55 protein-coding genes, 1 tRNA gene and 1 riboswitch (2 of these 57 running past the window's edge) are annotated in these 56,814 nt (G+C 56.0%); of the genes, 40 read left to right on the forward strand and 16 right to left on the reverse strand.

The annotated features are described in order from the left end of the window. Positions 1-1,099 carry the 3' portion of a DegQ family serine endoprotease gene (locus FHW17_RS08380; protein WP_182509594.1) on the forward strand. The gene continues 440 nt to the left of window position 1, outside the view, so the window shows 1,099 of its 1,539 coding nt (coding positions 441-1,539); its start codon lies off the left edge, out of view; the stop codon is at positions 1,097-1,099. Positions 1,100-1,153: 54 nt separating this feature from the next. On the opposite strand, the gene serB is transcribed toward FHW17_RS08380, so the two are convergent. Beyond that, positions 1,154-2,041, reverse strand: a complete 888-nt coding sequence (serB, locus tag FHW17_RS08385) for a phosphoserine phosphatase SerB (protein ID WP_182509595.1) — start codon at positions 2,039-2,041, stop codon at positions 1,154-1,156. 26 nt (positions 2,042-2,067) lie between these two features. On the opposite strand from serB, the gene miaA reads away from it, so the two are divergent. Beyond that, the gene (gene miaA, locus FHW17_RS08390; protein WP_227988045.1) at positions 2,068-2,958 is read left to right on the forward strand and encodes a tRNA (adenosine(37)-N6)-dimethylallyltransferase MiaA; all 891 of its coding nucleotides are present in this window, start codon (positions 2,068-2,070) and stop codon (positions 2,956-2,958) included. On the opposite strand, the gene FHW17_RS08395 is transcribed toward miaA, so the two are convergent. Further along, positions 2,955-4,802, reverse strand: coding sequence for an ATP-binding protein (locus FHW17_RS08395; RefSeq protein ID WP_246706758.1), 1,848 nt, complete (start codon positions 4,800-4,802; stop codon positions 2,955-2,957). The genes miaA and FHW17_RS08395 overlap by 4 nt on opposite strands. Before the next feature lie 403 nt (positions 4,803-5,205). Here FHW17_RS08395 and FHW17_RS08400 point away from each other — a divergent pair, with 403 nt between their 5' ends. The 3 genes from FHW17_RS08400 (at position 5,206) to FHW17_RS08410 (ending at position 8,311) form a co-directional block, all read left to right on the forward strand. Continuing rightward, positions 5,206-7,011 carry an acetolactate synthase 3 large subunit gene (locus FHW17_RS08400; protein ID WP_112527542.1) on the forward strand — a complete coding sequence of 602 codons (1,806 nt, stop codon included), beginning with the start codon at positions 5,206-5,208 and terminating at the stop codon, positions 7,009-7,011. A gap of 21 nt (positions 7,012-7,032) precedes the next feature. Further along, on the forward strand, positions 7,033-7,605 hold the full coding sequence (gene ilvN / locus FHW17_RS08405) for an acetolactate synthase small subunit (RefSeq protein ID WP_091877790.1): 573 nt from the start codon (positions 7,033-7,035) through the stop codon (positions 7,603-7,605). Between the two features lie 112 nt (positions 7,606-7,717). Continuing rightward, positions 7,718-8,311, forward strand: a complete 594-nt coding sequence (locus FHW17_RS08410; protein WP_112527540.1) for a LysE family translocator — start codon at positions 7,718-7,720, stop codon at positions 8,309-8,311. A gap of 4 nt (positions 8,312-8,315) precedes the next feature. Here the strand turns inward: FHW17_RS08410 and FHW17_RS08415 are convergent, their stop codons facing one another. Next, a complete protein-coding gene (locus tag FHW17_RS08415; protein WP_112527538.1) occupies positions 8,316-8,792 on the reverse strand; it encodes a DUF2269 domain-containing protein in 477 nt (158 codons plus the stop codon). Between the two features lie 3 nt (positions 8,793-8,795). Beyond that, positions 8,796-10,094, reverse strand: a complete 1,299-nt coding sequence (locus FHW17_RS08420) for an SDR family oxidoreductase (protein WP_182509597.1) — start codon at positions 10,092-10,094, stop codon at positions 8,796-8,798. A gap of 79 nt (positions 10,095-10,173) precedes the next feature. Here FHW17_RS08420 and nthA point away from each other — a divergent pair, with 79 nt between their 5' ends. The 7 genes from nthA (at position 10,174) to FHW17_RS25180 (ending at position 14,606) form a co-directional block, all read left to right on the forward strand. Further along, on the forward strand, positions 10,174-10,794 hold the full coding sequence (gene nthA / locus FHW17_RS08425) for a nitrile hydratase subunit alpha (protein WP_112527534.1): 621 nt from the start codon (positions 10,174-10,176) through the stop codon (positions 10,792-10,794). Then, positions 10,791-11,450: a nitrile hydratase subunit beta gene (gene nthB, locus FHW17_RS08430; protein ID WP_112527532.1), complete on the forward strand. Its 660-nt coding sequence runs from the start codon at positions 10,791-10,793 to the stop codon at positions 11,448-11,450. The genes nthA and nthB overlap by 4 nt, the downstream gene beginning before the upstream one ends. Beyond that, the gene (locus FHW17_RS08435) at positions 11,437-11,799 is read left to right on the forward strand and encodes a nitrile hydratase accessory protein (protein ID WP_227988047.1); all 363 of its coding nucleotides are present in this window, start codon (positions 11,437-11,439) and stop codon (positions 11,797-11,799) included. Before nthB ends, FHW17_RS08435 begins: the two co-directional genes overlap by 14 nt. Position 11,800: 1 nt before the next feature. Next, positions 11,801-12,247, forward strand: coding sequence for a hypothetical protein (locus FHW17_RS08440; RefSeq protein WP_112527528.1), 447 nt, complete (start codon positions 11,801-11,803; stop codon positions 12,245-12,247). 61 nt (positions 12,248-12,308) lie between these two features. After that, positions 12,309-13,436 (forward strand): ATP-dependent RecD-like DNA helicase, encoded by a 1,128-nt coding sequence (locus FHW17_RS08445; protein WP_112527526.1) that lies wholly within the window; start codon positions 12,309-12,311, stop codon positions 13,434-13,436. Positions 13,437-13,456: 20 nt separating this feature from the next. After that, on the forward strand, positions 13,457-13,858 hold the full coding sequence (locus tag FHW17_RS08450; protein ID WP_112527524.1) for a GNAT family N-acetyltransferase: 402 nt from the start codon (positions 13,457-13,459) through the stop codon (positions 13,856-13,858). Positions 13,859-13,937: 79 nt separating this feature from the next. Then, positions 13,938-14,606, forward strand: coding sequence for a DUF930 domain-containing protein (locus FHW17_RS25180; RefSeq protein ID WP_227988266.1), 669 nt, complete (start codon positions 13,938-13,940; stop codon positions 14,604-14,606). Here the strand turns inward: FHW17_RS25180 and tenA are convergent. Further along, positions 14,600-15,301: a thiaminase II gene (gene tenA, locus FHW17_RS08460; protein WP_112527522.1), complete on the reverse strand. Its 702-nt coding sequence runs from the start codon at positions 15,299-15,301 to the stop codon at positions 14,600-14,602. The genes FHW17_RS25180 and tenA overlap by 7 nt on opposite strands. A 131-nt stretch (positions 15,302-15,432) precedes the next feature. Here tenA and FHW17_RS08465 point away from each other — a divergent pair, with 131 nt between their 5' ends. The 5 genes from FHW17_RS08465 (at position 15,433) to ilvC (ending at position 21,349) form a co-directional block, all read left to right on the forward strand. Further along, the gene (locus tag FHW17_RS08465) at positions 15,433-16,173 is read left to right on the forward strand and encodes a pyridoxine 5'-phosphate synthase (protein WP_112527582.1); all 741 of its coding nucleotides are present in this window, start codon (positions 15,433-15,435) and stop codon (positions 16,171-16,173) included. Between the two features lie 142 nt (positions 16,174-16,315). After that, positions 16,316-18,241 (forward strand): potassium transporter Kup, encoded by a 1,926-nt coding sequence (locus tag FHW17_RS08470; RefSeq protein ID WP_112527520.1) that lies wholly within the window; start codon positions 16,316-16,318, stop codon positions 18,239-18,241. A gap of 48 nt (positions 18,242-18,289) precedes the next feature. Next, a complete protein-coding gene (locus FHW17_RS08475) occupies positions 18,290-19,573 on the forward strand; it encodes an NAD(P)/FAD-dependent oxidoreductase (protein ID WP_246706778.1) in 1,284 nt (427 codons plus the stop codon). A gap of 77 nt (positions 19,574-19,650) precedes the next feature. Beyond that, entirely contained in the window at positions 19,651-20,295 is a 645-nt protein-coding gene (locus FHW17_RS08480; protein ID WP_112527580.1) for a TetR/AcrR family transcriptional regulator C-terminal domain-containing protein, read from the forward strand. 34 nt (positions 20,296-20,329) lie between these two features. Next, positions 20,330-21,349, forward strand: coding sequence for a ketol-acid reductoisomerase (gene ilvC, locus FHW17_RS08485; RefSeq protein ID WP_112527516.1), 1,020 nt, complete (start codon positions 20,330-20,332; stop codon positions 21,347-21,349). 52 nt (positions 21,350-21,401) lie between these two features. Here ilvC and FHW17_RS08490 read toward each other — a convergent pair whose 3' ends face one another. Beyond that, positions 21,402-21,743, reverse strand: a complete 342-nt coding sequence (locus tag FHW17_RS08490) for a BA14K family protein (protein WP_246706760.1) — start codon at positions 21,741-21,743, stop codon at positions 21,402-21,404. Between the two features lie 173 nt (positions 21,744-21,916). Between FHW17_RS08490 and FHW17_RS08495 the strand changes: the two genes are divergently transcribed. The 11 genes from FHW17_RS08495 to FHW17_RS08545 all read left to right on the forward strand — a co-directional run bounded on the left by FHW17_RS08495 (position 21,917) and on the right by FHW17_RS08545 (position 30,748). Then, the gene (locus tag FHW17_RS08495; protein WP_112527512.1) at positions 21,917-23,032 is read left to right on the forward strand and encodes an endonuclease/exonuclease/phosphatase family protein; all 1,116 of its coding nucleotides are present in this window, start codon (positions 21,917-21,919) and stop codon (positions 23,030-23,032) included. Between the two features lie 3 nt (positions 23,033-23,035). Continuing rightward, on the forward strand, positions 23,036-23,746 hold the full coding sequence (locus tag FHW17_RS08500) for an NUDIX hydrolase (protein ID WP_112527510.1): 711 nt from the start codon (positions 23,036-23,038) through the stop codon (positions 23,744-23,746). A gap of 88 nt (positions 23,747-23,834) precedes the next feature. After that, positions 23,835-24,752 carry a PhzF family phenazine biosynthesis protein gene (locus FHW17_RS08505; protein ID WP_112527508.1) on the forward strand — a complete coding sequence of 306 codons (918 nt, stop codon included), beginning with the start codon at positions 23,835-23,837 and terminating at the stop codon, positions 24,750-24,752. A gap of 103 nt (positions 24,753-24,855) precedes the next feature. Further along, positions 24,856-24,931, forward strand: a tRNA-Lys gene (locus FHW17_RS08510). Between the two features lie 79 nt (positions 24,932-25,010). Further along, positions 25,011-25,355, forward strand: coding sequence for a RidA family protein (locus FHW17_RS08515; protein WP_091877774.1), 345 nt, complete (start codon positions 25,011-25,013; stop codon positions 25,353-25,355). A 249-nt stretch (positions 25,356-25,604) separates the two neighbouring features. Continuing rightward, on the forward strand, positions 25,605-25,880 hold the full coding sequence (rpsU, locus tag FHW17_RS08520) for a 30S ribosomal protein S21 (protein ID WP_091877773.1): 276 nt from the start codon (positions 25,605-25,607) through the stop codon (positions 25,878-25,880). A 228-nt stretch (positions 25,881-26,108) separates the two neighbouring features. Continuing rightward, positions 26,109-26,678: an NAD(P)H-dependent oxidoreductase gene (locus FHW17_RS08525; protein WP_112527506.1), complete on the forward strand. Its 570-nt coding sequence runs from the start codon at positions 26,109-26,111 to the stop codon at positions 26,676-26,678. Positions 26,679-26,768: 90 nt separating this feature from the next. Next, positions 26,769-26,885, forward strand: a riboswitch (TPP riboswitch). Between the two features lie 100 nt (positions 26,886-26,985). Then, entirely contained in the window at positions 26,986-28,818 is a 1,833-nt protein-coding gene (thiC, locus tag FHW17_RS08530; RefSeq protein WP_182509673.1) for a phosphomethylpyrimidine synthase ThiC, read from the forward strand. Next, positions 28,818-29,771 carry a glycine oxidase ThiO gene (gene thiO, locus FHW17_RS08535; protein WP_182509600.1) on the forward strand — a complete coding sequence of 318 codons (954 nt, stop codon included), beginning with the start codon at positions 28,818-28,820 and terminating at the stop codon, positions 29,769-29,771. Before thiC ends, thiO begins: the two co-directional genes overlap by 1 nt. Positions 29,772-29,773: 2 nt before the next feature. Continuing rightward, positions 29,774-29,971, forward strand: coding sequence for a sulfur carrier protein ThiS (gene thiS / locus FHW17_RS08540; protein ID WP_091877770.1), 198 nt, complete (start codon positions 29,774-29,776; stop codon positions 29,969-29,971). Between the two features lie 3 nt (positions 29,972-29,974). Beyond that, entirely contained in the window at positions 29,975-30,748 is a 774-nt protein-coding gene (locus FHW17_RS08545; protein ID WP_182509601.1) for a thiazole synthase, read from the forward strand. Here FHW17_RS08545 and FHW17_RS08550 read toward each other — a convergent pair. Both FHW17_RS08550 and FHW17_RS08555 read right to left on the reverse strand, forming a co-directional pair. Then, positions 30,741-31,334 carry a class I SAM-dependent methyltransferase gene (locus FHW17_RS08550; RefSeq protein WP_113097401.1) on the reverse strand — a complete coding sequence of 198 codons (594 nt, stop codon included), beginning with the start codon at positions 31,332-31,334 and terminating at the stop codon, positions 30,741-30,743. The two genes, FHW17_RS08545 and FHW17_RS08550, sit on opposite strands and share 8 nt — an antisense overlap. A 236-nt stretch (positions 31,335-31,570) precedes the next feature. Then, complete coding sequence (locus tag FHW17_RS08555; protein WP_113097400.1) at positions 31,571-32,017, reverse strand: Rrf2 family transcriptional regulator; 447 nt, start codon at positions 32,015-32,017, stop codon at positions 31,571-31,573. A 304-nt stretch (positions 32,018-32,321) separates the two neighbouring features. On the opposite strand from FHW17_RS08555, the gene FHW17_RS08560 reads away from it, so the two are divergent. The 4 genes from FHW17_RS08560 to cysW all read left to right on the forward strand — a co-directional run bounded on the left by FHW17_RS08560 (position 32,322) and on the right by cysW (position 35,583). Continuing rightward, positions 32,322-32,513, forward strand: a complete 192-nt coding sequence (locus FHW17_RS08560; protein ID WP_182509682.1) for a hypothetical protein — start codon at positions 32,322-32,324, stop codon at positions 32,511-32,513. 275 nt (positions 32,514-32,788) lie between these two features. Continuing rightward, on the forward strand, positions 32,789-33,793 hold the full coding sequence (locus FHW17_RS08565; protein ID WP_112527492.1) for a sulfate ABC transporter substrate-binding protein: 1,005 nt from the start codon (positions 32,789-32,791) through the stop codon (positions 33,791-33,793). A 100-nt stretch (positions 33,794-33,893) separates the two neighbouring features. Further along, positions 33,894-34,736 carry a sulfate ABC transporter permease subunit CysT gene (cysT, locus tag FHW17_RS08570; RefSeq protein WP_112527490.1) on the forward strand — a complete coding sequence of 281 codons (843 nt, stop codon included), beginning with the start codon at positions 33,894-33,896 and terminating at the stop codon, positions 34,734-34,736. Then, a complete protein-coding gene (gene cysW, locus FHW17_RS08575; RefSeq protein ID WP_182509602.1) occupies positions 34,720-35,583 on the forward strand; it encodes a sulfate ABC transporter permease subunit CysW in 864 nt (287 codons plus the stop codon). The genes cysT and cysW overlap by 17 nt, the downstream gene beginning before the upstream one ends. On the opposite strand, the gene FHW17_RS08580 is transcribed toward cysW, so the two are convergent. Beyond that, positions 35,580-36,143, reverse strand: coding sequence for an alpha/beta hydrolase (locus tag FHW17_RS08580; RefSeq protein ID WP_113097439.1), 564 nt, complete (start codon positions 36,141-36,143; stop codon positions 35,580-35,582). The two genes, cysW and FHW17_RS08580, sit on opposite strands and share 4 nt — an antisense overlap. 246 nt (positions 36,144-36,389) lie before the next feature. Between FHW17_RS08580 and FHW17_RS08585 the strand changes: the two genes are divergently transcribed. Further along, on the forward strand, positions 36,390-37,634 hold the full coding sequence (locus FHW17_RS08585) for an MFS transporter (protein WP_182509603.1): 1,245 nt from the start codon (positions 36,390-36,392) through the stop codon (positions 37,632-37,634). A 16-nt stretch (positions 37,635-37,650) separates the two neighbouring features. Here the strand turns inward: FHW17_RS08585 and FHW17_RS08590 are convergent, their stop codons facing one another. The 4 genes from FHW17_RS08590 to FHW17_RS08605 all read right to left on the reverse strand — a co-directional run bounded on the left by FHW17_RS08590 (position 37,651) and on the right by FHW17_RS08605 (position 43,797). Next, positions 37,651-38,601, reverse strand: a complete 951-nt coding sequence (locus FHW17_RS08590) for a lysylphosphatidylglycerol synthase domain-containing protein (RefSeq protein ID WP_112527486.1) — start codon at positions 38,599-38,601, stop codon at positions 37,651-37,653. Between the two features lie 96 nt (positions 38,602-38,697). After that, positions 38,698-40,452, reverse strand: a complete 1,755-nt coding sequence (gene ybaL, locus FHW17_RS08595) for a YbaL family putative K(+) efflux transporter (protein ID WP_182509604.1) — start codon at positions 40,450-40,452, stop codon at positions 38,698-38,700. Positions 40,453-40,735: 283 nt separating this feature from the next. Then, complete coding sequence (gene secD / locus FHW17_RS08600) at positions 40,736-43,270, reverse strand: protein translocase subunit SecD (protein WP_112527482.1); 2,535 nt, start codon at positions 43,268-43,270, stop codon at positions 40,736-40,738. Between the two features lie 110 nt (positions 43,271-43,380). Further along, positions 43,381-43,797, reverse strand: coding sequence for a hypothetical protein (locus FHW17_RS08605; protein ID WP_182509605.1), 417 nt, complete (start codon positions 43,795-43,797; stop codon positions 43,381-43,383). Between the two features lie 214 nt (positions 43,798-44,011). Between FHW17_RS08605 and FHW17_RS08610 the strand changes: the two genes are divergently transcribed. The 3 genes from FHW17_RS08610 (at position 44,012) to guaD (ending at position 47,602) form a co-directional block, all read left to right on the forward strand. Further along, complete coding sequence (locus FHW17_RS08610) at positions 44,012-44,710, forward strand: 2OG-Fe(II) oxygenase (RefSeq protein ID WP_246706762.1); 699 nt, start codon at positions 44,012-44,014, stop codon at positions 44,708-44,710. Between the two features lie 346 nt (positions 44,711-45,056). Next, positions 45,057-46,289, forward strand: coding sequence for a urate hydroxylase PuuD (locus FHW17_RS08615; RefSeq protein ID WP_182509607.1), 1,233 nt, complete (start codon positions 45,057-45,059; stop codon positions 46,287-46,289). Then, a complete protein-coding gene (gene guaD, locus FHW17_RS08620; protein ID WP_182509608.1) occupies positions 46,286-47,602 on the forward strand; it encodes a guanine deaminase in 1,317 nt (438 codons plus the stop codon). The genes FHW17_RS08615 and guaD overlap by 4 nt, the downstream gene beginning before the upstream one ends. 5 nt (positions 47,603-47,607) lie before the next feature. Here guaD and FHW17_RS08625 read toward each other — a convergent pair whose 3' ends face one another. The 3 genes from FHW17_RS08625 to FHW17_RS08635 are packed head-to-tail and all read right to left on the reverse strand — an operon-like array spanning position 47,608 to position 51,462. Continuing rightward, on the reverse strand, positions 47,608-48,195 hold the full coding sequence (locus tag FHW17_RS08625) for a sarcosine oxidase subunit gamma family protein (RefSeq protein WP_182509609.1): 588 nt from the start codon (positions 48,193-48,195) through the stop codon (positions 47,608-47,610). Beyond that, on the reverse strand, positions 48,188-51,178 hold the full coding sequence (locus FHW17_RS08630; RefSeq protein ID WP_182509610.1) for a sarcosine oxidase subunit alpha family protein: 2,991 nt from the start codon (positions 51,176-51,178) through the stop codon (positions 48,188-48,190). Before FHW17_RS08630 ends, FHW17_RS08625 begins: the two co-directional genes overlap by 8 nt. After that, complete coding sequence (locus FHW17_RS08635) at positions 51,175-51,462, reverse strand: sarcosine oxidase subunit delta (protein WP_182509611.1); 288 nt, start codon at positions 51,460-51,462, stop codon at positions 51,175-51,177. Before FHW17_RS08635 ends, FHW17_RS08630 begins: the two co-directional genes overlap by 4 nt. Positions 51,463-51,798: 336 nt before the next feature. Here FHW17_RS08635 and FHW17_RS08640 point away from each other — a divergent pair, with 336 nt between their 5' ends. The 4 genes from FHW17_RS08640 to FHW17_RS08655 all read left to right on the forward strand — a co-directional run. Next, positions 51,799-54,339, forward strand: a complete 2,541-nt coding sequence (locus FHW17_RS08640; RefSeq protein ID WP_348643715.1) for a mechanosensitive ion channel family protein — start codon at positions 51,799-51,801, stop codon at positions 54,337-54,339. Positions 54,340-54,493: 154 nt separating this feature from the next. Beyond that, positions 54,494-54,772, forward strand: a complete 279-nt coding sequence (locus FHW17_RS08645; protein WP_182509612.1) for a hypothetical protein — start codon at positions 54,494-54,496, stop codon at positions 54,770-54,772. Positions 54,773-54,963: 191 nt separating this feature from the next. Next, on the forward strand, positions 54,964-56,409 hold the full coding sequence (locus tag FHW17_RS08650) for a UbiA family prenyltransferase (protein ID WP_182509675.1): 1,446 nt from the start codon (positions 54,964-54,966) through the stop codon (positions 56,407-56,409). Beyond that, a protein-coding gene (locus FHW17_RS08655) for an FAD-binding oxidoreductase (RefSeq protein WP_182509613.1) crosses the window boundary here: on the forward strand, positions 56,406-56,814 show its 5' end (the start). 896 nt of this gene lie beyond the right edge of the window; only the first 409 of its 1,305 coding nucleotides appear in the window; it begins with the start codon at positions 56,406-56,408; the stop codon falls past the right edge of the window. The genes FHW17_RS08650 and FHW17_RS08655 overlap by 4 nt, the downstream gene beginning before the upstream one ends.

A 56,814-nucleotide genomic window follows, 5' to 3' on the forward strand; every position in this document is an offset into this window, starting at 1 on the left:
TTTTACCGACGGTTCCAAGCTGAAGGCGGAACTGGTTGGCAAGGACACCAAGACCGATCTGGCCGTGCTCAAGGTTGATCCAAAGAAGCACAAGCTCGTTGCAGTCAAGTTTGGCGATTCCTCGAAAGCCCGTATTGGCGATTGGGTCATGGCCATTGGCAATCCGTTCGGCCTCGGCGGTACTGTTACTGTCGGTATCGTTTCGGCGCGTAACCGCGATATCAATTCCGGTCCTTATGACAATTTCATCCAGACCGATGCGGCAATCAACCGGGGCAATTCCGGTGGACCACTGTTCGACATGTATGGTCAGGTAATCGGCATCAACACGGCAATCATTTCGCCAACGGGCGGATCAATCGGCATTGGCTTTGCTATTCCCGCCGAACTTGCATCCGGCGTTATTCAACAGTTGCGCGACCACGGCGAAGTGCAGCGCGGCTGGCTGGGCATTCGCTTTCAGCCGGTTACGGATGATATCGCTGAAAGTCTGGGTATGACATCGGGCAAGGGCGCACTGGTTGCCGGGGTTATTGATGGCGGACCCGTTGCCAATGGTTCGCTGCTCGTTGGTGACGTCATTACAAAATTTGACGGAAAGTCTATCAATAATGTGAAAGATTTGCCGCGTGCCGTTGCGGAAAGCCCTGTCGGTAAGGAAGTCGACGTGGTCATTGTCCGCAAGGGCAAGGAACAGACGGTCAAGGTTACGCTTGGTCGCCTTGAAGACACGGACGACAAGGGCAAAGGTAAAGACAAGCCCAAGTCGCAGACCGATCAGGACGAAGACTCCTCGCAGGACGTGGATGTTCTGGGGATGTCGCTCGGTGTCCTCGATGAGGCAACCAGAAAGACATTTGGCATTGCCAAAGAGGTCGAAGGCGTTCTGATCACCGAAGTACAGGCTGAATCGGTCGCTGCGAACAAGCGGATCGAGGCTGGCGATGTCATCGTCGATATCGCGCAGGAAACCGTCAAGACACCTGAGGAAGTAGCCAAGCGGATTGAAAAGCTACGCGACGAAGGCCGCAAGAACGCCCTGTTGATGCTCGCATCAAAGACCGGCGAGTTACGCTTTGTGACCCTGCAGATGAATTGATCCTATCGAGATCAGCAAAAAGGCGGCCAATGGCCGCCTTTTTCATATGCGCTATCAGATAACGAAATCAGTCTTGCGATAGCCTTGAATATAAAGCAGCGCGGTGAGATCACCGTGATCGATGCGCACTTTTGCCTGCGCGGCAACGGACGGCTTGGCATGCAGGGCGACACCGGTGCCCGCGAGCTGCAACATGCCGAGATCATTGGCGCCATCGCCCACGGCAAGGGCTTCCTTCGGGGAAAGATTGAACCGCTCGCAGATGGCGTTGAGCGCCGCGACCTTGGCTTCACGGCCAAGAATGGGTTCGCTGACTTCGCCTGTCAGCGTTACGCCATTGTCGAGCAAAACATTGGCACTGTTCTCGTGAAAACCGATCATGGCGGCGATGCGCCGGGTGAAGACGGTGAAGCCACCAGAGACGAGCGCCGTATAGGCACCGTGCTTTTTCATCGTGCGGACCAGTTCCGGGCCGCCGGGCATGAGCGTGATACGGCTGGCAATGACCTTGTCGATCACCGTATAGGGTAGGCCCTTGAGCAGGGCGACGCGTTCGCGCAAGGCGGGTTCGAATTCGATTTCGCCATTCATCGCGCGGGCGGTAATGGCGGCCACCTTGTCGCGCAGGCCAGCCTCTTCGGCCAGTTCGTCAATGCATTCCTGCTGGATCATGGTGGAATCCATGTCGGCAATCAGCACCTTCTTGCGTCTGCTATCCTGTTCCTGCACCACGATATCGATGGGCTCGCCATCAACGATCCGCGCCAGTTCCGCATGGCTTTCCACCGGATCAGAACCTGTCCGCAAGGCGAGATCGCAGGCAATTCCGTCGGCCAGCCAATAAAGTCCTGTTGCATTGACTGCCGCTGAGGCTTTAATCCCCAGCGATGGGCTGAGACTGGGTGAAGCCGGATTGGCGATAAGCGTGGCCATCAAGGGCATGAGCATTTCCTGATTGGATGATTGGTGTGACAAGAAGACAGACAATCCTGATAGCCGGACCAACGGCAAGCGGCAAGTCGGCATTGGCGCTGCGATTGGCCAAAGAGGTTGATGGCTGGATCGTCAACGCCGATTCCATGCAGGTCTATGATGTGCTTGATGTGCTGACAGCGCGGCCGGGCCCGGATGATCTGCGTGAAGCACCGCATTTTCTCTATGGCCACGTTGCGCCGTCCGTTGCCTATTCCACCGGGCGCTGGTTTGCCGATGTGGAACATTTTTTGAAGACCGAGGCCGCTGGTGATCGTCCGCTGATCTTTGTCGGCGGCACGGGGCTTTATTTCCGGGCACTGCTCGGCGGTCTCTCAGCCATGCCGGATATCCCGGATACAATCAGGGCTTACTGGCGTGAACAGGATGCGAAAGCTGGGGCGGCACAGCTTCACGCTGTTCTAGAAGAGAAAGACCCGCAGGCGGCGGCGATTTTGCGCCCGACCGACAGCCAGCGCATTGTCCGCGCATTGGAGGTGATCGATGCGTCAGGGCGTTCGATTGTCGATTGGCAAAAGGAAACCGGCACGCCTTTGATCGATGCTGTTTCTGCCCGCAAGATCGTCATCGACCCGGATCGCGCCTGGCTTGGCGAACGGATCGCGATGCGCTTTCAGGCGATGATAGAAAAGGGTGCGGTTGAAGAGGTCGAAGCCTTGCTGGCGCTTGGTCTTTCAACTGATCTTCCCGCCATGCGTGCCATCGGGGTGAGTGAGATTACGCAAATGCTGGACGGTGCGATCAGCCCCGCGCGAGCCGCTGAATTGTCGACCATTGCGACACGGCAATATGCCAAACGGCAAATGACCTGGTTCCGCAATCAGTTGGGTGATGACTGGGAGCGGATCGCCTATCCCCAGACTTAAGTTTTATCGCTGCGGAAACTACGGATGAGGTCGCTGGCGCGCAAACCCTCCGTCTCTGATCGCGCTGGCTTGCGTGGTTCCTCGATGATCGGAACGCTCACGGCCTCGGCTGCCCGCCATTGGGTTCTGATCGGGTCGCGCTGAATCGGCGTTGCGGGCCGCTGTACCATGGCAGGTTTTTCGAAGGCGCTAAAATTGCCCGATGTGTCATCCCCCGTGGTGTTATCGGCTGTGTTCAGCTGGCGCATGCGATTGAGGATCATATCCAGCGAGACGTGGCTGTCACCGGAGCGAACGGCCTCCTGCTGTTGTGTCATGTGGGCGGCGGGCAGATGTTCAGGCGCAATGGTTTCAAACATCATGCGCATGGGCGTTGGCACCGCTTCACCGAAGGCAATCGCCTCACGATTGGCGATGGATGACAGGAAACCCACAGTGCTCTGCGATGCGCCGCTGATTGCGCCGCGAATGATTTCCTGATCGCGCTCATTGCCGAGCCGCATGGCGAAAACCGTGCTGCACTGCGAAAGGATTGTCGAGTCAAGCTCGCCGGGACGCTGGGTGATAACAGCGAGGTAAACGCCGTATTTGCGGCCTTCCTTGGCGATGCGGGCGATGGCTTGGCGTGTCGGCCAGAAACCGGCGGAGGTATCGGCGGGGATGTAGCGGTGTGCTTCCTCGCAGACCACGAGTGTCTGCACATTGCCATCACTGGAGACGGCAAGGTCAAAGGCCATGCGGCACAGAACCGACGCGACGGAATTCACCACTTCGGCGGGCAATCCCGCCAACTGGAAAACACAGATGGGCCGGTCATTCTTGGGTACGCGAAAAATATGGCCAAGTGTCTGGCGCATCGTATCAAGCGTCGTGGGCGCCGAGAACATGAAGCGATAGCGTGGATCGGCGATCAATGCCTGCAACCGATAGCGCAGCGCTTTCAGGGTCGGGCGATCAGTCTTGCCATCCAGCTGGCCAATACGCTCGTCCAGCAGTTTGATCAGGTCAGCCATGCGATAGGGCACAGGTGTGTCCGCAGTCATCGAAGCGGAGTCGCGCTCTCTTTTCAACAGGGAAGACGCCGGGGCGGATTCCGTATTGGCAAAGCGTTCTTTGGCAAGCGGGATCAGATCGCGCAGAATGTCGATTTCAGCCGTGATCGACGGGCGTCCGCGAAATACGGCTTCGCCGAATTCTTCAAGCCGGAACATCCAGTAAGGCAGGTCAAAGGTGCTGTAATCAATGGAAATGGCAAGATCAGGAAAAGCGCTGGCAAACTCATTATGCGGATCAAGGATGAGCACGCGCAAATCCGGGCGCTGTGAGATGATTTTCCGCAGGAGGAGCGTCACCGCGCTGGATTTGCCGACGCCGGTACTGCCAAGCACGGCGAAATGCCGCGAAATCAGGCTGTCGATTGAGATCAGCGCAGGGATGTCGGCATTTTGTGAGAGATGGCCAATGGATACAGTGTTTTTCAGGGATGTCGTGTAGATCGTGGCGAGGTCAGCCGCGCGGATACGGTGCGCTATGGCGCCCATATGCGGATAGGTCTTGATGCCGCTGGAAAAGCGCAGCTTTCCGTCGTCATGCGTGTCGACCTGACCGACAAGCTCGACATGGATGTGGATGCTTTGATCAACATCCTGTTTCCATTCGGCATTGGGCAGATCGACCTTGTAGACAAGACCGACCACGCGGCTGCCGGCAACCTGAATGGAGATGAGCTGGCCGACGGACCAGTAATCCTCCGATGCGGTGATTGATGGTCCTGTTATGGCGTGGATGCTGGCCTTATCGCCATTGCACTCGATGACATGACCATCGGTCCGGTTGCGAACCATTGGTCTTTCCTGTGCGGAGGGCAGGGCTTCGGCGCTCATTGGTGGTGATTAATCCCGGAACTTGGCAGCGAGATTGAACTTTAGTCGTAAGGCATTGAGAATATCTTAGCGATGAATTTCGCATTTGAAGGATGTTGCGCCAAAGCTGCCCTTTGTTTGCAAACATTTCAAATTCCTCAATTTTGCCGTTGACGGATAGAATTTGCTTAATTATCGTCCGCGACCATGAAAACAGTTCTTATCGTCGTGGGACCGCGCATGGGCAGGGTGTTGTAAGCACCCGGCGGAAGCTCCCATGCGCGAAACACAGGCTCCTTCGGGGGCTTTTTTTATTTCCAAACCTTACGCAAACGAAAACACCTTCTGGAAGGCTTCAGGCCGCAGAGTACACGGGAAGAGACCGATGACCGCAGACAAGCAGGATAGTGACAACCACACATCGCAACGACGGGAGATGACCGGGGCCGAAATGGTCATTCAGGCACTCATCGATCAGGGCGTGACGGATATTTTCGGTTATCCGGGTGGTGCGGTCCTTCCCATTTATGACGAACTGCACCAGCAGGACAAAATCAATCACGTTCTGGTTCGCCACGAGCAGGGCGCGGGCCATGCGGCTGAGGGCTATGCCCGTTCGACCGGCAAGGTCGGCGTTATGCTGGTCACATCAGGCCCCGGCGCCACCAATGCGGTGACGCCATTGCAGGATGCACTGATGGACTCGATCCCGCTGGTCTGCATCAGCGGTCAGGTTCCAACCACCCTCATCGGTTCGGATGCGTTTCAGGAATGCGACACAATCGGCATCACGCGCCCCTGCACCAAGCACAACTGGCTGGTGAAGGACGTCAATGATCTGGCGCGCGTTCTGCACGAAGCCTTCCACGTTGCGCGCACGGGCCGTCCGGGTCCGGTTCTCGTTGATGTTCCCAAGGATGTCCAATTTGCCACCGGCTTCTATACACCGCCGGAAACATCGCCGCGCACCAGCTATCGTCCGAAAGTCGAGGGCGATATCGAGGCGATCAAGCAGGCTGTTGCATTGATGGCAACCGCCAAGCGCCCGGTCATCTATTCCGGCGGCGGTGTTATCAATTCCGGTCCGCAGGCCAGCCAGTTGCTGCGTGAACTGGTTGAATTGACCAATTTCCCGATTACCTCAACCCTGATGGGCCTCGGTGCTTATCCGGCATCCGGCAAGAACTGGTTGGGCATGCTGGGTATGCACGGCACCTATGAAGCGAATATGACCATGCATGATTGCGATGTCATGGTTTGCATCGGCGCGCGGTTCGATGACCGTATCACCGGCCGTCTCAACGGCTTCTCGCCCAATTCAAAGAAAATTCACATCGATATTGATCCGTCCTCGATCAACAAGGCGGTTCGCGTTGATGTTCCCGTTATCGGTGACGTTGGCCGGGTTCTTGAAGATATGGTTCGCCTGTGGCGTGCCTCGTCGGAACGCCCTGACAAGAAGGCGATGGGTGAATGGTGGTCGCAGATCGATAAATGGCGCGGGCGCAAATCACTGTCCTATACCCACAACAAGGACGTGATCATGCCGCAATATGCCTTGGAGCGGCTCTATGAGCTGACCAAGGATCGCGACACCTTCATCACCACGGAAGTTGGCCAGCACCAGATGTGGGCGGCGCAGTTTTATGGCTTTGAAAAACCAAACCGCTGGATGACGTCAGGTGGTCTCGGCACCATGGGTTACGGTCTGCCGGCGGCATTGGGTGTGCAGATTGCCCATCCGAATTCGTTGGTTATCGATATTGCCGGAGATGCTTCGGTGCAGATGACCATGCAGGAGATGAGCGCGGCGGTGCAATATGAAGCGCCGATCAAGATTTTCATCCTGAACAACCAGTATATGGGCATGGTCCGCCAGTGGCAGCAATTGCTGCATGGCAACCGCCTGTCGCATTCCTATACGGAAGCTCTGCCGGATTTCGTCAAATTGGCGGAAGCCTATGGCGGCCATGGCATTCGCTGCGAAAAACCTGATCAGCTGGATGATGCCATTCAGGAAATGATTGATGTCAAAAAGCCTGTTCTGTTCGATTGCCGCGTGGCCAATCTGGCAAACTGCTTCCCGATGATTCCATCCGGCAAGGCACATAATGAGATGCTTCTGCCCGATGAAGCCACCGATGAAGCCGTTGCCAATGCTATCGATGCCAAAGGTCGGCAGCTCGTTTAAGAAACCGGAGAGAAGAACCAAATGAACGCTCAAAATCTAGCCTCCGGCTCGGCATATTTCATTGCCAAGGAGACAGAACTACCGATCACCACCGTCCTATCGGTTCTCGTTGACAACGAACCGGGTGTGCTTGCCCGGGTGATCGGCCTGTTTTCCGGGCGTGGCTATAACATTGAAAGCCTCACCGTTTCGGAAACCGAGCATGAACAGCATCTGTCACGCATCACCATCGTGACGCGCGGCACGCCGCATGTGCTTGATCAGATCCGCCACCAGCTGGAACGCATCGTTCCGGTTCACCGGGTGGTTGATCTTTCCGTGCGTGCCGATGAGCTTGGAAATGACAAGCCGATCCAGCGCGAATTGGCGCTGGTCAAGGTCGCGGGTCTTGGCGAGAACCGCAATGAGGCGCTGCGCCTTGCCGATGCATTCCATGCCAAGGTGGCCGATGCCACGACGGAACATTTCATCTTCGAAATAACAGGCAAGGGTTCAAAGCTCGACCAGTTCATCGCCATCATGAAGCCGCTTGGCCTCGTGGAGATTTGCCGGACCGGTGTCGCCGCCATGAACCGCGGCCCGCAGGGCATGTAAGCTTCAGCCATCAATCTTGTCAGGGATATGCAATTGTCTCCCTGACAAGATTGCGATTGAGCCGCACCTGCCAGACGCCTAAGTCTTCTCCACCCATCAGGTCTGGTTTGTCATGTCCCTTGAAATCTTTTTCACATTGCTGGTCTTTGCCTTTGTTACGTCGATTACACCGGGCCCGAACAATCTGATGTTGCTGGCCTCCGGTGTGAATTTCGGCTTCAAGCGCACCATTCCGCATATGTTTGGCATTGGCAGCGGGTTTTTCACGCTGCTGATCGGCGTCGGGCTAGGCCTTGGCGCGCTGATCCAGACCATCCCGCTTGTCTATACGATCTTGAAATTCGCAGGTGGCGCTTACCTTGTCTATCTCGCCTACAAGATCGCCACATCCCGTTCGCTGGGCGCTGTGGATGGCAAGGCACGGCCGATGACATTCATGGAGGCGGCGGCGTTCCAGTGGATCAATCCCAAGGCATGGGTGATGGCGGTAACAGCCATGGCCACCTATACCGCGCCGCAAACCTACTACCTTACGGTTCTGATCGTCGGCATCGCTTTCGCGGTGGTGAATATCCCGTCAGTGTCGAGCTGGGCTATATTCGGCCAGTTCATGCGCGGCTGGTTGTCTGATCCCGTGCGACTGAAATGGTTCAATATTTCAATGGCTGCCTTGCTGATTGCCAGCCTCTGGCCGATGCTGAAATAGAGCTTTACCAGCTGAGATCAGGTTTGGTGAGCATCAGCCAGAAAATGGCAATGACTGCGGCAAATGCGGGAAACCCGCAAACAAACCAGATGTTGTAGAGCTTATAGTAGCGGGTGGGCAGTTCAGTCCCGCTTGCCACTGCTTCCGTGGCGATGTCGCGCAACTGAATCTGTATCCAGACCACCGGCAGCCAGAAAAGACCGATAAGGACATAGAGGCCCAGTGACAAGGCAATCCACGGTGTGTCCAGTGGCCATCCAATGGATTTTGCCAGAAGATAACCGCTGATCGGTTGTAGAATGACCGCCGAGGCTGTGAAAACCGTATCGGCGAGAACGACAATGCTCGCAACATGGCTGATAATTGCCGCATTGCGCGTCCTGTGCGCCATGACCATGAAGAATGCGATGCCTGAGCCGGTGCCGAATAGAACGGTTGCGCCGATGACATGGATGAGACGGAGAATATCCTGATACAGCATTTTCTAGCACTCGTTGAATATGGCGAGGCAGGCCAGAGTGAGAACCATTGAAGGGATCACTTTTACATAAGGTCCGAGAGGATCAAGCCAGAGAATAGGGGCGAGCAGCGTTCCCGCCAGAAGATAGGCAGCACTAAGAAGCAACATTCCCAGCATGGCCTTGATAGCGTGTCGCCTGAACAGGATGAATACGCCGAGAAAGATGTCGGCAAGACTGGTGATCACCGTGAGCAATTCGGCGCCCAAAGGACCGAAGCCGGGCACAAGATTGCCAGCCGCCGCCGCAAAACTCCACAAGCTCAGTACACCGGACGTTATCCAGAAAAGGGAGAGGGTGAGGATGATCAATGGTTTCAGCAGGTAAAGCCGCGCAAACCAGAGGTCCTGTGCGCCGGCCGTATGTCTGGACAACGTTTCCGTCAGTGTGAGGAGTTCTGGTCGTGCAGCCGAAGCCCCAGCTTTTTCGATGTCACCGGAGACGACACCGTCCATCATGATTGCTATAGCAGTCGAGCGCAGGGGAGAGCGCCAGCCGAGGTGGCCAGCGAGGTCAGCGGCAAGGGCCATCAGGTTTGCCGCTATTTCTGGCAGGCGCAGAACAGGAGCGGGCTTCAGCCCCAGCCACGCCCGATGTGCCGCCACCACCTCAGCCAAGGTATGGGGCTCGGGTGCAACAAGCGCAAAATCTGAACCCGGCGTGATCTTTCCTTCGATACTGGCGAGGACGGTTTCGCTTACATCATCCAAAGCAACAAATTCCACCGGATGGTCATGAAATATCAGAGGCGTGAAGCAGGGAAACGAAGCCAGAGCCCGGATAAGGGCTGAACCGCCATTTGCATTACGGCCAATGACGAGAGCAGGCCGTAAGATCACATATGGTAGAGTTGATTGTTTGAGAGCGGTGTCGGCAAAACGCTTGGTGGCAATGAATGGCAGGTGCGCGCCACTTTTTTCGGTTTCTGCGGAAATCTGCACGATGAGTTTGATGGAAACCCGCTGAGCCGCCTGATAGAGCGCGAGCATGGCACTTTGCTGGACGGCTGTCACATCGTCCCGGGCACTGTTTTGCAGAGCACCCGCACAATTGACGATAGAATCCATCCCGCTGATCACGGCAAGCCACGCATCCGATTGCAGTAGTTTGCCGATATCAACAGATTGCCATTCGATTTCCGGCAGGCGTTGGCGCGCCTCCTCGATGCTTCGCCCGATGCCGGTAACAGAATGGCCGTTCATGGCCAGCTTTTGGCACACGGCCTGTCCGATGAAACCATTACCGCCAAGTACAAGTATTTTCATGAAGCTATCCCGGATACCGGCGCAAATTAAGCCTGCCGATCTGCTTGATGAGTGAGCGCGGCGGCATTAGAGTTAACTCATGCCACACCATCACGATGATCACCACCACGATAATGAACTTGATCCCATGGCTGCGCGGGTGCGGGCATTGGAGACAATCCTCACCGAAAAAGGGCTCGTTGATCCCAAGGCTATCGATGCCATTGTCGAGACCTATGAGACCAAGGTCGGGCCGCGTAACGGCGCGCGTGTGGTGGCGAAGGCGTGGGTTGATCCTGAGTTCAATGACTGGTTGAAGCGTGATGCAACTGCAGCTATTGGATCGCTTAGTTATACGGGCCGTCAGGGCGAACATATGCAGGCAGTGTTCAACACGGACGAAACCCACAACCTTGTCGTGTGTACGCTCTGTTCCTGCTATCCGTGGTCGGTGCTGGGCCTGCCGCCTGTCTGGTATAAATCGCCGCCTTACCGGTCACGCGCCGTTATCGATCCGCGCGGTGTATTGGCAGAATTTGATCTGGTTTTGCCAGAGGCGACCAGTATTCGGGTGTGGGATTCGACTGCCGAACTGCGCTATCTGGTGATACCGCTTCGCCCCGAAGGCACGGAAGGCTGGAGCGAAGAGCAGTTGGCCGAACTGGTGACGCGCGATTCGATGATCGGTACCGGTTTGGCGCGTGTTCCGGAGGTTGCATGAACGGACCACAGGATCTTGGCGGGCAGATGGGCTTTGGTCCGGTCAATCCGGAGAGGGATGAGCCGTATTTCCATGCCGCATGGGAAAAGCGGGCTCTTGGTCTGACACTGGCCGCCGGAGCCATGGGCCATTGGAACATTGATGAGAGCCGTCACGCGCGGGAAAGCCTGCATCCGGCGGATTACTATTCATCCAGCTATTATGAAATCTGGACAAAGGCGCTGGAAATATTGCTCAAGCGCCACGGATTTGTAACCGATGCTGAATTGAAGGACGGGCATTCGCTCGGCAAGGGTACTGAGCCCAAGCGCACGCTGAAAGCTGAAAATGTAGCGGCTGTTCTGGCAAAGGGTGGTCCCTGTAATCGACTGGTTGAGGCAGCGCCACGCTTTCAGGCCGGGGACCGTGTGAAGACGCGCAATTTCAATCCCGAAACACATACCCGACTGCCGCGCTATGCCCGCGGGAAAATCGGTATTGTGGAGGCAGTGCGGGGCGGTTTTGTTTTTCCTGACAGCAATGCCCATGGTGAGGGCGAGAACCCGCAATATGTCTATACGGTCGTGTTCAAGGCGGCCGAGATCTGGGGCGAGGACGCCGATCCGACGCTGACCGTCAGCATTGATGCCTGGGAGAGCTATTTTGAGCTTGCGTGATCTGATTGCGCATTCGCAGGGTTTGGGCGACGGGATCGATGCGCCTGTTTTTGCCGAACCGTGGCAGGCAGAAGCCTTTGCCATGGTGCTCGCATTGCATGAGCAAGGCTTGTTCGGCTGGGATGAATGGGCGCAGGCGCTATCGGCAGAATTGAAGCGTCCGGGCGCGCTCGATGATGGCAGTGATTATTATCATTGCTGGGTTGCCGCGCTGGAATCGCTGATCGCTGCAAAAAACGTGACAAATTCCAATGATATTGATCATTTGGCTGCTGCGTGGCAGCGTGCTGCCCATGCTACCCCGCATGGCCAGCCGATCCGGCTGGAAAACGATCCGGAAAGGTCTTGAGATGCATGGAACTTCGACAGTTCGCCGTGCAGCGATTGTGTTGATGCTATTTGCGATTGGCAATTATGCCGCGCCGGTGCGCGCGCAGGATGCTTCCTGGCCGGTGACATCGGAAGAGGACCTGCGCAAGGTCATCACAGGAGCAACCATCACTGGTGAAGTCAAAGCGCAGCCGCCATTCAATTTTACCGAGTTTCTGGGACCCGACGGCAAATCGCGCGGCAAGTTGATCGAATGCTGCAAGCCGGACAAGGTTTTGACCAACGGCATGTCCTATGCCGGTGAATGGACGCTGGAGAAAGACACGCTCTGCCTGCTTTATGAAGGCGAGGAGCAGAAGGTTTGCTGGTATCTGCAAGTGAAGGGCGACCAGTTCCGTATCCGGGACACGAAAACCGGGGCGTCCGGCGAGGGTAAAATCCGGCCCGGAAACGCGGATAATCTATAGTATAAGACGCGTTTGTCCCATTTTCCTTGCCCTTTGAGGGCGAATCCTGTCAGTCAGGGCGATGCAATTATCACCACAACAGGATGAGGCGCTTGGCGCTGTTTCCAAATGGCTGAAAGACGGGCGCAGCCCGATTTTTCGGCTTTTCGGCTATGCCGGTACAGGCAAGACGACGCTTGCCCGCTATTTTGCCGAACATATCGATGGCGACGTCCAGTTTGCCGCCTTCACCGGCAAGGCGGCACAGGTTCTGCGCTCGAAAGGCGCTTCCAATGCACGGACGCTGCATTCATTGATCTATCGCCCGCGCGGCGAAGAGGCAGTCGAAGATGAGACGACAGGTAAGACCAGTATTGCGCCGACCTTTTCGCTCAACCGGCAAAGCCCTGTCTCCAAGGCAAAACTTATTGTTGTCGATGAATGCTCCATGGTCGATGAGCAGCTTGGCCGCGACCTGATGAGTTTCGGCACGCCCATTCTGGTGCTGGGTGATCCCGGCCAGTTGCCGCCGATTTCAGGTGGCGGCTTCTTTACCGAGCATGAGCCGGATTTCCTGCTCAGTGAAATTCACCGGCAGGCGCGCGACAACCCGATCCTGCGTCTCGCGCTTGATGTGCGCGAGGGGCGCGAATTCGGCTATGGGGATTTCGGTGCGGCCAAGGTCATTTCCAAGAATGATGTGACGCAGGATCTGGTGCTCGGCGCTGATCAGGTTCTGGTTGGCACGAACCGCACACGCCGCCGCTATAATCAGCGTTTGCGCGAACTCAAGGGCTTTTCCGCATCGTTCCCGCAGGCGGGTGACAAGCTGGTTTGCCTGCGCAACGATCCGGCCAAGGGGCTGCTCAACGGCTCGCTGTGGAAGGTCATGACTTCATCGCGCGAAACGGTGAAGCCCGGCATCAATCTGCTGGTTGCGCCTGAGGATGAAGAACCGGGCCGGGGCGTTGCCAAGATCAAGCTGCTGAAAGCACAGTTTGAAGACCCTGATACCGAAATTCCGTGGCAAACCAAGAAGCGCTATGACGATTTCGACTATGGTTATGCGCTGACGACCCACAAGGCGCAGGGCTCGCAATGGAACGACGTGGTTCTGTTCGATGAAAGTTTTGCCTTCCGGGATACGCGTGATCGCTGGCTTTATACGGCCATCACCCGCGCGGCGGAACGGCTGACCATAGTGAGGTAGAGAGCTTGTCCGGGGGCGAAATGAATATGCAGTGGATCGACCGGATCGAAGGCAGCCACCGGCAGGAGCTGTTTGCCCTTTATAAGAATGAATGGTGGACCAAGAACAGGCAATACGATGATGTCGTGCGGATGCTTGAGCATTGCGACATCATTATTGGCTGCTGTGTCGAGGGCAAGCTGATCGGCTTTGCCCGTGTCCTGACTGATTATGTTTACAAGGCGATGATCTTCGACGTGATTGTTGATGCAAAATTCCGCGGGACGGGGTTGGGCCAAAAGATCATGGATCGCATCAAAGGCCATGAAAAGCTGAAATCCATGGCGAGCTTTGAGCTTTACTGCCCGGATCGCCTTATCCCGTTTTATGAAAAAATGGGTTTTGCAACGGGTACGTCCTCTCTGTTGCGCCATCAGCCATAGCTGGCCGCAGTTGCGTTCGCCGAAAGAGCATGTCTTTGTTTCCGGGTGAATGGCCGGGAGACAGACGTCATTGAGCTTGGTGGCGGGAGAGAATTTTGCACATGCGCCTTTGCGGGAGGCAAGCACCGGCGGCGTCATTGTCTCCGCGCTGCTGCATCTTCTGCTGGTGCTCGCGCTGATTGCTCTGGCCAGACCGTTCCGTTTCGATGCGCCGATGGAAGAGGTTGTTGATCTTCAACTCGTACCGGCTCCACCTGCCGAGACAAAACCCGCCATTGCTGAAACGCCGCTCCAGCCATCAGCACCACCGGTAGAGCCCCGTCAGGAAACAGCACCCACCCCTGCAGCGCCACAGCAGCCCGCCATGCAGAAGGCGACAACGATGTTGTCAGCGGGCGTTTTGGCCGATCCTCGCAGCAGACAGACACGCGAGGCGCTTCCAACACTGGAGCTTGGCACGCGGCTTGAGCAGATTTGCAATCTTGAAGCCATGGCGCAGGTGGCAAAGTGGGACAAGACCTATCGACCGGACCGGGTTGTCGCCTATGCCATGGCCAATACGAAGGTCAAATCTGGCGTCATCACTGCGACAGGTGCAGCGCTGCGCAGCGGAGGAAATTGGTACAATCTCACATTCAATTGCGGGATTTTGCCGGAAACGGAGCAGGTCCAGTCTTTTGAATTTGCGCTGGGAAAGCCCATTCCCCGTGAGGAATGGGCCGAGCATGGTCTTTCACCGGTTCATTGATTGATCAATCCGCCGCGCATTCCCATGGACCAGAACCCTGCTTCCAGCCGGGTTGCCGTGCGGAAACGCCGGTTGAGTGTCTTCCATCGCCCTGAACTATCGGGCGACGGGCCAAGGCGGGTGCGAACGCTGCTTTCGATCAGTTGCCCGACCGCATGGCAGACATCCTGATATTCCTTGCCCGCATAGGTATCGATCCATTGCTGGTAGGGATTGCCTTTCGGCGAGATGGCGGCGAGGCGGGTACCGATTTCGCCATAACCCATCACGCAGGGCGCGAGAGCCGCTATCAGATCAAGGAAATCACCGGATAGTCCGGCATCGATAACATAGCGGGTATAAGAGAGATTTTCAGCCTCTTCTTCGGTCTCAAGCAGGGCCTCGCGGGAAATTCCCGCCTTTGCGCATATCTCGATATGCACAGGCATTTCATGATTGACCAATGCGTTGACGGTTGCAGAAGCCAGTTCCAGTTCCGCATGGCTTTCTGCCTTCAGCACCGCCATTCCCCAAGCCCGCGAGAAATGGAATAGAAAAATGTAATCCTGAACCAGATAATGCAGAAATGCCTTCTCGGGCAGCGAACCACTGCCAAGGCCGCGTACGAAAGCGTGGTCGACATAGGCGGACCAGTCAGTGGCTGCGTTTTCGCGCCACCGCGCAAAAATCGGCGAAGAAAAATCAGATCGGCTCATAAAACTGATACTCTTTACGGGCAAGAAATTGCGGGGTGACGACCATCTTGGGCTATGGTTCAGATTCCAATGTTTTATGTTCTCTTTCTGCGCTAAAGATCAAGGCAACACCTTCTGCAATGGAATCCGGCATGACAGCTTCCCTTTCCGTGAACCTCAATGCAATTGCCATGTTGCGCAATCGGCGCGACCTGCCTTGGCCCAGCGTTATCGGGCTCGGACGTGTGGCGCTGGCGGGTGGAGCGGGTGGGCTGACCGTGCATCCGCGACCGGATGAACGGCATATCCGCTTCTCTGACCTGCCGGAGATTCGCGCCCTGATTGATGATGAATTCCCACAGGCAGAGTTCAACATCGAGGGTTATCCGACGGCGGAATTCCTTGATCTCATCGCCAGGAACGAGCCTGAACAGGTCACGCTGGTTCCCGATGATCCTGATCAATCGACCTCTGACCATGGCTGGGATTTGAAAAAACACGGCGACTTCCTGCGCCCCATCATTCAGAAACTAAAGCACCAGTCGAGCCGTGTGTCGCTGTTCATTGATCCTGATGTGGAAGCGCCAGCGCTGGCCAAGGCGCTCGGTGCGGATCGTGTTGAACTCTATACGGGCCCTTATGGCGGTGCGCATGACGATCCGCGCCGCGAAGCACTGGAACTGGACAAACTCGCAAGAGTTGCAGAAGCGGCTGAGAGGGTGGGCATTGCTGTTAATGCCGGGCATGATCTGACGGTCGCCAATTTGCCTGCGCTTGTTAAAAAAGTGCCGAATCTGGTGGAAGTTTCGATCGGTCATGGCCTGACAGCCGATGCTTTGACGCACGGCATGTCGCGTGCTGTGGAAAGATTCATGAATGCGCTTCAGGCGTAGTGCCTTGATTCGCGTGCGAGATTTGCGTTGCCATGCGTTTTTGCATAACGTGGGATGACAGCTATGTTAAAATGGCGATTGATATTGCGGTGCAACACGACTAACTCGTCCGCCCACGCTGTCAGAGCGAGGGAAAACCTGTATGAGTGACCAGCAAATTGGCGACGAGAACGATTCGAACGGCACCGTCGCCTATGAACCGGAACCGCATCACAAAGAAGCATTTCCGGTTCTGGTGCTTGGTGCCCTCGGCGTTGTCTATGGCGACATCGGGACGAGCCCGATCTATGCCTTTCGCGAAGCTTTGCACGCAGCGTCAATGGATGGATTTCTGAGCAGGACCGATATTCTCGGTGTTGTCTCCATGATCTTCTGGGCGCTGACCCTGATCGTCACCATCAAATATGTTTTTTTCGTGCTACGCGCCGACAATGACGGCGAGGGCGGTATTCTTTCTTTGATGGCGCTGGCGCGGTCCAGTTTCAAATCCCGGCCACAGCTTATTCTGGGTCTGGGTATTGTCGGTGCGTCGCTGTTTTACGGTGACGCCGTGATTACGCCAGCCATTTCGGTGCTCTCGGCGGTTGAAGGTCTCGAGATTGTTACCCCGGCGCTGGAACCGTTTATCGTTCCCATTACGCTGGTTATTCTGCTGACGCTATTTTCGGTCCAGCGCTTTGGTACTGCCCGTGTCGCCACGATCTTCGGCCCGATTACGCTTTTGTGGTTTCTTGCCATTGGCTTCTTTGGCGCATGGCATTTGTTTGACGATCTGAGCGTGTTTGCTGCCGCCAATCCCTATTATGCGGTGGAATACATCATCCAGAATCCGGCCACGGCCTTCCCGACTATCGGTACGGTGTTTCTGGCTGTGACCGGTGCCGAGGCTCTCTATGCCGATCTTGGACATTTTGGTCGCAAGCCCATTGCCACAGCGTGGGTCTGGGTCGTCTTCCCCTGTCTTCTCCTAAACTATTTCGGGCAGGGCGCATTCATTCTGGCAAATGCCGATTCGGCCAAGAATCCGTTCTTCGAAATGTTCCCGCATTGGGCACTGCTGCCAATGGTGCTTCTTGCCACCGCGGCTACCGTTATCGCCAGTCAGGCGGTTATCTCGGGCGCGTATTCCCTGTCGCGTCAGGCCGTGCAGCTCAATCTTCTGCCGCGCCTTAACATTGAGCATACCTCGGAGAAGCAATCGGGGCAGGTCTATCTGCCACGCGTCAACATGCTGCTTGGCCTTGTGGTTATCCTACTTGTGCTCGGCTTTGAGCGTTCAACTAATCTTGCTTCCGCATACGGCATTGCTGTGACAGGCAATATGCTGGTCACGACCATCCTGCTTTTCATCGTCATGACGCGCATCTGGAAGTGGCGCCTTTGGGTGGCGATCAGCCTGACTGTCTGCTTCATGATTATTGACCTGACTTTTGTCAGCGCCAACCTGATCAAGGTTGTCGATGGCGGCTGGGCATCTCTCGTCGTGGCGTTCCTGATCATTCTGGTGATGTTCACATGGGTGCGCGGCAGCCGTCAGCTGTTTGAGAAAACCCGTAAGGGCGAAGTGCCGCTTGATCTTATCTCGAAGAAAATGGCGCAGAACCCGCCGCCGCTGGTGCCGGGAACCGCTGTTTTCCTGACAGGCGATCCAAAGAGCACGCCGACTGCCCTGATGCACAGCCTGAAACATTATAAGGTGCTGCATCAGAACAATGTGATCCTGACCGTCATCACCGCGCCATCGCCGCTCGTCAAAAAGAGCGAGCGGGTCAAGATCGAACCCATCAACGATCTCTTCATGCGCGTCACGCTGACCTTCGGCTACATGGAGCGCCCGAACATCCCGCGCACACTGGCGATTTGCCGCAAGCAGGGCTGGAAGTTCGATATCATGACAACGTCGTTCTTCCTGTCACGCCGCTCGCTCAAGGCATCGGCCCGCTCGGAAATGCCGCATTGGCAGGATCGGCTGTTCATTGCACTGGCGCGCACCGCCAGCGATGCCACCGAGTATTTCCAGATCCCGACCGGCCGTGTGGTTGAGATCGGAACGCAGGTGAATATCTAACACCTGATGAGACGCGATGCCGGGTTGAAAGACCCGCATCGCCTCTGTATGCCCGTACCAGCAAAGGGGCGGGTCAGATTGAAAAAGCAGCAGATTGCCATTGTTGGTGCAGGCCCCGCAGGACTTGCCGCCGCGCTTTATCTTCATCGTGCCGGGCATGAGGTAAAACTTCTCGAACGCTTTTCGACACCGTCGCCCTTGGGGTCTGGTCTCATTCTCCAGCCGACCGGCTTGACCGTGCTTGATGATCTCGGGCTTTTTGACCGTATTTCATTGCTGGGCAACCGGATTGACCGGCTCTATGGCGCTGATGCCCTGTCGGGGCGTCCGGTGCTTGATGTCCGCTACTCCGCGCTGAAAGGCGGGCGCTATGGTGTTGCCGTACACCGCGCTGCGCTGTTCGATGTGCTCTATCAGGCCGTCTTGCGGGAAGGGATTGATATCCAGACCAATGTCGATGCGATAACAATGCAAACCGGCCATGGCCGCGCGTGGCTTATGACCAATACCGGCCGCAGTATTGGGACGTTCGATCTAGTTGTTGATGCCAGCGGGTCGCGCTCGAAACTCAAGCAATATGCCTTCAATCCGTCGGAGCCAAAACCTCTGACCTATGGCGCCTATTGGGTATCGCTCAAATGGCACGGCGAAGGTTTTGATGCGCGCTCCCTGTTGCAGCGCTACCGCAAGGCAGGTGTCGTGATCGGCATTCTGCCAATCGGCAGGACAGATGCGGCTGGTGACGATATGGCCGCCTTCTTCTGGAGTACAAAACCCGATGAGGCGGACAGTCTGCGTGCTGCGGGAATAGCAGGCTGGAAAGATCGCGTGTTCGCGCTCTGGCCTGAATGTTCTGTCTATCTCAATCAGATCAATGGTTTCGACGATATGACGCTGGCGCGTTATGGCCACCACACATTGTCTATGCCCGTTGGCCGTCATCTGGCTGTTATCGGCGATGCCGCCCATTCCACCAGCCCGCAGCTGGGGCAGGGTGCCAATATGGCGCTATTGGATGCACGGGCGCTCGCCCATGCCCTGATGACGTCCACCGAGCTTGATGCGGCTCTGTCTGCCTATGCTGCGTCCCGCCGGATGCATGTGCGCGGTTTTCAGGCGCTGTCGCGGGCTTTCACACCGTTTTACCAGTCGGATTCAACCGCGCTGCCTTTCGCGCGTGATTGGATTGTGCCAACCGTGGCGCGTATTCCGCCAGCACCACAACTTCTGGCATCGATGGTATCGGGTACTCTTATCGACCCATTCAGGCCAATCGGCTTGCGCGAAAAGATCTGGAACCAGAATTCTTTTTCATCCCCACTTGCCAAATGATTTTCATCGAACTAGAACCGAACCGTAACGTACGGTACGGCAAAAGAAGCCGTGAAAATTGATTGGAAGAACGCCTCGTGCAATCCGTAACAGAAGCCAGTGACAGCCCTTTGACAGAACGTCAGCGCGACGTTCTTGATGCGGCGCTTGGTCTTCTCGTGGAGGCGGGTGATACGCTGACAATGACGAGCGTGGCGCGCCGTGCCAGCTGTTCCAAGGAAACCCTCTACAAATGGTTTGGCGACAGGGATGGGCTGCTAACGGCGACTGTCCAGTGGCAGGCGTCAAAAGTACGCGGTATTCCCGCCAAACGTGATGGGCTTGATCTGATATCGCTGACAAGCGGGCTTGAGCGCTTTGCTTCGGACTGGTTGCGGGTGCTTTCGGGCAAGATTTCCGTGGCGCTCAACCGCATCGCCGTCAGCCATGCGGGCAGCGACAAGCGCGATCTTGGCGCGATCGTTCTCGAAAATGGTCCCTTCGCCATGGCGCGTCGTCTGATGCCACTGCTCGAGGTCGGGCGTGAGGCTGGCCTGCTGGCCTTTGACAATACGGAAGAAGCATTTCGCACTTTTTTCGGACTGGTTGTCCGGGATGTGCAAATCCGGTTGCTGCTTGGCGATCGGTTCGAGTTGACTGATGTGGCAATCGACGGCGAGGCCCGGCGCGCGACACAGCAGTTTTTTGCTCTTTATGGAGCTTATACCAACGGGGCCGGTTAAGGCCGCTGTACGCAACGCTGAAGGGAAGAAATCAATGCGCGTATATTATGACCGCGATGCAGACATCAACCTGATCAAATCGAAGAAGGTTGCCATTATCGGATACGGTTCGCAGGGCCGCGCCCATGCGCTGAACCTGAAGGACTCCGGTGCCAAGGACGTGCGCATTGCCCTGCGTCCGGGTTCAGCAACCGCCAAGAAAGCGGAAGCCGATGGCTTCCAGGTCGTCAGCGTTGCTGAAGCTGCAAAATGGGCCGACCTGATGATGATGGCGACCCCTGACGAATTGCAGGCCGACATCTACAAGGATCACATTGCCGACAATATCCGTGACGGCTCTGCGATTGCTTTCGCCCATGGCCTTAATGTGCATTTCGGCCTGATCGAGCCAAAGAAGACCGTTGACGTTGTCATGATCGCGCCAAAGGGCCCCGGCCATACGGTTCGCGGCGAATACCAGAAAGGCGGCGGCGTTCCTTGCCTCATCGCCATCCATCAGGATGCATCGGGCAATGCCCATGATCTCGCTCTCTCCTACGCTTGCGGCGTTGGCGGCGGCCGTTCGGGTGTTATCGAAACCAATTTCCGTGAAGAGTGCGAAACCGATCTGTTCGGCGAGCAGGTTGTTCTGTGCGGCGGTCTGGTTGAACTGATCCGCGCCGGTTTCGAAACGCTGGTTGAAGGCGGCTATGCGCCTGAAATGGCCTATTTCGAGTGCCTGCACGAAGTAAAGCTCATCGTCGATCTGATCTATGAAGGCGGCATCGCCAACATGAACTACTCGATCTCCAACACTGCTGAATGGGGCGAGTATGTTTCCGGCCCACGCATCATCACTGCCGAGACAAAGGCCGAGATGAAGCGCGTATTGACCGACATCCAGACCGGCAAGTTCACATCCGACTGGATGCAGGAATACAAGGCTGGCGCATCGCGCTTCAAGGCTATCCGCCGCAACAACGACAAGCACCAGATTGAAGAAGTCGGTGAAAAGCTGCGTGGCATGATGCCTTGGATCGGCAGCAACAAGCTGGTTGATAAAGCCAAGAACTAAGCTTTTCGAAGCTGCATAAAAATGGGCCGGTAGAGCAATCTACCGGCCTTTTTCATTGCAGCGTACAGGTGCGGCGTGGGCCGCTGCGCGGCTGATAGGTATTGTCAAAGGCGCGGTAGGATTGATAGCGGTCCTGACAATTCTGCGCCTGTGTGCGCGTGGGCGGCGAGATAATCGGCCGGCTCCAGCGGAAGTCATTGCAGCGTGCCGTTCCTGTGCAACCGGGGCTGGCAAGGGCCGAGTTGTCATTGCCAAGCACCAGTGGCGTTCTTGGAACGACATCATTGCCGCGCGGCGCCGGGCGATATGGCTGCACCTGTGCCGACGCAACACCGATACCAACCGTCAGGACAAGACCAAGGGTGGTGAGGGCTGTAAACAGGCTTTTCATCATCATCGTATCCGTATTGTTTCGCCTTTTATATAGGCCTTCATGCGGCGCATCGCTACCGCCCAAGCGGAAAACGTTCGGGTAACGGTTTCGGCACTGGTTGTGATGCACCAATCAGGCTAGGCTTGGCGTAACGTCCTGCTTCTACCATTGGTTTCATAATTCAGGGTATTTGAATGTCCGTACGCATCGCCACGTTCAATGTCGAAAATCTGATGAACAGGTTCGATTTCTCAGGCTTCAAGAACAATCTGAACAAGGACCGGACGCTTCAGCTCTTCCAGATCAATAATGAGGAACAATACCGGCAACTGGAGCAGGGACGGGCCATTGCCCATGCGGATGATACGCGGCAGCTCACCGCATTGGCGATTGCCGAAACCCATGCGGATATTCTGTGCCTGCAGGAAGTCGACAATATCGGCGCACTGAATGCCTTCGAGTTCGGCTATCTGTTCAAGATGGTGGGCGAGGGCTACCGGCACAAATATATGCTTGAAGGCAATGACATGCGCGGCATCGATGTTGCCGTGCTGATGCGCGACCAGACACGGCATGGCGAGCCTATCGAATTCATCGAAATGACCAGCCACGCCCATGTTACCTATAATGATTTCGGTCTTTATAACGCCGACCTTGCGGCGCTTGGCCTTGAGCCGCATGAACGCATTTTCAAACGCGACTGTCTGGAGATCGACGTGCGGATCGGTGGACGGCCGCTGACATTGTTTGTCAGCCATTTCAAATCCATGGGGCCGCCGCGCAATGGTCTTGACGGGCGCACGGCGTCCATGCCCGTTCGTATGGCCGAGGCAAGGGCGGTGCGGCGGATCATTGAGAACCGGTTTGCTGGTAGTGGTGGCCCGGCGGACAAGCATTGGGTGATCTGCGGTGATTTCAATGATTATCGTGAGCGGGTGATTATCGGCGGCGATTCCATGGGTGGATATACGTTTGAGCCGGTGCGTGAAGCAGCGAGCAGTGTTGACGTGCTTCTGGAAGGTGGTTTTTGCGAAAATCTGGTAGAGCGCCGACCGGTGATGGATCGCTGGACGCTGTATCACACGCGCGGGCCAGAGGAGCGTCATCTGTGCCAATTGGATTACATACTGGCTTCTCCGGCGCTTGCGCGAACCAATAGCGACGCGGTTCCCGATATTATCAGGCGCGGCCAGCCGTATCGCACGATTTTCCCGCCCGACCAGAAGGTCGAGATGTTTCCGCGTATTGGCTGGGATCGCCCCAAGGCGAGCGATCATTGCCCTGTTGCCGTAACTTTTGATGTTGTCTGACTGATGCTCAATATACCGGAAGAAACCGTCACGCCGATCAGGCAAACCATTGTGCGTGTGGAGGAGGGACCGCTTGCCTATGCGGTTCAGCATCATGATGCGATAGGGGCAAACTGGGCTCAAGAACGTGCGGTGAACCCGGCATTGTTTGACGGATCGTTTTTTATGGCCGAACAGGCTGGGGTTGAGGATGGTATTTTCCGCGCAACCTATAAACGCACCAGCTTTGCCACGATGCTGCATTGGAAGCGCAATGTGGCGGGTGAAAAGCCGTGGCATATATTCAGCGTCGGCGTCATTGTCTCCAGTGACAACAGGCTGATTGCTGGCCAAATGGGTGCGACGACTTCGGCTGCGGGGCGTGTTTATTTCCCGGCTGGCTCGTTTGATATCGATGATCTGGTCGGCGATCGGGTGGATTTCGATGGCAATGCCCAGCGCGAAGTGGCCGAAGAAACCGGACTTGATCTTTCCGGGGCCGCGCGGCGTGATGATATGGCCTATCTGGTGCGGGTTGATCGCAGTATCGCAGTTTTCCGGCGCTATTATTTTACCCGGACGGCGGATGAGTTGCTTGCCTCCATCCGTAAAACCATCGCCGCACAGGCTGATCCGGAGCTTGATGATATCTGTGCCATCTCTGCGGCGGGCGAAATGGGCGAGGCAACACCGCGCACGTTCAGCACATTTGCCGATTGGCACTTTACAGCCTAGCTGGACTGGAATGTCACCGTCACAAGGTTTAACTTGATCCGCTCCCTCCAGTCTCTACTTTTGCCAGAGGTTCGACGAGGAGCACCACATGAGCGGCAGGCGCTATCAGGTTTATGATGTTTTCACCGACAAGGTTCTGACGGGTAATCCGCTGGCTGTCGTCCACGATTCCGCTGGCCTTGACGATGGGACCATGCAGAAGATTGCCCAGGAGTTCAATTTCTCCGAGACGGTTTTTGTCCTGCCTGCCCAGAATCCCGCCCATACGGCACGAATCCGGATTTTCACACCCGAATATGAAATGCCTTTTGCGGGTCATCCGACTGTGGGCTCTGCCATTGCTCTGGCGCAGGTTCGTTTCCCCGATGTTTCGGATGATCAGGAAGCGCTGATCATTCTGGAAGAGCAGATTGGTCCGGTTCGCTGCGGTGTCAAATTGACCAGCCACGGTGCCTTTGCTGAATTTGATCTTCCCAAATTGCCGGAACCGCTGCCCTATGAGTATGACAAGATAGCCCTTGCGAGGGCCTTGGGTCTGGAGCCAAAGGAAATTGGCTTCGAGAATCACGTTCCAACCATCTGGGACGCTGGCGTGCCCTATCTTCTCGTGCCGGTGCATGGGCTGGCCGCGGCTGGCCGCATTCGAATCGATCAGGCAGCCATGAAGAAGGCGGCCCCGACAATCGGTCAACGCCAGCTTCCAGCCTATGTCTATTGCCGAGAGACCACGCTGCATGACAGTCATTTTCACGCGCGGATGTTCGTGAGCGGCGATGGTACCTATGAGGACCCGGCGACAGGGTCTGCTACTGCTGCTTTCGCCGGTGCCATCCATAACTTTGACGAACCGCTCGATGGTTTACTGCGCCTCTGGCTGGAACAGGGGCAGGAAATGGGCCGTCCATCACGGTTGCGGCTGGAACTGGATATTGCCGATCAGAGGCTTGTGGGCGGGCGTATCGGCGGTTCTGCGGTCAAGACGGCAGAGGGGCAGCTTTTCGTTTAAGCGACTTATTGTTCAAAGCTGACATAAAGTTTTCATGAAGGGCTGGACAGTCCGGATTTGGCCCGTTATAGAGCCCCCACCTTCGGTCGTCACAACGGCTGACGGGCACATAGCTCAGTTGGTAGAGCAGCTGACTCTTAATCAGCGGGTCGTAGGTTCGATCCCTACTGTGCCCACCAATTCTTTGAAAAAAGGGCCGTATGGCCCTTTTTTCTTATACACGTCCGTCTATCCCCAAACTGCTAGAGGAGACTCTCCATGAGCATTCGTCGTATTGAAGTCGGTCCACGCATGAGCCAGGCCGTTATCCATGGCAACACGGTTTATCTCGCAGGTCAGGTAGGCACACCCGGCAAGAGCGTTACCGAGCAGACCAAGGATGTTCTGGCTTCGGTTGACCGTTTGTTGAAGGAAGCTGGTTCTGACAAGTCCAAGCTCCTGCAGGCTATCATCTGGATGGCCGACATGAAGGACTTTGCCGAGATGAACGCGGTTTGGGATGCGTGGGTCGATCCGGCCAACACACCTGCACGCGCCACCGGCGAAGCCAAGCTGGCGACACCTGATTACAAGGTCGAAATCATCATCACTGCTGCGATCTGATTCTTTACAGAAATCTGCCCGATAGGGTGGTGAAGCAGAATAATAAGTTCATCCCGGCGGAAATATTGTATTTTGCTGGGATGAAATGAAGTGCGCGCCGGTAAATCTGCTCCGATGCACTGGATTTTTGGCGCGGGAATGAATAAAGTCCGCGCTTCTCGTGATTGCCACTGTGGTAATTCATCAAACGCTTGTCTGATTGTGGCTTATAGGTTCGCAAGACGAGACAAGCATGGGTAAGGAAAACGATTGCAAGTTCTCGTCCGTGATAACAATGTTGAACAGGCCCTTCGGGTTCTGAAGAAGAAGATGCAGCGCGAAGGTCTCTTTCGCGAAATGAAGGCGCGCCAGGCTTTTGAAAAGCCATCCGAGCGCCGTGTCCGTGAAAAAGCTGAAGCCGTCAGCCGCGCCCGCAAGGCAGCGCGCAAGCAGGCACAGCGTGAAGGTCTGCTTCCTGGTCCGAAGAAGAAGGAACGGGTTGCCCGTCCCGGCGCCGCTTCAAACGATTTCAGCAATAACCGATAATCATCAATGACCGGAGCTTTCCGGTCCTTGTAAAACGCGACAGAACCCGCACGGTCACGCCGTAGCGGGTTTCGTTTTGTGTTCGTTCCGCCCACTTTGCGGCACGACGCTCTAAGTCATTCGTTCACATCGATATGACCCGGTTTCGAAAAAGTGCCTCCTTGTGCGTTCCTGCATGGCGCGCCTATTCATGGGGCCTACCGTTCAAAGCCCTATGGAGACGTCTCAATGGCACCTAAGCTCAATATCGTCCAAGTCAGCACCCGTCCGGGCCGCGCCGGGCCACCGGTTGCAAAATGGTTCCATGATTTCGTCAAGCAGGATGGCCAGTTTGAGCCAGTGTTGATTGATCTGGCTGATCTCAACCTGCCAATCTTCGATGAACCGAACCATCCGCGCGCTCGGAAATACGAACATGCCCACACCAAAAATTGGAGCACGCTGATCGAAGCCGGTGATGCGGTTGTGTTCGTTACGCCCGAATATGACTATTTTGCTCCGCCATCGCTCACCAATGCAATCATCTATCTCTGGCAGGAATGGAACTATAAGCCTGTTGGTTTCGTCAGCTATGGCGGCATGTCGGGCGGGTTGCGCTCGGTCGAATCGGTCAAAGGGCTGCTTGCCGGTTTGCGCACGGTTCCGATCCCAGAGGGTGTTGCCATTCCCGCTTTTCAGCAGTTCATCAACGACGAAGGCGAATTTCAGGCCAACGAACTGGTTGTGACAAGCGCCAATACGATGATTGGCGAATTGCTCAAGTGGAGCAACGCCTTGAAGCCTCTGCGCGCTTCCTGATCCATCGCGGCCCCGAGGCTTTGCCGGGGTGCCACAGCTTCAAGTTTTCCTGATCCGCTTGACAAATGGCGGATCGGGGTTTCAATTCAAGACATTCACCAGGGGGGTCCCGACAAGGGGCTGAGATTCTGCTGGCTTTCGCAGCGCAGTGACCCGTTGAACCTGATCCAGTTCATACTGGCGTAGGGACGGTGCGAAAGTCATGCGAGTCAGCCTCGGCACATAATCCGTATCTGGATTCGCAATCTCTTTTCATCCTTCCGGCACAGAACTGGGTTTTTACGCTTAACCGCTTAGGAGCCTGATGATGACCGCAATTACCCCAACCGTTTCGGCAGGACCGCTGCCGGCATCGATCAAAATATATAAACCGGGCCATGCCTATCCTGATCTGCGCGTGCCATTGCGCCAGATATCCGTTCACCCGACGGCGGGTGAACCGCCTGTTACGGTGTATGATTCATCCGGGCCCTATACGGATGCCAATGCAACCATCGATATTGCCAAGGGCCTGCCGCGCATTCGTGAACACTGGCTGGCCAATCATGAAGACCTCGTTGCCTATGAAGGCCGCCATATCAAGCTTGAGGACAATGGTTTTGTCACCGGCGAGCGGCTGACACCGGAATTTCCGGTTCGCAATCAGCCATTGCGGGCGAAGGGTGATAAAGCCGTCACGCAGCTTGCCTATGCCCGCGCCGGTATCATCACACCCGAGATGGAATATGTGGCGATCCGCGAAAATCTCGGCCGTGATGCTGCGCGTACCAAGCTGGAACGGGATGGCAATTCCTTCGGGGCTTCGGTGCCGGATCATGTGACGCCGGAATTTGTTCGCGAGGAGATTGCGCGGGGCAGGGCGATCATCCCGGCCAATATCAACCATCCCGAGCTTGAACCGATGATCATCGGCCGTAATTTTCTGGTCAAGATCAATGCCAATATCGGCAATTCTGCCGTGACATCCTCCATGGCAGAAGAAGTGGAAAAGATGGTCTGGGCGATCCGCTGGGGCGCCGATACGGTGATGGACCTCTCCACCGGGCGCAACATCCACAACATCCGCGAATGGATCATCCGCAATGCGCCGGTGCCGATCGGGACTGTGCCGCTGTATCAGGCATTGGAAAAGGTTGGCGGCATTGCCGAAGACCTGACATGGGAAGTTTACCGCGATACGCTGATCGAGCAGGCGGAGCAGGGCGTCGACTATTTTACCATCCATGCGGGTGTTAGGTTGCATTACATACCGCTCACCGTTGATCGTGTGACCGGCATTGTCTCGCGTGGCGGTTCGATCATGGCCAAATGGTGCTTGCATCATCATCGCGAGAGTTTTCTCTACGAGCACTTTGCCGAGATTTGCGATATCTGCCGCGCCTATGATGTCAGCTTTTCACTTGGCGATGGCCTGCGTCCCGGCTCAATTGCCGACGCCAATGATGCGGCACAATTTGCCGAACTGGAAACGCTGGGTGAACTGACGCAGATTGCCTGGGCCAAGGGTTGTCAGGTGATGATTGAAGGCCCCGGCCATGTGCCGATGCACAAGATCAAGGCCAACATGGACAAGCAGTTGGCGGTCTGCGGTGAAGCGCCATTCTATACGCTCGGACCGCTCACGACGGATATCGCACCGGGCTATGATCACATTACCTCGGGCATCGGTGCGGCGATGATCGGCTGGTTCGGCACGGCCATGCTTTGCTATGTGACACCAAAGGAACATCTTGGCCTGCCGAACCGCGATGATGTGAAAATCGGGGTGATCACCTACAAGATCGCCGCCCATGCGGCGGATCTCGCCAAGGGGCACCCGGCGGCACAGCTGCGCGACGATGCACTGTCGCGCGCGCGCTTCGAATTCCGCTGGGAGGATCAGTTCAACCTGTCGCTCGACCCGGAAACGGCGCGGCTTTTCCACGATGAAACACTGCCGAAGGAGGCGCATAAGGTCGCGCATTTCTGTTCCATGTGCGGGCCGAAATTCTGCTCGATGCGGATTTCCCATGATATCCGCGCCGAGGCGCAGAAGGAGGGCATGTCTGCGATGGCCGAGAAATTCAAGCAGGGCGGCGATCTCTATATGCCATTGAAATCGGTGGCCGTTCCCATACCGGTATCAGGTGATGAGTTCTGATGCGTATTCTCGTCAAAGGGTCGGGGGTCGCCGGACTCACCGCCGCCCATGAACTGTTGGCACGGGGCGGGGACATAACAGTCCTTGACCCGCGCCGGGACAAGTCATCCACCGCATCGTGGTATGCGGGCGGGATGCTTGCACCCTATTGCGAGCGCGAAAGTGCCGATGAACAGGTGCTTGAACTTGGGCTGAAAGCCGCCGCCTGGTGGGAGGCAGCTTTGCCCGGAAGCGTTATGCGCAATGGCACATTGGTTTTAGCGCCCGCACGGGATATCCGGGAACTCGACCGGTTTGGTTCGCGCACATCCGGTTTTGCCCATGTGGACGCGCAGGAACTGGCCCATCTGGAGCCCGATCTTGAGGGCCGGTTTCGCCGGGGATTGTTTTTCAAGGAAGAAGCCCATCTCGACCCGCGCCGCGCCTTGACCATGCTGGCGGAAAAGCTGGCCGTCTCCGGCGTCCGGTTCGTGAGTGGCGAAGCGGATGGCGCCTTTGATGTCATCGTTGATTGCACAGGCTATTGCGCAACCAAACCTGATCTGCGCGGGGTGCGCGGTGAAATGCTTGTCCTGCAAACGCGCGATGTCTCGCTGGCCCGGCCTGTGAGACTGATCCATCCGCGATTCCCCGTTTATATCGTGCCGCGTGCCGACCATATCTTCATGGTCGGAGCGACGATGATCGAAAGCGACGCGGCGGGGCCGATCACCGCCCGCTCGATGATGGAATTGCTCAATGCCGCCTATAGCCTGCACCCGGCTTTAGGCGAGGCGGCAATCCTTGAGACCGGTGTTGGGGTCAGGCCCGCCTATGCGGATAATTTTCCGCGTGTAGAGCGGGAGGGCAAAGTGGTCAGCATTAATGGACTTTACCGGCATGGGTTTCTGCTCGCACCCGCCATGGCAATACAGGCGGCAGCGATGGTTTTTAAGTATGAGAAGGCAGCTTGATCATGAGACTTATCATCAATGGAGAACCGCTGGAGGTTACTTCCCGAACGCTGGGCGATCTGCTTGGCGAGCTTGACTATGAGGGCGACTGGCTGGCAACCGCGCTCAACGGCGAGTTGGTGCGGGCTGCGGCGCGTTCGACCTTTACCTTGAATGAAGGCGACAAGGTGGAAATCCTGACGCCCCGGCAGGGAGGTTGAGCCATGCTAAAACTTTATGGCACCGAGCTTTCCTCCCGGCTTTTGCTCGGCACTGCGCAGTACCCTTCGCCAGCGATCCTTATGGATGCGGTGCAAGCGTCGGAAACCCGGATTGTCACGGTTTCCCTGCGGCGCGAAATGGCGGGCGGAAAATCCGGAGACAAGTTCTGGTCGTTGATCCAGTCGCTCGGCGTTCACGTTCTGCCCAATACGGCGGGGTGTCATACGGTCAAGGAAGCGGTGCTGACGGCGCAGATGGCCCGAGATATTTTTGCAACGGACTGGATCAAGCTGGAGGTCATCGGCAACCACGATACGCTGCAGCCGGATGTGTTTGCGCTGGTCGAAGCGGCACGTATCCTCACCGAAGACGGATTCAAAGTCTTTCCCTATATGACCGATGATCTTGTTGTGGCCGAGCGTCTGCTCGAAGCCGGATGTGAGGTGCTCATGCCGTGGTGCGCGCCGATTGGATCGGCGCTGGGGCCGCTCAATCTTCACGCCCTGCGGGCTTTGCGCGGGCATTTTCCTGAGGTTCCGATGATTGTGGATGCGGGGCTCGGCAGGCCCTCCCATGCGGCAACCGTGATGGAACTTGGCTTTGATGCCATTTTGCTCAACACGGCGGTCGCGAAGGCTGGAGATCCAGTTGCCATGGCTGCCGCTTTTGCCAAGGCAGTGGACGCTGGCCACATGGCATTTCATGCGGGCATGCTGGAGCCGCGCGATGTGGCAGTGCCATCAACCCCTGTGATCGGCAGAGCGGTGTTTACTTAGCTGCTGTGACATAAAGCCATTCGGTTGGCTCCTTGTCATAGCCGCTGCCCATCACAGTTTTGATGTCGATGGTCTGCCAGCGATCCGCCTGATAGGCATCATGCAGCCATTCGGGTGAGGGGTAATTGAAATAACGGCCGAACCTGTCGCGCCCTTCCGTCGTGCCCGATTTGAAGCTTGCAAAGAACTGGCCATCGGGTCTTAGCGCCCGGTGAACATGGCTGATAATATCAGGGAGGGCTGTTCGTGGTACATGCAGCAGGCAGGCGCTGGCCCAGACGCCATCATAGGCATTCTGGGCAATGATATCCTGAAATTGCAAAACGCTGACCGGAATACGCAGCCGCTTCTGCGCTTCCGCAGCGATCTCAGGTGAGCCGTCTGTTGGGGCAACGTTAAATCCGCGCTCGAGCATATGGGCGGTATCATCGCCGCCGCCACAGCCAAGTTCGAGAATGGAGGCACCGGGTGAGAGCAGCGCAAGGTATGTATCCAGATGCTCAAATGACCGCGCCTGCGTCTGGTTGGCATAACGCACTGCCTCATCAGCGTAAAATGCCAGAGTATCCGGATCATTGGCGGTCATAGCTGTCCTTTGAGGTGTGGTGGTGCTTGATGAGTGGTTCGTGGTTCGTGGTTCGACAAGCTCACCATGAGGGAGAGAGGTGATGCAACGATAATCGTCAACGTTGCAGATCACAAAGGTTGCAGAACTTAACTCTCTTTCATCACCCCTCTTGGTCATCCTCGGGTCAAGCCCGAGGATGACGGGGATGGGGACACGAACCACAAAAACCAAACGATATTTCGCCACAGAGAAACCTAGCTATCGAGCATAGCCAGACCGCGATCACCGCCATAGGCGAGGCAATCGGCAATCGTGGTTTTATCGAGCACGCCGCGCGTGACATTGGCAACTTCGCTGAAAACATGGCGGATTTCGCAATTGTCTTCGCTGTCGCAGTCTTCACAGCGGCGATAGGCAATCTTGCTGAGGCAAGGCAATGGAGCAATCGGGCCATCGATCAGGCGCAGCACTTCGCCGAAGGTAATATCCTGCGCCTGCTTGAGCAGCAGATAGCCACCCATCTTGCCGCGGCGGCTCATGACAATGCCCTGATGCTTCAGGTCGAGCAGGATCTGTTCAAGGAATTTTTTCGGAATATTCTGTTCTTCCGCAATATCGGAAATGAACAGAGCCTTTTCGGCATCGGCTCTCGCGAGAACGACAAGCGCCCTGAGCGCATATTTGGCTTTCTGCGAAATCATTATTGTTGCCTGATCATCTTATAAGACGCAGTCATAGTCCCTCGCGTGACATTTTCTAGTGTAAAAATGTTAAAAAATGGAGTTTTTTCATGGCAGCCAAATGTCTTAAAAGTGGCCGGTAAGGCTCTGAAAAATAATACTTCATTAAGGATTGAGCGCTCAAGAAGTTTCGAAAGCGTTAAAATCAATACACGATTAAACAGGTAGTGATTGTTGACAAATTTTTTCAACCGGTCATCATTGAGTATCGGTTGACCCTTGAGGGCAGCTGCACTCTGCAACCAAATTGTTTCAGGAGGTCGCAATGTACAGTGAAGTATCCGGCATCTTTAATCGGGCTGAACGCCTGTGGCGCGAGGTATTCGTCGCCGAAACACTCGATTCCGATGCAGGTGATCCCAAGAAGCGGGACAGCCAGGAGGCCTCGGCCAAGCGTCATCGCAATTGGACCGAAGAAGATTTCCTCTGGTGCTGGCAGCATCGCGGCTTCTGGTAAGCCGCTTTTCCACCGGAACGCGCCCTCGCAACTATAGCGGGGGTAGAAATCAATTGCGCAATCAACCCTGATACTCAGGGAAAATATTTCAACTTACGTATTTCTTGGAATAACATTTTAACAAGCTCATCATTGTTGGAACTTCAATTCTTCCTCTCCCGGAAATTTGACGGCATCCTAAGAAAAAATATCCGTTCTCCTATGGAATCGTTGGGTCGGATTGGGCTGGGTCAATATTGATGGCGCGTTCCGTGCCGTTCGCTTGGGAGAATGCAATGAAAAGACTGTTCGTCTATGCCACAGTTGCTCTGGCACTGGGTCTTGGGCCCGTGAAAGCTGCGGAGCCAACGGAAATTCTCAATGTTTCTTACGATATTTCGCGCGAGCTTTACGAGCAGGTCAACAAGGCATTCACCGCCGCCTACAAGAAGGAGGCGGGCAAGGACATCACTGTCAACCAGTCACATGCGGGCTCGTCCAAGCAGGCGCGGTCCATTCTCGAAGGGCTGGAAGCCGATGTTGTGACCTTTAATCAGGTCACTGACGTTCAGGTTCTGCATGACAAGGGCAATTTCATTCCCGCGGACTGGCAGTCCCGCCTGCCCAACAACTCTTCGCCTTATTATTCCCTGCCGGCTTTCCTCGTGCGCGCCGGAAATCCAAAACACATCAAGAACTGGGATGATCTCATTCGCGATGATGTGAAGGTGATTTTCCCCAATCCGAAAACATCTGGCAATGCGCGCTATACCTATCTGGCCGCCTATGCCTATGCACTTGAAGTCAACAACAAGGATCAGGCCAAGGCGCAGGAGTTCGTCAAAAAGCTCTTCGCCAATGTGCCGGTGTTTGACACGGGCGGGCGCGCCGCGACAACCACCTTTGCCGAGCGTGGCATTGGCGATGTGCTGATCACCTTCGAAGCGGAGGTGCTGGGCACACGCAAGCAATTGGGTGAAGACAAATATGAAGCGGTTGTACCGCCGGTCAGCCTTCTTGCCGAATTTCCTGTTACCGTCGTTGACAAGGTGGTCGATAAGCGTGGATCGCGGGCGATTGCCGAAACCTATCTGAAATTCCTGTACACGCCTGAGGGGCAGGATATTCTTGCCCAGAATTATAACCGCGTGAATGACGAAACGGTCAAAGCCAAATATGCGGCGCAGTTTCCTGAGACGCGGTTGCTTAAAGTGGAAGATGTATTCGGCGGCTGGGATAAGCTGTCCAAGGAGCACTTTGCCGAAGGCGGGATTCTGGACAAGGTTTTCACCAAGCGCTGATCGGCGATTGATAGATCAAAAGGCGGCGTGGCTTCCAAGCTGCGCCGCATTCTTTTCAACCCTTGCTTGCTTTCACCGCAACAGGCTCTAGAACCCTGCTATGTCGTTGTTTTCGAAATCCAGCCAGCGCGGAATATTGCCGGGGTTCAGCCTGACCCTCGGCGTCACCCTTTTGTATTTCACCATCATCGTGGCTCTGCCCTTGCTGGCGATGCTGTACAAATCTGTTAATCTCGGCTGGTCGGATTTCTGGACAATCATTTCGTCTGAACGGGCGGTGGCGACTTACCGGATCACTATCGGAGCGGCGGCGCTGGCGACGCTGTTCAACGCGCTGTTCGGCATGCTGCTTGCCTGGGTGCTGGTGCGCTACGAATTTCCCGGCCGCCGGCTGCTCGATGCCGTGGTTGATCTGCCCTTTGCCTTGCCAACGGCTGTTGCTGGCCTTGCCCTTGTCACCGTGTTTTCTGCCAATGGCTGGTTTGGCCGGTTTCTGGAGCCTATGGGCATCAAGGTTGCCTATGCGCCGCTTGGCATTGCCATTGCGATGATGTTCACCAGCATTCCCTTTGTTATCCGCACGGTACAACCGGTGCTGGAAGATGTGGCTGTGGATGTGGAGGAAGCAGCGCGCTCACTGGGGGCGACGAACTGGCAGATATTCAGCCGGGTGATATGGCCAGCCATATTCCCGGCCTTCATCGCCGGATGCAGCCTGTCCTTTGCCCGCAGCCTTGGCGAATTCGGCGCCATTGTTTTCATCTCCGGCAATCTGCCTTTCGAAACCGAGGTGATGTCCTTGCTCGTGTTCATCCGGCTTGATGAATATGACTACCCGGCAGCCGCGGCGATTGCCACGGTCATGCTGGTCATGGCGTTCCTCATGCTTTTCGTCACCAATTCCATTCAAGCCCGGCAGCTTCGCTATGCAGACCGCAGCTGACCTTGCCACCACTGCGAAGCGGCAGTCATCCCGGCGGCATGGCCAGCCTCCGGCGCGGGCATCCCATTGGCTGCTGATCCTGACTGCCATGGCGCTGTCGGCACTGTTCATCGGCGTGCCGATTGCGGTGATCTTCTCCTATGCATTCCGGGAAGGGGTAGCGGTATATTTCTCGCAGATCACCCAGCCTGCCACACTGCACGCCATCTGGCTGACGGTGCTGACAGCTATCGTGGTTGTGCCCATCAACATGATTTTCGGTATCTGTGTTGCATGGCTTGTGACACGCTTCCGCTTTCCGGGTCGCGGGCTGTTGATCACCTTTATCGAGATACCGTTTTCAGTCTCGCCGATTGTCGCCGGTGTGACCTATCTCTTTCTCTATGGCAGTCAGGGCCTGCTTGGGCCATTGCTTGAGAGCTATAACATCAAGATCATGTTTACGGTCCCGGCAATCTTTCTTGTCAGCCTGTTCGTCACCAGCCCATTTGTGGCGCGCGAACTCATTCCGCTGATGCAGGCGCAGGGCAGCGAAGATGAGGAAGCGGCGATCACCCTTGGCGCAACCGGATTGCAGACCTTCTTCTACGTGACACTGCCAAATATCCGCTGGGCGCTGCTTTACGGCGCTGTTTTGTGCAATGCGCGCGTCATGGGCGAATTTGGCGCTGTGTCAGTCGTATCCGGTGCCATTCGCGGCCAGACCAACACGCTGCCATTGCAAATCGAACTGTTGTTCAATGATTATAACGTCACCGGGGCCTTTGCTGCCGCATCGACCCTGGCTTTGATTGCGGTGATCACGCTGATCCTGAAATATTTTCTGGAACGCAAACAGGCGGGTTAAGCGGCGCGTTTTGTGCGAAAAGTTTCGTTCTGCCGCCGCATGGAATCCGCCAGAATGTAACCTTCCGGCCATGCACCAAAACCGCTGGCGATATTGATGTGCCCGGCATTGCGCATGTCGACAAAACCGGAGCCCCAGATTTCCGCCAGTGCCTGTGCCTTGTTGAACGACATATAGGGGTCGTCACGGCTGGCGGCGACAATCGATGGAAAACTGAAAGCATGGCGCGGCAGCGGCGCAAAGCTGCGGAATTTCTGGTCCTGCACCGCCATGCGCTCCGCATCAGCAGGCGCCACCAGAACGGCGCCAGCCACGTGGGCGGCGGAGGGGCGGCTGGCCAGATGCGCCACAAGAACGCAGCCAAGACTATGGGCAACGAGGATAGCGCCCGGCGTTTCGGAAATTCTGGCTTCAAGCACATGCAGCCATTGCGACAGGACCGGGTTCTCCCAGTCGTCCTGCTCGACAAGGCGGGCAGCATCGTCATCGGCCAGCCATTCGCGCTGCCAATGGCCTTTTTCGGAACCGAGATATCCCGGAATGATCAATGTTGTCATCAGGCGCTCATCCTTCCAGTTTCGGGAGGAAATGTTGAAGTCACCGCCTGAAAATAGGTGCCGAAGCCCATTCATTGAAGGAATAGGGCACTAAAGAGTGCGAGGAATGGAAAATAAATCCAATGCAAAAATCCGAAACCGTGAAATCGCGCCCGGTCACTGGTAAGGGTTTCGCGCAAGGGTTTCTTGTGGGTAGCAGCTAAAACAAATACCTTCCGGAAAATGATAGCAGTCGAGGTGCGGTGAACAATGCGCTTTTTCTCCCTGCCGACTGCGCTGTCTCCCCTCGCGGTTCCACGATTGCGCCGACTTTTCATTGCCCAGGTGCCCGCTGATCTTGCTGATTGGCTCGACTTTGTTGCACTGGCGGCGCTGTTGACGTTTCATTGGAATCTCGGCCCAGCCGCATTGGCCAGTCTGACGTTGGCGCTCGCCTTGCCCTATGTCGTCCTTGCACCTCTGATCGGCGTGCTTGTTGATCGCAGCGACCAACGTACATTATTGATTGCCAGTAATTTCCTTCGAGCCGTTGCAACGGCGGCTTTTGCCATAGCACCGAACCTGCCAATTTTGCTTTTACTGGTCATAGCCAAATCAGGTGTCGATGCCGTGTTCACACCAGCAAAACAGGCCACAATACCGCTGCTCAGTCCGCCCAATGGGTTAATGGCCGCCAACAGTCTTAGTCATACCATCAATCAGGTGACAAAAGTAGCTGGTCCCGCTTTGGGAGGGGGTCTGGTGGTTCTTCTCAATCCACAGCAAATCTTCCTCGCCAATGCGAGCCTCTCGCTCATCGCCGCGCTTATACTGTTGGGACTGCCATCCGGTTTGCGTCATGCCCGCGAGGCGACCGGGAGCAGAGGCTTCCGTCGTGAATTTGTGGATGGGCTGGTTCTCATAAGAAGACGCCCGTTGCTCCTCACTGCAATCGTCACGATGGGCATCGGCTTCTTCCTGATATTCCTCTATGACGGGCTGATCTCTCTTCTGATAAAACAGACCGGCTATTCCGACGCAATGCTTGGTATTTCGGTGGCCGCCACGGGTGCAGGCGGTGTGCTTGGCGCACTTCTGCTTGGCCAGTTCGGAGCACGACGCGATCCGCTAAGGCTGATGGCGACAGGTGGTATCGGCTGTGGCTTGCTTATTGCGGTCACGGGGCATGTGGGCCGTGGAGATCTGGTGATGTCACCCATGATCTTCTGTTTGCTGCAGTTCGTTATTGGGGTTACGAGCGCGTGCCTCTTTGTTCCCTACCGAACCGTTCTTCAGAAAGAAACACCGCCAGAATCGCTCGGCCGCGTTACGGCGGTTGGCGAAGCGGTGAGCGCGATCGGGATAACAGCAGCACCGCCGCTCGGGGCTGTTCTGGCAGGGGTTGCGGGTGTCCCTGCGCCTTATCTTCTCAGCGGTTATCTGACCGTTACACTCGCTGTCGTTCTTCTTGCTTACCGCCAACGCATTGCTTCACACAATGATACGTCCGGTTAAAGCACGTCCTTCTATCTCAGCTTTCGGTGTCTTTCTTGTACCAGCGCAACAGCAATTGCGAACGTTCGAAGAAGAGGACCACAAGCAATGACAGGGCAAAGGGAATAAGCAGATAGAACAGGCGGAAGATGATGAGGGCGGCCAGCACATCAGCCTGATTCATATCGGGAAGGCCAGTCAAAAACACCAGTTCCAGCACACCAAGTCCGCCCGGTGCATGGGAGATCAGCGCCGCAGAGAAAGAGATGAGGAAAATCCCGAGAATGATCAGGAAGCCCGGATTACCCGCTTCCGGCAAGGTGAAATAAATGATGGCGGCAGCACCGATCAGTTCCACCGGTCCAACAATCAGCTGCTGGGCAACGACGGACAGTCTTGGATATTCAAGCGTGAATTTGCGGATACGCAAGGGGCGCAATTGCAACCAGCTGCCGAAGACATAGAGCAACACAAACGCCAGGGCACCAAACCCCAGAAGGTAACTCACGTAAAGCGGCGTTTCATCGTTGAAGCGCTGCAGAATTTCCGGCTCGATCAGAAGCACGACTGCGCTCAGTGTTATTGTGCCGAGCATGAAGGTGAACGAACAGAAGGCGATAAGGAGCGCGATTTCCGCCGTGCTCAAGCCTTGCGAAGAATAGGCACGATAGCGCACCACAGCGCCTGATATCATCGATGCACCGATATTGTGCGAGAGGGCATAGGTGGTGAATGAGCAAAGCGTGATGAACAGCCATGAAATCTTGCGGCGCAGATGCAGAAGGGCGATGCGATCATAACCTGCGAGTGCGGCATAGGCGACGAGCGAACTAAGCGCGGCCAGAATCCAGCGATGGGCCGGAATGGCATAGAGGCTGTGGATTACGTCATCCAGCGATATGCTGCGCAACTCCCGGTAAAGGAGCCATGCGGATACACCGACTGCGGCCAGTCCGATTACCGGCCATACATAATCCTTCAACTTCATGCTTATTCCTGCCTTGCCATTCTCACTGAGCGCTCTTTTCGAGCTTATTGACCCTCTGGCGCATATCTATACGCCGCTACCCCCATTTTCTTATCGTTATGCCGGTAACGGTTCCTCCGGCACAGGTTTGTCCAGATCGAGAATATGCGCGACTATACCACGGGCGATCTCGCGTTCACCCATGATCACTGCATCTGCACCAAGATCCTGCAAATGTTGCACCTCCGCATCGGAATGCGCCCGTGCCAGAATGCTGATGGATGGATTGGCAGCGCGTGCCTTGACGACGATCTGTCCCGCTTCAAACGCATTGGGAATGGCAATGATCAGTTGCCGGGCCTGTGCCAGATTGGCAGCGGCCAGAACATCGCCATTGGCTGCGTTACCGACAATGGTTTCCACTTCATCATCGCGTAGTTTCGCGACCGTCTTGTCTGCGTCTTCGATCACGAGGAACGACTTGCCCGCTTCTTTGAGGGCATCGCCGACGAGGCTGCCGACACGGCCATAACCGATCAGGACTGCATGGTCTGTCAGGGCCGTCTGGTGAAGCTCCTCGACATCAGGTTCTTCAATAACAGTGACTTCCGGATCGGCTTCCTGCACCGGTGCATAGCGTTTTTCCAGCCATGGTTTGAGATATCCCACCCCGGCAAAGACGAGGGGATTCAGCAGGATCGACAAGATAGCACCGCCAAGAATGAGATCGCGCCCTTCCTCCGGCAGCATGCCAAGGCCGACCCCCAGCTCCGCCAGAATGAACGAGAATTCGCCGATCTGCGCGAGGCTTGCTGAAATGATCAGCGCCGTTCCGGTCGGATAGCCAAACGCCAGAACAATGAAGAATGCCGCCAGCGACTTGCCGACCACGATGATCGCCAGTGTTGCCAGAAGGGGCAGGGGATCATTGATGATTGTCATCGGGTCGAACAACATGCCGACGGAAACGAAGAACAGAACAGCGAAAGCGTCACGCAGTGGCAGGGATTCCTCCGCTGCGCGGTGGCTGAGTTCGGATTCGCTCATGATCATACCGGCGAAGAAAGCGCCAAGTGCCAGCGATACGCCGAAGAGCTTTGAGGCACCGAAGGCCACGCCGAGCGCAATGGCAAGCACCGCAAGCCTGAACAGTTCGCGCGATCCGGTATGTGCAATGGCGTGGAGCGTCCACGGAATGACGCGGCGGCCAACGATAAGCATGAGAGCAACGAAGGCAGCAACCTTGCCGAGGGTCAGGGCAATGATGCCGCCAATGCCAAGGTTGAAATAGTTGGCAATCGGATCGCTGGCTGCGTGGACAACTTCAGCCGATGGGTTTTTGCCATTGACGACACCGGCTATGGCCGGGAGCAACACCAGTGCCAGAACCATGGCAAGGTCTTCAACGATCAACCAGCCAACAGCGATGCGACCACGCTCCGTCTCGATCAGGCGGCGTTCCTGCATGGCGCGAAGCAGCACAACCGTACTGGCAACGGAGAGGGCAAGGCCAAAGACGAAGCCAGCCTGCATGCTCCAGCCGAGTATCCAGGCAAGACCCGCACCGAGCAATGTGGCGACTATGATCTGGACGATAGCGCCGGGAATGGCGATGGCGCGGACGGACAGCAGATCCTTCAGGGAGAAATGCAGCCCGACACCGAACATCAGCAGGATGACGCCGATTTCGGCAAGTTCTGCAGCCAGTTCCTGATCGGCAACAAAACCGGGTGTGTGAGCACCGGCAAGCACACCGGCAAGCAGATAACCGACAAGGGGAGGAACGCGCAGACGGTTGGCAATCGCACCGAATATGAAGGCCAGAACAAGGCCCACTACGATTGTCGCAATCAGCGGCGTTTCATGAGGCATATGTCGGTGTCTCCCCCTTGGATATGTTGAAAATAATCAAATCAAACTGTGAACAGCCAGAGCAGGTTTTGTTTTTACTTAGGCGTTCCGCCCGTACATTCGGGTCAAATCCCCCGGGGTTCGGCAGAACGGCTACGCAAAAACAATAATTGCTCTATGACTGCCTCACTATTGCGTACACATGATGTCTTGCAAACAACTTTTGTCATTCTGCGGCGCAGGAAATGCAATTTTTTCCATACGCCGCAGATATTTAGCTTGGAGAGCTTAGACGAATGTCTGATCAGCTCTTAACAGCAGGTGTTTCGCTCGAACCAATGCGATGGGTGTGGTTCTTTTCCCACCAGGTTCCCAGCAGCAGCAGGATGGGTGCTGCAATGAAGATCGAGGAACTGGTGGCGATGATCACGCCGAACAGCATGGGAAGCGCGAAGTTTTCCACTGCCTTACCACCCCAGATTGCCATGGGGAGCATGGCAAGGAAGATGGTGGCGGAGGTGTAGATACAGCGCGCCAGTGTCTGGTTGATACTCATGTCGATGATCTGGCGCAGTGGCATCTTCTTGTGAATGCGCAAATTCTCACGCATACGGTCATAAACCACGACCTTATCGTTCACGGAGTAACCGATCATCGTCAAAAGTGCGGCAATGGCTGTGAGGTTGAAGTCCAGTCCCATCAGCGCGAAGAAGCCTACGGTCTTCGTCGTATCAAGGATCAGCGTGGCAATCGCACCAAGGGCAAAGTGCCACTCAAACCGCCACCAGATATAGAGCAGCATGGCGATGCTGGCGAGAATAACAGCCAGAACGCCCGACCGTGCCAGTTCCTGACTGACCTTTGGTCCAACGACTTCCGAGCTTTCGATCTTCACACCGGGATCGAGCTTTTCGACCGCTGCCTTGACCTTGGTCACAGCAATGGTCTGGGCTTCCTCGCCGCCATCCTGACGCTGAACGCGAATCAGTACCTGACTGTCGCTGCCAGCCTGCTGAAGCACGACCTCACCGAGACCCAGCTCTTCAAGCGAACTGCGCATGGTAGCCAGATCTGTTGGCTTCGAGGTTGCGATCGCTACCTGAATGCCGCCCTTGAAGTCGATGCCGTAATTGAGGCCCGGATGAATAAACAGGATAATCGAGGCAATCGACAGGAAGATCGACACGCCGATACCAAAGAAACGCGCATTCATGAAGGAGATATTCGTGGTCTCCGGAACGAGCTTGACCACATGTTCGATGCTGATCGTCTTCATCTTGCGGCGGCGGACGATGGCCGTCATGACGATGCGCACGACCGTAACGGCGGTAAACATTGAAATGAGCGTGCCGATAAGCATGGTCACGGCAAAACCGCGGATCGGGCCTGAGCCGAACAGGAACAGCAGCAGGGTGGAAATCATGTGGGTAACGTTCGCGTCAACGATGGTTGCGTAGGCGTGTTTGAAACCACGATCCACGGCAGCCATGGCGCCGATGCCTTTGCGGGCTTCTTCCCGGATACGCTCATTGATGAGAATGTTCGCATCAACGGCAAAACCGATGCCGAGAATGATCGCGGCGATACCGGGTAGGGTAAGCGTCGCGCCGATAAGGGTGAGAACACCGAATGTCAGGATGACGTTAAGCGCCAGAGCCAGATTGGCGATGAAGCCCCATGTTCCGTAAAGAACGAAGATAAAGCCGACGACGAGGGCAAAACCGATAAGACCGGTCAAAATACCCATCTTGATGACGTCGCCGCCAAGATCAGGGCCGACAGTACGTTCTTCGATCACCGTCAAAGGTGCGGGCAGGGCACCGGCACGCAGCAGGGCCGCGGTGGTAACTGTATCCTGAACGGTGAAGTTACCGGTGATCTGACCGGAGCCGCCGGTGATTGGAACCTGAATGACCGGAGCGGTCAGCACCTTGCCGTCGAGAACGATGGCAAAGGGACGTCCGACGTTCTGGCTGGTGATATCGGCAAACTGACGGGCGCCGACATTATCAAAGCGGAATGAAATGATCGGCTGGTTGGTCTGCGTATCGAAGGCAGCGCGGGCGTCGGTCAGACGTTCACCGCTCAGCGCAACGCGATCTTCAACAGGATAGGTCTGTCCGGGGTTCTTTGCATCGGGCAGGATGGAAATGCCGGGAGGCGGTGTGTCGCCGTAATTGCCGTTGGCAACCATGTGGAATGTCATCTTGGCCGTACTGCCGAGCAGAGCGCGCAGCTGTGACGGGTCCTGAAGGCCCGGAAGCTGGACGACGATACGGTCTGAACCGACGCGCTGGATGGATGGTTCGGCAACGCCGACCTGATCGACGCGGCGGCGAACGATTTCAAGGCTCTGGGTCAGGGCGTTATCGAGCCTGTCCTTCATGCCGGCTTCCGTCAGTGTCAGGCGGATTGTATTGTCGGCAGTGGTAATGTCGATATCGCTGACCGGAGCGGCGAAGCCAATCTGTGTAACCTGCGCGGTCAATTCCTTCAGAACAGTCACGGCGCGGTCGCGCTGTGCCTGATCAGCAATGGTGACGATGACGGAATCACCGGCAATACGGATTGACTGTGCCTGAATGCGCTCCGTGCGCAGCTTGTTGCGCGCATCATCCAGCATGGCGCGGATGCGGTCTTTTTTCAGCGCTGCGGCATCAACTTCGAGAACGAGGTAGGAGCCGCCGCGAAGATCGAGACCAAGCGAGATCTGCTTCTTGGGCAGCCAATTCGGCAGGGAATCAAGCTGTGCCTTGGTGAAAATATTGGGCAGCGCGAGGATGATGCCCGCAATAATGATGAAAATATAGGTTCCCAGAACCCATTTCGAAGTGCGCATGTCAGTGTTCCGTTATGAATTGCGGCCCTGCTGCCGAGAGATGATCACATCTGTTCCGGGCGGCTTGCCGATGGTGTTGTGTTGGGACCGTTGCAGAGCAACGAATGGTCTCAAGCAAGGGCGAGAGGAGGTGCCCGCGCGCTGAAAACGCTGATTTGTTCAAGCACAAGGCCTGAACCTGTTTCCAATGGAGAAGCGGACTGTCTGCTGATCAGGACGAGTTCGTTCCCGCCAGGCACTAGGCCGTCGTGGGAATCCGTGCCTGCCCGCATACCGCTTTTGATTTTCAGGTGCAGAGCTTCCAGTGCGGCAATGCGCATGGAATTTTGCACGGGGCCCGAGCGATTATCACTCTCATGGGCCAGACGTGCATCATCGCGGACCGGCGTACTGGCACGGTTGTTGCGTAGATCCGTTTCGGGAGCAGCGATATAGACCGCGCCAAGCGTCGCAATCAGCCAGAAAATAGAAATCAGCAGCGGAGCGGACCCACGCCTTCCTGATTTGCCATTTCTGCTAAAGCCCATATGCGTTTCCAATAGCTCATTGTCGCGGCCGAACCAGCCTCGTTGCGACTCTATTTATGAAGTCCGGCAAGCTGAGTCACTTAAAATCGTCGTGTGTGCGGCCAATTGGATGAAAAACCCGGCCTTTTCATGGTTTGAGCGCAGGAATCGGGTGGTTGTTCTGGCCGGATAAGGTTTTCCTGTTAGTGAAACTAAAATGATCGAGGAAACGGCGATGACTGGACTGCGCAATATCGACTGGAATGCAGCAGAAGCGGAAATGGATGCTTCCGGCTGCACGATCCTTCGGAGTGTGTTGACGCAGGAGGAGTGCGAGACGCTGGCAGGCAGCTATCCTGATGACACGATTTTCCGCAAGCGCATCGTCATGGCCCGGCATGGTTTCGGGCAGGGGGAATATAAGTATTTTTCTTATCCGCTGCCTGAGATTGTGCATGGTTTGCGTGAAGCGCTCTATCCGCCGCTGGCTGGCATTGCCAACCGCTGGAACGAGCATATGGGCATCGATATCCGCTATCCCGATGAGCATCAGTCGTTCATCGAGCGCTGCCATGCTGCCGGTCAGGACAGGCCAACACCTCTGCTGCTTGAATATGGTGCCGGGGACTACAACTGCCTGCATCAGGATATTTACGGTGTGCATGTATTCCCGTTGCAGGTGGCATTTCTATTGAAAGAACCGGGAGCAGATTTCAGTGGCGGCGAGTTTGTGCTGACCGAGCAGCGGCCCCGCATGCAATCACGTGCCGAAGTGGTGCCGTTGAAGCAGGGGGACGGCGTGGTGTTTCCCGTCAGCCAGCGGCCGGTCAAAGGCTCGCGCGGCTATTATCGTGTGAACATGCGCCATGGGGTCAGCCGGGTCCGCAGCGGCAAACGCAATACGCTCGGGATTATTTTTCATGATTCCAAGTAGGTGGGGGAGTAGTGAGTAGTGAGTAGTGAGTAGTGAGTAGTGAGTAGTCCGTGGTTCGTGGTTCGACAAGCTCACCATGAGGGAGAGTGGTGATGAAAGGGAGCCAAGTTCTGCAATCTTAAAGTTGCAACCTCAACAATCTTTGTGATCTGCAATCTTCACAATCTACAATCTTTGCGATTAGCCTTGCATCCACACTCTCCCTCATGGTGAGCTTGTCGAACCACGAACCACGAACCACGAACCACGAACCACGGACTACTCACTACTCCCAACTGACTACTCACCACTTCCCCACCTTGCATCAAGCCTCGAACACACGCATTGTGACGCTTTGCATGAGGCCTTGATGGATTATCTTATTTTCTGGGAATGGCTCAGCTTTGCCGCCCGCTGGTTGCATGTGATCACTGCAATCGCATGGATCGGCTCATCCTTCTATTTCATCGCGCTTGATCTGGGGTTGCGGCGTCATCAGGGATTGCCGCAGGGGGTGAATGGCGAGGAATGGCAGGTCCATGGCGGTGGTTTCTACCACATTCAGAAATATACGGTCGCGCCGCCCAACATGCCGGAGCATCTGATCTGGTTCAAATGGGAGTCCTATGCGACGTGGCTGTCCGGCTTTGCGATGCTCTGCATCGTCTATTATGCCGGTGCCGACCTTTATCTCATTGATCGCAATGTGCTTGATGTGTCGACGCCCGTTGCGATCCTGATTTCGCTGGCATCGATCAGCCTTGGCTGGCTGATTTACGATCTCCTGTGCAAGTCGCCGCTGGCCAAAAATGACACCGCCCTGATGATCATCCTTTATGCGGTCATCGTTTTCATGGCGTGGGGCTATACGCATCTTTTCACCGGGCGTGCCGCTTTCCTGCATCTTGGTGCATTCACCGCGACGATCATGTCCGGCAATGTTTTCCTGCTGATCATTCCCAACCAGAAGAAGGTTGTGGCGGATCTGATTGCGGGCAAGACGCCTGATCCGAAGCTCGGGAAACAGGCCAAGCAGCGCTCGACCCACAATAATTATCTGACGCTTCCCGTCATTTTCCTGATGCTGTCGAACCATTATCCTTTGGCGACGTCGACGGAATTCAACTGGGTTATCGCCGCGCTGATTTTTGTAATGGGTGTACTGATCCGCCATTACTTCAATTCAAAACATGCGGGTAAGGGCAATCCGCACTGGACATGGCTTGCGTCGGTCGTGTTGTTCATCGTGATTATCTGGCTGTCGACAGTGCCACAGGTTTTGAAAGGCGAGGAAAAGGTATCAAATGCCGCCACGCCTTTCCTCGCCGCGCAGAACTTTCAACAGGTGCGCGATACAGTGATGGGGCGCTGCTCCATGTGCCATGCGGCGGAACCCTCATGGGAAGGGATCGCGCATCCGCCCAAAGGTATCAGGCTTGATACGGACGCCATGATTGCGACTCACGCCAGTCAGGTCTATCTCTTCGCCGGTGCCAGCCATGCCATGCCACCGGGAAACCTTACTCAAATGACAGATGCCGAAAGAGCCCAGATTGTCTCCTGGTATCGCGCTGCGGCATCGGGAAAATCGACGCAATGACTGAACTTCTGTTACGCGGACGTCTGCTGACGTTTCACGATGAGCCTTTGGCTGGCGAAGCGAGCCGCGATGCATTCACCTATATTGAAGATGGCGGACTGCTGATCCGCGACGGCAAGATATGGGCGATGGATGAATTCTCGCGGCTGCGGGCCGGGGAAGGGCAGAATGTCGAGGTTATCGATCATCGCCCGCATCTGATCATGCCGGGGTTCATCGACACGCATATACACTATCCGCAGACGCAGGTTGTTGCGTCCTATGCGGGCGAGTTGATGGAATGGCTGAACAGATACACCTTTGTTGAAGAGCAGAAATTCTCCAATCAGGGACATCCTGAACGGATTGCCTCGGCGTTTTTTGATGAACTGATCCGGCACGGCACCACCACGGCTGCCGCCTATTGCACTGTTCACAAAGCATCGGTCGAAGCGTTTTTCACGGAAGCCAACAGGCGCAATATGCGCATGGTCGCCGGTAAGGTGATGATGGATCGCAATGCACCTCCGGGGCTTCTGGATACGCCGCAGTCAGGCTATGACGACAGCAGGGAGTTAATCGGCAAATGGCACGGCACGGGTCGTCAGCTCTACGCGATCACGCCGCGCTTTGCGCCGACATCCAGCCCCGAGCAGCTGGAGATGAGCGGCGCGCTGGTACGCGAATATCCTGATCTGCATGTGCAGACCCACCTTTGCGAAAACACCGCCGAGATTGCCTTCGTGGCGGAGCTGTTTCCGTGGAGCCGGGATTATACTGAAGTTTATGACCACTACGGCCTGCTTGGCCCCAAGACGCTGCTTGGCCATTGCATTCACCTGACCGATGCGGAAATAGCCTCTATCGCCAATAGCGGTTCGGTGGCCGTGTTCTGCCCGACCTCCAACCTGTTCATCGGCAGCGGCCTGTTCAATCTGGCTCGGCTCGAAGCATCCAGCCCGCCAGTGCGACATGCAATCGCCACGGATATTGGCGGCGGCACGTCCTATTCCATGTTGCGCACGCTGGATGAGGGCTACAAGATCCTGAACATTCAGGGCCAGCGCTATCATCCGCTGCGCTCCTTCTATCAGGCGACGCTTGGCAATGCCCGCGCGCTCTCCCTGCAGGGGATCATCGGCTCGTTCATGCCGGGTGCGGAAGCCGATTGCATCGTGCTCAATGCCCGTTCAACCCCGGCCATGCGGCTGCGCATGGAGACGGTGGAAACGCTGGTGGAAGAGCTTTTCCTGATGCAGACCATGGGCGACGACAGGACCATCGCCGAGGTCTACGTGGCCGGAAAGCCCGCGAAGAGCTTGCTCACCACTTGATCTGACTATTCGACGTGGTAGCCCACTTCGGCTGCCGCGTGGCCCAGCGTCTGCCAGAACGAGCGGGCAAAGGTGCGGAACACGTAGAGGTCAAAGGTTTCCTCATCGATACGCTGGATATTGGTGTGAATATCGTGATGCAGCGTCGCGCGGCCAAAACCGGCAGGAAAAGCGTGTTCGGAAAAGTCGATCGCAAACAGTTTTGACAAAACCCATTCGGACCATGGACCTTTGACACGAATAGCCATGCGGCCATGGGTGAGATCGATGATTGTTCCGGTTTCAAGCGGTATTGCCTTGCGCAAACGCTCTTCCAGATCGCTGGCTTGCGCCACGACAAAATAACGTCCGGGGGCAAAACCAAACACGGATTTCTCGCCAGCACTGCGCCCGGCACCGGGTTTATCCGGGACGCTGAGCCCCGTCACATTGCTGATGGCGGTCAAGGCGGCGGGAATGGTTTGGCGCCATGCAGTAACCTGAACGATGGACAGGTTCTTCCGCTCCGTTATCGCAATGCCGACACCACCGGCAGAATTGCCGTGATCACCGGGTACAAAGGCGTGGCCGAGTGGAGATTGTGGTTCAGCCATGCATCCGGCTCCCCTCTGGATCAAACATGTGGTGACTGACGATCTCGACCGCGCCATGCTTGCCGCGCAATAGGTCCGTCGCATAGGCGCGGTTGCCGATCATGGATGTGCCGTGCTTGACGAGCGCCAGTGCAATATATTTGCCGAGCGCCGGTGAATAGCAGGCGGCGGTGACATGGCCGAAACTGTCGGCGGGTTCGCGCGGGGTGGCATCACTGACAATATGACTGCCGCCATTGATCGACTGGTTGTCGAGCGAGATCAGGCCGACGAGCGACAGGCGATTTTCATCGGCAAGACCGTCGCGATCCTTCATGCCAGAGCCGATGTAGGGCTTTTTCTTTGATAGCATCCAGTCGAGATGCAGATCATGGGCCGTGGTGCGCCCGTCGATTTCGGCGCCGGTAACGTGGCCCTTTTCGATGCGCAGCGTACCAAGCGCTTCCAGACCGTAAGGCATGATATCGTAAGGCTTGCCCGCTTCCAGCAGCGCTTCCCAGACCTGTGTACCGAACCCTGCGCCGCAATAGACTTCATAGGCAAGTTCGCCCGAGAAGGAGAGGCGGCAGATCATGACGGGCACATCGCCGATGGAACCATAAACAATGCCCATGAAAGGCAGAGTTGTATTGTCGACGCTGGTCCCCGTGACACAGGCTTCCAGAACGGCGCGGGCTTTTGGGCCTGACACAGCCGTACCGGCCCAGACATCGGTCACTGAAGTGAGATGCACGCGCAGGTCAGGCCAGACGCAATCGAGATAAAATTCCAGATGCTGCATGACATTTCCGGCATTGGCCGTGGTTGTCGTCATCAGGAACTGCGTTTCGCTCAAGCGCCATGTGGTGCCGTCATCATAGACAATGCCGTCTTCACGCAGCATCAGGCCGTAGCGCGCCTTGCCGACGGGCAGGGTGGAAAACATGTTGGTATAAACGCGGTCAAGGAATATTCCCGCGTCGGGGCCCTGAATGTCGATCTTGCCGAGGGTCGAAACATCGACAATGCCGACACTCTGGCGCACGGCACGGGCTTCCCGCACATAGGCCTGTTCAACAGTTTCGCCATGGCTGCCATAGATCATCGGGCGATGCCAAAGACCGGCCTCATAGGTCTTGGCACTATTGGCCAGATGCCAGTCATGCATGGGTGTCAGGCGGTGCGGACGCAGATCGCCATAGCGCTCGCCAGCAATTGCCCCGAAGGAAACAGGGGTGAAAGGCGGGCGAAACCGCGTTGTTCCAGCTTCCGGAATAGTAATGCCGCGCGCATCGGCCATGATGGCAAGGCCGGGAATATTCGACGTTTTGCCCTGATCCGTTGCCATGCCAAGTGTAGTGTAGCGCTTCAGGTGCTCCACCGAATGGAAGCCTTCGCGATAGGCGAGGCGAATATCATCGGCGGTAACGTCATGCTGAAAATCGACGAAAGCTTTTTGCGACTTGGCCGCCGGTTCGATCTGGAAAACGGCAGCGGGCGAAGCGTCGAACATCGGCGCATCGACCGAGGGTAGTTTTGGCTTGGCCTTGGACGAGGAGCCTTTGGTGGCCCCATCGGAAAACACGCTGACCGTATCCATATAGCCAGCGGCTGATCCGGCAGTGACCCAGTTCTGGTTGGGTTCGGGTGGCAGGAAGGCTTGCAGGTCTTCATCCCACTCGGGCTTGCCACCTGCCTGACTGGCAAGATGGATAGCCGGAGACCATCCGCCTGAAACACCCAGACAATCGGTCTTGATTTCCCGCGGTGTTCCCGAGACATGACCGGTCTGCGCATTGAAATGCTGCACAGTGATCGAACTCAGGGTCTTACCCGCATGGGTGCCTGTTACCGCATGGCCGAGCACAAGCTCCGCTCCCGCCGATGAGGCAATCTCAATGCAGGAACCCGAAACATCGGCGCGCACATCAACGATAGCAACGATGTTGACGCCAGCCTGTGACAGGGCGCGTGCCGCTTCATAGGCGCTGTCATTGTTGGTAAACAGCGTCACATTGTTTCCTGTCGCAACGCCATATTCGACGGCATAGCGCCTGACAGCATCGGCCAGCATGACGCCGGGACAATCATTGCCGGGAAAAACAATAGGCCGCTCAAATGCACCCGTCGCCAGAATGGTCTTGCCGGTGCGGATGATCCAGTAGCGCTGACGTGCCTGCCCCTTGGTGCGGTTTGGCTTGAAGTCGGAAACGTGTTCGATGGCTGTCAGGACATTGCCATCATAATAACCCCAGACGGAGGTGCGGGTGAGAAAGCGGACATTGGGAAGGGCAGCAAGCGCTGCCGCTTTTTCCCGCGCCCAGACGGCAGCATTGCGTCCATCAATCAGTTCAACCGAGGCGAGCAGCGAACCACCAGCCATAGGGCGCTCTTCGGCGACAATCACCTGTGCGCCGGTTTCCGCAGCAGCTTCTGCCGCCAGAAGCCCGGCGGGGCCGGTGCCGACGACAAGCACATCGCAGAAGGCATTCATGCGTTCGTAATGATCCGGGTCTGCTGTCACGCCCGCCTTGCCAAGACCGGCGGCGCGGCGGATGAATTTTTCAAAGAACATCCAGACTTTAGTGCTGCGCAGCGGACCTATCGCCGGTCCCATGAAGGTCTTGTAGTAGAAACCTGCGGAAAATATCGGCCCGGCCAACTGGTTGACGGCCATGAAATCATGCTCAAGCGATGGGAAACGGTTCTGGCTTTCCGTCACCAGTCCATCATAGATTTCCAGCTCGGTAGCGCGGACATTGGGTTCGCGCACATCGCCTGACAAAACCGTAACAAGCGCATTGGGCTCGTCGCTGCCGGCAGCAAAGACGCCGCGCGGCCGGTGATATTTGAACGAACGGCCAAACAGCGTGATGCCATTGGCAAGGAGGGCGGAAGCCAGCACATCGCCGGGATGGCCGCTATAGGCCTTGCCATCAAAGGTAAAGCGAACGGTTTTGGCGCGGTCAACACGTCCGCCCTTGGGAAGTCTTGAAGCGGTCATGGGTGCTCACCGCCTTTTACCGATGCAACTGCGTCGCGCGCAAAGCCAACGGATGAAATGACGTGGGTTGCCATATCGCGGGTGACGATCAAATGCTGGCGGCAGCCACCGCTGTGCAGCCAGAATTCGCGGTGCGAGCCCATGGGGTTGGCGCGGTCATAGACATAGGCGCTCCATGCGGCCTGATCTGACGAAGCCGGATCGGGGCGTTGGCGCGTTGCATCGGCCTGATAGGTGAATTCGATGACGTCACGCGGTCCGCAATAGGGGCATTTGATTATCATGGTCTTCTTGTCTCGAAAGCGAATCTGTTGCGGTTTGGCGTTTTATTTCTCTGATATGCCAGTCAACAGTGTGTGTCTGGGCTGGTCAAGATGAGTACGAAGCGAAGGTGAGCAAAACTGTTACTTTGGCAAGAATTTCGGCCTGCCTTATGTGTGACGATTCATGATTACCCCGGCATTATGCTACTGTCCGACGCAAGGGACGGTCATCAGGATAGCGGCGAGCACTATCAACAACCCGACCCAAGCTTGGAATTGGAAGCAAAAAGTGCCTTGATTGTGCCGACATGAACAGGCAAATCGACAAAGCAAACTATTCATAAAGGCTCCAGACCTGTGATTTCATCTTTTCTTCGGCAGATTCTTCTGACGATTGCCGCCGTTCTGTTTCTGGCGGCGCCTGTCCAATTGGCTTTGGCGCAAACAACGCCCGCACCAGCACCGGCAACGACTGCGCCCGCTGCACCAGCACCGGCAGCAGTCGCACCGGCTCCAGTTCCAGCGCCGGTAGCTGAGGCTCCAGCTCCTGCGGTTCCATCCAGCATTGTGAGCGAGCAGCGCCCCGTCATCGATGCGTTGAAAAAGCAGATCGCGGCCTACGAACAGAAATTCAAGCAAAAGGCTGACGCGGACGCCGCGCTGGCAAATCTCCGGCTTGATCTGGAAGCCAGCGCCAAAAAGCTGCTTGATATTGGTGTTTCGTTCCGTCCGCGTATCACGGAGATCAACGCCCGGCTTGAACAGCTGGGATCGCCACCGCCACAAGGTCAGCCAGCGGAAGCCAAGATCGTTACTGATGAACGGACACGTCTGACGACCGAGAAGGCCGAAATCAACGCGGTTCTGGGTGAAACCGAAGATCAGTTGCTCGAAGTCAACAAGATGATCGACGCAATTGGTGATGCGCGCCGCGAGCTGTTCGCCAATACATTGTCGCAGCGCGTTGACATCAACTATTCTCTCGGCAGCGAAGTGATCGACGCTTATGGCCGCGAAATGAGCACGATGAACCAGCTGATTTCATCCTGGTGGCGCTTTGTCGTCACCTTCAAATGGCAATCGATGCTGGCCGCAGCTTTCTTTGCTGTGATTGCTGCTCTGGTCCTTCTTATCGGCGGGCAGCGGCTGCTTGGGCACCTTTACCTGCGCGATGCCGCCATTGAGCAGCCATCCTATCTCAGCCGTCTGGCGGTCGCGTTCTGGTCAACGCTGATGCGCTCGCTGACCGTGGTGGTATTTCTTGCCACCACCTATCTCTTCCTTAGCTATTTCAATGTGTTGCGACCTGACGTTGCCGCGCTGTTCTACACGCTGTTTTGCGTGATCGGTATTGTCTACTTCGTTCATGCTTTGGCGCAGGCGGTCATCTGTCCCGGTGCGCCGAACTGGCGGCTTGTGCATGTGGCGCCCCGTCCGGGCCGTATCCTGATGGTTCTGATCACCGCGACCGCAACCATCACCGGGCTTGACTACCTTGCCGATACGATCAACCAGATTGCAACTTCACCACTGTCGCTGACGGTGGCCAAAAGCCTGTTTGCAACGGTTCTGGTCGGGCTTCTCATCATCGCCATGGCTTTGTTGAAACCGCTGGAGGATCAGGAAACCGGCGCAGCAAAGCGCTGGCCGCGTCCATTGCGGCTGTTCCTCTATGCCATCGGTCTTATTCCGATCGCCGCTGCCCTGCTTGGCTATATCGGCTTTGCGCGCTTTGTCTCGCAGCAGATCGTCATCAATGGTGCTGTGCTCGTCACAATGTATCTCGGCTTCCTTACGGCTCGTGCCGTTGCAGACGAGAATGCGCTTGGTGGCACGGTGCTAGGACGCACAATTCAGACACGCTTCGGCATCGATGAATCAACGCTCGACCAGCTTGGATTGATTGCCAGCATCGTCATCAATGTCTTTGTGCTTCTGCTTGGTATTCCGATCATTCTGCTGCTCTGGGGCTTCCAGTGGAGCGAAATGACGGTCTGGTTCCTGACCTTTGCCACCGGCTTCCAGATTGGATCGGTGACGATCTCACTGGTGGCCATTGCAGTTGGTATCCTGTTGTTTGCCCTGTTCTACGGTTTCACGCGCTGGTTTCAGGGCTGGCTCGATATCAGGGTCATGTCGCGTGGCAAGCTGGATTCCGGTGTGCGCAACTCGATCCGCACTGCGGTCGGTTATCTCGGCCTCGGCATAGCGGGTCTCATTGGCATTTCGGCGGCGGGCATCAATCTTTCAAGCCTCGCGCTGGTTGCCGGTGGTCTGTCGCTCGGTATCGGTTTTGGTATGCAGGCCATTGTTTCCAACTTTGTCTCCGGCCTTATCCTTCTGGCCGAGCGACCTTTCAAGGTGGGTGACTGGATTGAAACAAGCGGCGTTGGTGGCATTGTCAAGAAGATCAGTGTTCGCGCGACGGAAGTTGAAACCTTCCAGCGTCAATCGATCATTATTCCGAACTCGTCCTTCATCAACGGCAATGTTGGTAACTGGACGCACCGCAACAAGCTTGGCCGCGTGGAAATTCCGATTGGCGTTTCCTATAAGGTCGATCCACGCCGTGTGCATGCCATCCTGATGGACATTGCGCGCAGCCACCCGCTGGTACTGAAAAACCCGGAACCCTTCGTTGCTTTCAAGGCGCTTGCGGATTCGACGATGGATTTCGAAATGCGGGTGCATCTTGCTGACCTGTCAAACTCAGGCACTGTACAGAATGAAATCCGCTTTGCGCTGGTTGATCGCTTTGCCGAAGAGGGGATCGAGATTCCGTTCCCGCAGCGCGACGTCAACATTCATCTGGATGATGCAGATGCCATCGTTCAGATGATTACAGACCGGGTAAAGGAGCAGCTTGCGGGACAAGCGAAGAAGACAACAAAGAATTGATGATACAGATCAGCCATCAACTTGGTGCTTTCGTCTAAATATCGGAAAAATAACGAGACGTTCAGTTGCCGTTCAGTTTCACCCCGTTATAACTATTGTCGAAAAGGGGCAGTTAAGCCCGATGTAACAGGGGCGGTGGAAACACCGGGGTGAAATGAACAAGTTTGCTTTTGTCATTCTTACAAGCACCATTGTAGCGGGCACCATTGTGGCCGGACCAGCGTTCGCGGCCAGCCTGAAAAACAGCGATGCCAGCGCTCAAACCGTCGTCGTGACCGAAGGTTCCAGTAAAACCCAGTTGCAGGTTGCCGCCGGTGATACGGTTGAGTTCTGCAGCAGCGGCTGCTTCGTCACGTTTCCCAATGGAGACCGCGAAGCCCTGACGGGCGGCGAAAGCATAGAAATCAAAGGCGGCAAGGTTTCGATCAAGTAGACGAAACCCGGCTGATCCAGTAAATATAGGCCCGAACTGTTTAAAATAGTTCGGGCCTATTAATTTCTGATTCACTGTCGATATTGTTTTTACTCGTATTTTTTTATTTTACTTGGGCAGTTCACGCTTCATTTCTAGTTTGCCGATAGGTCGTCGCATGGGGAATATCGCGTGGGGATGTGTCGGTGAGCGTGCAGTCAAGCAAGCAGTCAAGCAAGCAGTTTGTGGATCTCGTTGTCGATCTTGATGGCACTTTGATTGCCACTGATCTTTTATGGGAAAGTATTTTTCAGCTGCTCAAGAAGAATATGCTTTATCTCTTCGTTCTGCCTTTCTGGGCGTTAAAGGGAAAAGGCAATCTGAAGCATCAGATATCCCAACGTGTCTGTATCGATCCCGCCCTTCTTCCCTATAGGCGGGATTTTCTCGAATTTTTGCGGGAAGAGCACAGCAAGGGCCGGCGCATTGTTCTGGCCACTGGGGCCGCCCGGCAGTTTGCAGAGCCAATTGCTGCGCATATCGGTCTTTTCGATGCGGTTTATGCCACGGATGAGACGCGAAATCTGACATCGAAGCTGAAAACCGAGTTCCTGCTGAAAACCTTTGCTGGAAGAAGCTTTGCCTATGCGGGCAATAGCAGGGCTGACATCCCCGTCTTTGCGGCCGCCAGCGAGGCCATTGTGGTTGCACCAGACCGCGCGGCAGGCAAATGGCAGAATGCGCATTCGGTCCGTATATTTGAAGCGCCAAAGAGCAGTTGGCGGACGTTCTTCCGAATGTTGCGGGTGCATCAATGGATGAAGAACACGCTTATCTTCGTGCCGCCCACACTCGATCATGAGATCACGAATTGGGTGACATTGAGCGCTGCGCTGATCGCATTTGTGGCGTTTTCTGCCGCGGCTTCGGCGATTTACATTCTCAATGATCTTTTTGATCTGCCGCTGGATCGCCAGCACGCCCGAAAAAAGAGCCGCCCCTTTGCCAGCGGGGTCTTTTCCATCCCGTTCGGGCTGAGGATTGCGTTCCTGCTGCTTGTCATCGCCGGTCTTCTGGCAATGCAATTGCCGTGGGCATTCAGCGTCGTGCTGGGTGTCTATATCATCGCCACAACGGCCTATTCGCTTTCGCTCAAGCGTATGCTGCTGATTGATGTCCTGATGCTGGCAGGACTTTATACACTGCGTGTGCTCGCCGGTGCTGCTGCCACGAACATTGCGGGATCATTCTGGCTTCTGGCCTTCTCGTCATTCTTCTTTCTCTCGCTTGCGCTGGTTAAACGCTATGTGGAGTTGCAAAGCACGACACTGCTCGAAAAGGATCGCATTGCGGGCAGGGGGTATCGGCAGAGTGATCGCGAGGTTGTTGCGCAATGCGGTGTCGCATCCGCTTTTGCAGCCGCCACGGTTCTCGCGCTTTATGTGGACAGCGATTCCGTGGTCCGGCTTTATTCCTATCCGTGGATGATCTGGCCCCTGTGCCCCATCGTTCTCTACCTCAATATCCGCATCTGGATTCTGGCGCATCGCGGCGAGATGCATGAAGACCCGGTTGTCTTCATTATTTCCGATTGGCGCAGCCAGGTCATGATCGCAATCGGCGCGGCCTTGCTGCTCTATGGTGGCGCAAGGGCATGACGCACGACTATGAAAGCTTTGGCCGGATAGACAGGCATCGCCGCTCCGCCATTTCGCTGGAGGAGGCGCGGCAGGCTTTCGATGTTTCGCTGCCCGGCTCCTACCTGCCATTCGGTAATGGCAAATCCTATGGCGACAGTTGCCACAATGATGCGGGCCTGTTGGTCGACATGCGTCCCAACAATCAGCTCATCTCCTTCGACACAGCAGCGGGTGTGCTGCATGCGGAAGCGGGGATGCTGCTTGCGGATATTATCGCAATCGCCGCGCCGGAAGGTTATTTCCTGCCTGTTACGCCCGGTACCCGGTTTGTTACGCTGGGCGGTGTTATCGCCAATGATGTGCATGGCAAGAACCATCACCGGCGCGGTACATTCGGTTGCCATGTCGAGAGGTTCGATCTTC

Origin of the sequence: Phyllobacterium sp. P30BS-XVII, assembly GCF_014138335.1 — a bacterium.
Classification (GTDB): domain Bacteria; phylum Pseudomonadota; class Alphaproteobacteria; order Rhizobiales; family Rhizobiaceae; genus Phyllobacterium; species Phyllobacterium meliloti.

Excerpts from the sequence above, each read along its gene's own strand:
- serB (WP_182509595.1), bottom strand. The coding sequence starts at position 2,041 with ATGCCCTTGATGGCCACGCTTATCGCCAATCCGGCTTCACCCAGTCTC.
- FHW17_RS08395 (WP_246706758.1), bottom strand. The coding sequence starts at position 4,802 with ATGGTTCGCAACCGGACCGATGGTCATGTCATCGAGTGCAATGGCGAT.
- FHW17_RS08400 (WP_112527542.1), top strand. The coding sequence starts at position 5,206 with ATGACCGCAGACAAGCAGGATAGTGACAACCACACATCGCAACGACGG.
- ilvN (WP_091877790.1), top strand. The coding sequence starts at position 7,033 with ATGAACGCTCAAAATCTAGCCTCCGGCTCGGCATATTTCATTGCCAAG.
- FHW17_RS08410 (WP_112527540.1), top strand. The coding sequence starts at position 7,718 with ATGTCCCTTGAAATCTTTTTCACATTGCTGGTCTTTGCCTTTGTTACG.
- FHW17_RS08415 (WP_112527538.1), bottom strand. The coding sequence starts at position 8,792 with ATGCTGTATCAGGATATTCTCCGTCTCATCCATGTCATCGGCGCAACC.
- FHW17_RS08420 (WP_182509597.1), bottom strand. The coding sequence starts at position 10,094 with ATGAAAATACTTGTACTTGGCGGTAATGGTTTCATCGGACAGGCCGTG.
- nthA (WP_112527534.1), top strand. The coding sequence starts at position 10,174 with ATGCCACACCATCACGATGATCACCACCACGATAATGAACTTGATCCC.
- nthB (WP_112527532.1), top strand. The coding sequence starts at position 10,791 with ATGAACGGACCACAGGATCTTGGCGGGCAGATGGGCTTTGGTCCGGTC.
- FHW17_RS08440 (WP_112527528.1), top strand. The coding sequence starts at position 11,801 with ATGCATGGAACTTCGACAGTTCGCCGTGCAGCGATTGTGTTGATGCTA.
- FHW17_RS08445 (WP_112527526.1), top strand. The coding sequence starts at position 12,309 with ATGCAATTATCACCACAACAGGATGAGGCGCTTGGCGCTGTTTCCAAA.
- FHW17_RS08450 (WP_112527524.1), top strand. The coding sequence starts at position 13,457 with ATGAATATGCAGTGGATCGACCGGATCGAAGGCAGCCACCGGCAGGAG.
- tenA (WP_112527522.1), bottom strand. The coding sequence starts at position 15,301 with ATGAGCCGATCTGATTTTTCTTCGCCGATTTTTGCGCGGTGGCGCGAA.
- FHW17_RS08465 (WP_112527582.1), top strand. The coding sequence starts at position 15,433 with ATGACAGCTTCCCTTTCCGTGAACCTCAATGCAATTGCCATGTTGCGC.
- FHW17_RS08470 (WP_112527520.1), top strand. The coding sequence starts at position 16,316 with ATGAGTGACCAGCAAATTGGCGACGAGAACGATTCGAACGGCACCGTC.
- FHW17_RS08475 (WP_246706778.1), top strand. The coding sequence starts at position 18,290 with ATGCCCGTACCAGCAAAGGGGCGGGTCAGATTGAAAAAGCAGCAGATT.
- ilvC (WP_112527516.1), top strand. The coding sequence starts at position 20,330 with ATGCGCGTATATTATGACCGCGATGCAGACATCAACCTGATCAAATCG.
- FHW17_RS08490 (WP_246706760.1), bottom strand. The coding sequence starts at position 21,743 with ATGATGAAAAGCCTGTTTACAGCCCTCACCACCCTTGGTCTTGTCCTG.
- FHW17_RS08495 (WP_112527512.1), top strand. The coding sequence starts at position 21,917 with ATGTCCGTACGCATCGCCACGTTCAATGTCGAAAATCTGATGAACAGG.
- FHW17_RS08500 (WP_112527510.1), top strand. The coding sequence starts at position 23,036 with ATGCTCAATATACCGGAAGAAACCGTCACGCCGATCAGGCAAACCATT.
- FHW17_RS08505 (WP_112527508.1), top strand. The coding sequence starts at position 23,835 with ATGAGCGGCAGGCGCTATCAGGTTTATGATGTTTTCACCGACAAGGTT.
- FHW17_RS08515 (WP_091877774.1), top strand. The coding sequence starts at position 25,011 with ATGAGCATTCGTCGTATTGAAGTCGGTCCACGCATGAGCCAGGCCGTT.
- FHW17_RS08525 (WP_112527506.1), top strand. The coding sequence starts at position 26,109 with ATGGCACCTAAGCTCAATATCGTCCAAGTCAGCACCCGTCCGGGCCGC.
- thiC (WP_182509673.1), top strand. The coding sequence starts at position 26,986 with ATGACCGCAATTACCCCAACCGTTTCGGCAGGACCGCTGCCGGCATCG.
- thiO (WP_182509600.1), top strand. The coding sequence starts at position 28,818 with ATGCGTATTCTCGTCAAAGGGTCGGGGGTCGCCGGACTCACCGCCGCC.
- thiS (WP_091877770.1), top strand. The coding sequence starts at position 29,774 with ATGAGACTTATCATCAATGGAGAACCGCTGGAGGTTACTTCCCGAACG.
- FHW17_RS08545 (WP_182509601.1), top strand. The coding sequence starts at position 29,975 with ATGCTAAAACTTTATGGCACCGAGCTTTCCTCCCGGCTTTTGCTCGGC.
- FHW17_RS08550 (WP_113097401.1), bottom strand. The coding sequence starts at position 31,334 with ATGACCGCCAATGATCCGGATACTCTGGCATTTTACGCTGATGAGGCA.
- FHW17_RS08555 (WP_113097400.1), bottom strand. The coding sequence starts at position 32,017 with ATGATTTCGCAGAAAGCCAAATATGCGCTCAGGGCGCTTGTCGTTCTC.
- FHW17_RS08560 (WP_182509682.1), top strand. The coding sequence starts at position 32,322 with ATGTACAGTGAAGTATCCGGCATCTTTAATCGGGCTGAACGCCTGTGG.
- FHW17_RS08565 (WP_112527492.1), top strand. The coding sequence starts at position 32,789 with ATGAAAAGACTGTTCGTCTATGCCACAGTTGCTCTGGCACTGGGTCTT.
- cysT (WP_112527490.1), top strand. The coding sequence starts at position 33,894 with ATGTCGTTGTTTTCGAAATCCAGCCAGCGCGGAATATTGCCGGGGTTC.
- cysW (WP_182509602.1), top strand. The coding sequence starts at position 34,720 with ATGCAGACCGCAGCTGACCTTGCCACCACTGCGAAGCGGCAGTCATCC.
- FHW17_RS08585 (WP_182509603.1), top strand. The coding sequence starts at position 36,390 with ATGCGCTTTTTCTCCCTGCCGACTGCGCTGTCTCCCCTCGCGGTTCCA.
- FHW17_RS08590 (WP_112527486.1), bottom strand. The coding sequence starts at position 38,601 with ATGAAGTTGAAGGATTATGTATGGCCGGTAATCGGACTGGCCGCAGTC.
- ybaL (WP_182509604.1), bottom strand. The coding sequence starts at position 40,452 with ATGCCTCATGAAACGCCGCTGATTGCGACAATCGTAGTGGGCCTTGTT.
- secD (WP_112527482.1), bottom strand. The coding sequence starts at position 43,270 with ATGCGCACTTCGAAATGGGTTCTGGGAACCTATATTTTCATCATTATT.
- FHW17_RS08605 (WP_182509605.1), bottom strand. The coding sequence starts at position 43,797 with ATGGGCTTTAGCAGAAATGGCAAATCAGGAAGGCGTGGGTCCGCTCCG.
- FHW17_RS08610 (WP_246706762.1), top strand. The coding sequence starts at position 44,012 with ATGACTGGACTGCGCAATATCGACTGGAATGCAGCAGAAGCGGAAATG.
- guaD (WP_182509608.1), top strand. The coding sequence starts at position 46,286 with ATGACTGAACTTCTGTTACGCGGACGTCTGCTGACGTTTCACGATGAG.
- FHW17_RS08625 (WP_182509609.1), bottom strand. The coding sequence starts at position 48,195 with ATGGCTGAACCACAATCTCCACTCGGCCACGCCTTTGTACCCGGTGAT.
- FHW17_RS08630 (WP_182509610.1), bottom strand. The coding sequence starts at position 51,178 with ATGACCGCTTCAAGACTTCCCAAGGGCGGACGTGTTGACCGCGCCAAA.
- FHW17_RS08635 (WP_182509611.1), bottom strand. The coding sequence starts at position 51,462 with ATGATAATCAAATGCCCCTATTGCGGACCGCGTGACGTCATCGAATTC.
- FHW17_RS08645 (WP_182509612.1), top strand. The coding sequence starts at position 54,494 with ATGAACAAGTTTGCTTTTGTCATTCTTACAAGCACCATTGTAGCGGGC.